56 protein-coding genes and 1 other RNA gene (2 of these 57 cut by a window edge) are annotated in these 57311 nt (G+C 43.5%); 31 read left to right on the plus strand and 26 right to left on the minus strand.

Translation table 11 applies throughout. From position 1 onward, the window contains the following. Positions 1-34: the final stretch of a phosphate signaling complex protein PhoU gene (gene phoU, locus ACZ5O6_RS00260; RefSeq protein ID WP_447092508.1), read on the plus strand. Its footprint begins 680 nt before the window's first position; only the last 34 of its 714 coding nucleotides appear in the window; its start codon lies beyond the left edge, outside the window; the stop codon is at positions 32-34. A gap of 138 nt (positions 35-172) precedes the next feature. Here the strand turns inward: phoU and ACZ5O6_RS00265 are convergent, their stop codons facing one another. After that, positions 173-1450 (minus strand): M48 family metalloprotease, encoded by a 1278-nt coding sequence (locus ACZ5O6_RS00265; RefSeq protein WP_447092509.1) that lies wholly within the window; start codon positions 1448-1450, stop codon positions 173-175. Positions 1451-1568: 118 nt separating this feature from the next. Between ACZ5O6_RS00265 and ACZ5O6_RS00270 the strand changes: the two genes are divergently transcribed. Together ACZ5O6_RS00270 and yaaA are read left to right on the plus strand one after the other, a co-directional pair. Beyond that, positions 1569-2054: a DUF4265 domain-containing protein gene (locus ACZ5O6_RS00270; protein WP_447092526.1), complete on the plus strand. Its 486-nt coding sequence runs from the start codon at positions 1569-1571 to the stop codon at positions 2052-2054. 55 nt (positions 2055-2109) lie between these two features. Then, a complete protein-coding gene (gene yaaA, locus ACZ5O6_RS00275) occupies positions 2110-2883 on the plus strand; it encodes a peroxide stress protein YaaA (RefSeq protein ID WP_447092510.1) in 774 nt (257 codons plus the stop codon). A gap of 41 nt (positions 2884-2924) precedes the next feature. Here yaaA and ACZ5O6_RS00280 read toward each other — a convergent pair whose 3' ends face one another. Beyond that, on the minus strand, positions 2925-3164 hold the full coding sequence (locus ACZ5O6_RS00280; RefSeq protein ID WP_447092511.1) for a hypothetical protein: 240 nt from the start codon (positions 3162-3164) through the stop codon (positions 2925-2927). Positions 3165-3487: 323 nt separating this feature from the next. Here ACZ5O6_RS00280 and ACZ5O6_RS00285 point away from each other — a divergent pair, with 323 nt between their 5' ends. Together ACZ5O6_RS00285 and ACZ5O6_RS00290 are read left to right on the plus strand one after the other, a co-directional pair. Then, positions 3488-4537, plus strand: coding sequence for a substrate-binding domain-containing protein (locus ACZ5O6_RS00285; RefSeq protein WP_447092527.1), 1050 nt, complete (start codon positions 3488-3490; stop codon positions 4535-4537). 189 nt (positions 4538-4726) lie between these two features. Continuing rightward, positions 4727-5341 carry a DUF938 domain-containing protein gene (locus ACZ5O6_RS00290; protein ID WP_447092512.1) on the plus strand — a complete coding sequence of 205 codons (615 nt, stop codon included), beginning with the start codon at positions 4727-4729 and terminating at the stop codon, positions 5339-5341. A 230-nt stretch (positions 5342-5571) separates the two neighbouring features. Here the strand turns inward: ACZ5O6_RS00290 and ACZ5O6_RS00295 are convergent, their stop codons facing one another. The 4 genes from ACZ5O6_RS00295 to ubiA all read right to left on the minus strand — a co-directional run bounded on the left by ACZ5O6_RS00295 (position 5572) and on the right by ubiA (position 10047). Continuing rightward, positions 5572-6792, minus strand: coding sequence for a GNAT family N-acetyltransferase (locus ACZ5O6_RS00295; protein WP_447092513.1), 1221 nt, complete (start codon positions 6790-6792; stop codon positions 5572-5574). 52 nt (positions 6793-6844) lie between these two features. Beyond that, positions 6845-8140 carry a phosphate regulon sensor histidine kinase PhoR gene (gene phoR, locus ACZ5O6_RS00300; RefSeq protein ID WP_447092514.1) on the minus strand — a complete coding sequence of 432 codons (1296 nt, stop codon included), beginning with the start codon at positions 8138-8140 and terminating at the stop codon, positions 6845-6847. A 232-nt stretch (positions 8141-8372) separates the two neighbouring features. Further along, positions 8373-9074: a phosphate regulon transcriptional regulator PhoB gene (phoB, locus tag ACZ5O6_RS00305; RefSeq protein WP_447092515.1), complete on the minus strand. Its 702-nt coding sequence runs from the start codon at positions 9072-9074 to the stop codon at positions 8373-8375. A 103-nt stretch (positions 9075-9177) separates the two neighbouring features. Beyond that, positions 9178-10047 (minus strand): 4-hydroxybenzoate octaprenyltransferase, encoded by an 870-nt coding sequence (gene ubiA / locus ACZ5O6_RS00310; protein ID WP_447092516.1) that lies wholly within the window; start codon positions 10045-10047, stop codon positions 9178-9180. 275 nt (positions 10048-10322) lie between these two features. Between ubiA and ACZ5O6_RS00315 the strand changes: the two genes are divergently transcribed. Both ACZ5O6_RS00315 and ACZ5O6_RS00320 read left to right on the plus strand, forming a co-directional pair. Then, a complete protein-coding gene (locus ACZ5O6_RS00315; RefSeq protein ID WP_447092517.1) occupies positions 10323-11090 on the plus strand; it encodes an FKBP-type peptidyl-prolyl cis-trans isomerase in 768 nt (255 codons plus the stop codon). A 144-nt stretch (positions 11091-11234) separates the two neighbouring features. Further along, the gene (locus ACZ5O6_RS00320) at positions 11235-12386 is read left to right on the plus strand and encodes an IS4 family transposase (RefSeq protein ID WP_447093036.1); all 1152 of its coding nucleotides are present in this window, start codon (positions 11235-11237) and stop codon (positions 12384-12386) included. A gap of 41 nt (positions 12387-12427) precedes the next feature. Here ACZ5O6_RS00320 and ACZ5O6_RS00325 read toward each other — a convergent pair whose 3' ends face one another. The 3 genes from ACZ5O6_RS00325 to ACZ5O6_RS00335 form a co-directional block, all read right to left on the minus strand. Then, the gene (locus tag ACZ5O6_RS00325) at positions 12428-13408 is read right to left on the minus strand and encodes a WD40 repeat domain-containing protein (RefSeq protein ID WP_447092698.1); all 981 of its coding nucleotides are present in this window, start codon (positions 13406-13408) and stop codon (positions 12428-12430) included. 188 nt (positions 13409-13596) lie between these two features. After that, positions 13597-14064, minus strand: a complete 468-nt coding sequence (rsd, locus tag ACZ5O6_RS00330; protein WP_447092697.1) for a sigma D regulator — start codon at positions 14062-14064, stop codon at positions 13597-13599. Between the two features lie 262 nt (positions 14065-14326). Next, positions 14327-14842: a disulfide bond formation protein B gene (locus ACZ5O6_RS00335; protein WP_447092696.1), complete on the minus strand. Its 516-nt coding sequence runs from the start codon at positions 14840-14842 to the stop codon at positions 14327-14329. 138 nt (positions 14843-14980) lie between these two features. On the opposite strand from ACZ5O6_RS00335, the gene ACZ5O6_RS00340 reads away from it, so the two are divergent. Next, positions 14981-15424 carry a flagellar basal body-associated FliL family protein gene (locus ACZ5O6_RS00340; protein ID WP_447092695.1) on the plus strand — a complete coding sequence of 148 codons (444 nt, stop codon included), beginning with the start codon at positions 14981-14983 and terminating at the stop codon, positions 15422-15424. A 162-nt stretch (positions 15425-15586) separates the two neighbouring features. Next, on the plus strand, positions 15587-15964 hold the full coding sequence (locus tag ACZ5O6_RS00345) for a response regulator (RefSeq protein ID WP_447092694.1): 378 nt from the start codon (positions 15587-15589) through the stop codon (positions 15962-15964). A gap of 3 nt (positions 15965-15967) precedes the next feature. Here the strand turns inward: ACZ5O6_RS00345 and gshA are convergent, their stop codons facing one another. Both gshA and ACZ5O6_RS00355 read right to left on the minus strand, forming a co-directional pair. Further along, positions 15968-17584, minus strand: a complete 1617-nt coding sequence (gene gshA, locus ACZ5O6_RS00350; RefSeq protein ID WP_447092693.1) for a glutamate--cysteine ligase — start codon at positions 17582-17584, stop codon at positions 15968-15970. A gap of 153 nt (positions 17585-17737) precedes the next feature. Continuing rightward, positions 17738-18097: a hypothetical protein gene (locus tag ACZ5O6_RS00355; protein ID WP_447092692.1), complete on the minus strand. Its 360-nt coding sequence runs from the start codon at positions 18095-18097 to the stop codon at positions 17738-17740. Between the two features lie 481 nt (positions 18098-18578). Here ACZ5O6_RS00355 and ACZ5O6_RS00360 point away from each other — a divergent pair, with 481 nt between their 5' ends. From ACZ5O6_RS00360 to gspM, 11 genes are all read left to right on the plus strand, one after another. Then, positions 18579-19499 (plus strand): type II secretion system protein N, encoded by a 921-nt coding sequence (locus ACZ5O6_RS00360; RefSeq protein ID WP_447092691.1) that lies wholly within the window; start codon positions 18579-18581, stop codon positions 19497-19499. Between the two features lie 49 nt (positions 19500-19548). Continuing rightward, positions 19549-21531 (plus strand): type II secretion system secretin GspD, encoded by a 1983-nt coding sequence (gene gspD, locus ACZ5O6_RS00365; RefSeq protein WP_464283520.1) that lies wholly within the window; start codon positions 19549-19551, stop codon positions 21529-21531. A 2-nt stretch (positions 21532-21533) separates the two neighbouring features. After that, on the plus strand, positions 21534-23024 hold the full coding sequence (gspE, locus tag ACZ5O6_RS00370) for a type II secretion system ATPase GspE (protein WP_447092689.1): 1491 nt from the start codon (positions 21534-21536) through the stop codon (positions 23022-23024). 18 nt (positions 23025-23042) lie between these two features. Continuing rightward, complete coding sequence (gspF, locus tag ACZ5O6_RS00375; RefSeq protein WP_447092688.1) at positions 23043-24284, plus strand: type II secretion system inner membrane protein GspF; 1242 nt, start codon at positions 23043-23045, stop codon at positions 24282-24284. 213 nt (positions 24285-24497) lie between these two features. Next, on the plus strand, positions 24498-24974 hold the full coding sequence (gene gspG / locus ACZ5O6_RS00380) for a type II secretion system major pseudopilin GspG (RefSeq protein ID WP_447092687.1): 477 nt from the start codon (positions 24498-24500) through the stop codon (positions 24972-24974). After that, a complete protein-coding gene (locus ACZ5O6_RS00385; RefSeq protein WP_464283521.1) occupies positions 24947-25579 on the plus strand; it encodes a pilus assembly FimT family protein in 633 nt (210 codons plus the stop codon). Before gspG ends, ACZ5O6_RS00385 begins: the two co-directional genes overlap by 28 nt. Next, entirely contained in the window at positions 25572-25958 is a 387-nt protein-coding gene (gspI, locus tag ACZ5O6_RS00390; RefSeq protein WP_447092685.1) for a type II secretion system minor pseudopilin GspI, read from the plus strand. Before ACZ5O6_RS00385 ends, gspI begins: the two co-directional genes overlap by 8 nt. 11 nt (positions 25959-25969) lie before the next feature. Further along, entirely contained in the window at positions 25970-26740 is a 771-nt protein-coding gene (gene gspJ / locus ACZ5O6_RS00395) for a type II secretion system minor pseudopilin GspJ (RefSeq protein ID WP_447092684.1), read from the plus strand. Then, positions 26737-27876 (plus strand): type II secretion system minor pseudopilin GspK, encoded by a 1140-nt coding sequence (gene gspK, locus ACZ5O6_RS00400; protein WP_447092683.1) that lies wholly within the window; start codon positions 26737-26739, stop codon positions 27874-27876. The genes gspJ and gspK overlap by 4 nt, the downstream gene beginning before the upstream one ends. 174 nt (positions 27877-28050) lie before the next feature. Beyond that, entirely contained in the window at positions 28051-29478 is a 1428-nt protein-coding gene (gene gspL, locus ACZ5O6_RS00405) for a type II secretion system protein GspL (RefSeq protein WP_447092682.1), read from the plus strand. Continuing rightward, positions 29478-29975 (plus strand): type II secretion system protein GspM, encoded by a 498-nt coding sequence (gspM, locus tag ACZ5O6_RS00410; RefSeq protein WP_447092681.1) that lies wholly within the window; start codon positions 29478-29480, stop codon positions 29973-29975. Before gspL ends, gspM begins: the two co-directional genes overlap by 1 nt. Positions 29976-30174: 199 nt before the next feature. Here gspM and ACZ5O6_RS00415 read toward each other — a convergent pair whose 3' ends face one another. After that, the gene (locus ACZ5O6_RS00415; protein ID WP_447092680.1) at positions 30175-32526 is read right to left on the minus strand and encodes a bifunctional diguanylate cyclase/phosphodiesterase; all 2352 of its coding nucleotides are present in this window, start codon (positions 32524-32526) and stop codon (positions 30175-30177) included. Continuing rightward, positions 32519-33163 carry a methylamine utilization protein gene (locus ACZ5O6_RS00420; protein WP_447092679.1) on the minus strand — a complete coding sequence of 215 codons (645 nt, stop codon included), beginning with the start codon at positions 33161-33163 and terminating at the stop codon, positions 32519-32521. The genes ACZ5O6_RS00415 and ACZ5O6_RS00420 overlap by 8 nt, the downstream gene beginning before the upstream one ends. Positions 33164-33415: 252 nt before the next feature. Here ACZ5O6_RS00420 and gspN point away from each other — a divergent pair, with 252 nt between their 5' ends. Beyond that, positions 33416-34216: a type II secretion system protein N gene (gene gspN, locus ACZ5O6_RS00425; RefSeq protein ID WP_447092678.1), complete on the plus strand. Its 801-nt coding sequence runs from the start codon at positions 33416-33418 to the stop codon at positions 34214-34216. 17 nt (positions 34217-34233) lie between these two features. Here gspN and ACZ5O6_RS00430 read toward each other — a convergent pair whose 3' ends face one another. From ACZ5O6_RS00430 to ACZ5O6_RS00445, 4 genes are all read right to left on the minus strand, one after another. After that, entirely contained in the window at positions 34234-34767 is a 534-nt protein-coding gene (locus ACZ5O6_RS00430; protein WP_447092677.1) for a hypothetical protein, read from the minus strand. A 59-nt stretch (positions 34768-34826) separates the two neighbouring features. Beyond that, entirely contained in the window at positions 34827-35792 is a 966-nt protein-coding gene (locus tag ACZ5O6_RS00435) for a sensor domain-containing diguanylate cyclase (protein WP_447092676.1), read from the minus strand. A 27-nt stretch (positions 35793-35819) separates the two neighbouring features. Then, positions 35820-36428 carry a histidine kinase gene (locus tag ACZ5O6_RS00440; RefSeq protein WP_447092675.1) on the minus strand — a complete coding sequence of 203 codons (609 nt, stop codon included), beginning with the start codon at positions 36426-36428 and terminating at the stop codon, positions 35820-35822. Positions 36429-36673: 245 nt separating this feature from the next. Continuing rightward, a complete protein-coding gene (locus tag ACZ5O6_RS00445; protein WP_447092674.1) occupies positions 36674-39007 on the minus strand; it encodes a Tex family protein in 2334 nt (777 codons plus the stop codon). Between the two features lie 254 nt (positions 39008-39261). On the opposite strand from ACZ5O6_RS00445, the gene ACZ5O6_RS00450 reads away from it, so the two are divergent. Both ACZ5O6_RS00450 and ACZ5O6_RS00455 read left to right on the plus strand, forming a co-directional pair. Then, positions 39262-40431 carry an efflux RND transporter periplasmic adaptor subunit gene (locus tag ACZ5O6_RS00450; protein WP_447092673.1) on the plus strand — a complete coding sequence of 390 codons (1170 nt, stop codon included), beginning with the start codon at positions 39262-39264 and terminating at the stop codon, positions 40429-40431. Positions 40432-40478: 47 nt separating this feature from the next. Beyond that, entirely contained in the window at positions 40479-43598 is a 3120-nt protein-coding gene (locus ACZ5O6_RS00455; RefSeq protein WP_447092672.1) for an efflux RND transporter permease subunit, read from the plus strand. On the opposite strand, the gene ACZ5O6_RS00460 is transcribed toward ACZ5O6_RS00455, so the two are convergent. From ACZ5O6_RS00460 to hslO, 4 genes are all read right to left on the minus strand, one after another. Next, positions 43576-43902 (minus strand): DUF4156 domain-containing protein, encoded by a 327-nt coding sequence (locus ACZ5O6_RS00460; protein ID WP_447092671.1) that lies wholly within the window; start codon positions 43900-43902, stop codon positions 43576-43578. The two genes, ACZ5O6_RS00455 and ACZ5O6_RS00460, sit on opposite strands and share 23 nt — an antisense overlap. Positions 43903-43977: 75 nt before the next feature. Beyond that, a complete protein-coding gene (locus ACZ5O6_RS00465; protein ID WP_447092670.1) occupies positions 43978-44442 on the minus strand; it encodes a GNAT family N-acetyltransferase in 465 nt (154 codons plus the stop codon). 141 nt (positions 44443-44583) lie between these two features. After that, the gene (locus ACZ5O6_RS00470; protein ID WP_447092669.1) at positions 44584-46140 is read right to left on the minus strand and encodes a phosphoenolpyruvate carboxykinase; all 1557 of its coding nucleotides are present in this window, start codon (positions 46138-46140) and stop codon (positions 44584-44586) included. Between the two features lie 189 nt (positions 46141-46329). After that, on the minus strand, positions 46330-47202 hold the full coding sequence (gene hslO / locus ACZ5O6_RS00475) for an Hsp33 family molecular chaperone HslO (protein WP_447092668.1): 873 nt from the start codon (positions 47200-47202) through the stop codon (positions 46330-46332). 238 nt (positions 47203-47440) lie between these two features. Here hslO and ACZ5O6_RS00480 point away from each other — a divergent pair, with 238 nt between their 5' ends. Next, positions 47441-48967, plus strand: coding sequence for a methyl-accepting chemotaxis protein (locus ACZ5O6_RS00480; RefSeq protein WP_447092667.1), 1527 nt, complete (start codon positions 47441-47443; stop codon positions 48965-48967). 18 nt (positions 48968-48985) lie between these two features. Here ACZ5O6_RS00480 and ACZ5O6_RS00485 read toward each other — a convergent pair whose 3' ends face one another. Together ACZ5O6_RS00485 and yrfG are read right to left on the minus strand one after the other, a co-directional pair. Next, positions 48986-49381, minus strand: a complete 396-nt coding sequence (locus tag ACZ5O6_RS00485; RefSeq protein ID WP_447092666.1) for an RNA-binding S4 domain-containing protein — start codon at positions 49379-49381, stop codon at positions 48986-48988. Then, complete coding sequence (yrfG, locus tag ACZ5O6_RS00490; RefSeq protein WP_447092665.1) at positions 49374-50060, minus strand: GMP/IMP nucleotidase; 687 nt, start codon at positions 50058-50060, stop codon at positions 49374-49376. The genes ACZ5O6_RS00485 and yrfG overlap by 8 nt, the downstream gene beginning before the upstream one ends. 218 nt (positions 50061-50278) lie before the next feature. Between yrfG and cysQ the strand changes: the two genes are divergently transcribed. From cysQ to ACZ5O6_RS00515, 5 genes are all read left to right on the plus strand, one after another. Next, positions 50279-51136, plus strand: a complete 858-nt coding sequence (gene cysQ, locus ACZ5O6_RS00495) for a 3'(2'),5'-bisphosphate nucleotidase CysQ (protein WP_447092664.1) — start codon at positions 50279-50281, stop codon at positions 51134-51136. Positions 51137-51240: 104 nt separating this feature from the next. Further along, positions 51241-51453, plus strand: coding sequence for a TIGR02449 family protein (locus ACZ5O6_RS00500; protein ID WP_447092663.1), 213 nt, complete (start codon positions 51241-51243; stop codon positions 51451-51453). Positions 51454-51455: 2 nt separating this feature from the next. Further along, entirely contained in the window at positions 51456-51734 is a 279-nt protein-coding gene (locus ACZ5O6_RS00505) for a cell division protein ZapA (RefSeq protein ID WP_447092662.1), read from the plus strand. Positions 51735-51749: 15 nt separating this feature from the next. Then, positions 51750-51926, plus strand: a non-coding RNA gene (gene ssrS / locus ACZ5O6_RS00510) — 6S RNA. Positions 51927-51982: 56 nt separating this feature from the next. Continuing rightward, positions 51983-52594, plus strand: coding sequence for a 5-formyltetrahydrofolate cyclo-ligase (locus ACZ5O6_RS00515; RefSeq protein WP_447092661.1), 612 nt, complete (start codon positions 51983-51985; stop codon positions 52592-52594). 18 nt (positions 52595-52612) lie between these two features. On the opposite strand, the gene ACZ5O6_RS00520 is transcribed toward ACZ5O6_RS00515, so the two are convergent. Beyond that, positions 52613-52756 (minus strand): hypothetical protein, encoded by a 144-nt coding sequence (locus ACZ5O6_RS00520; protein ID WP_447092660.1) that lies wholly within the window; start codon positions 52754-52756, stop codon positions 52613-52615. 407 nt (positions 52757-53163) lie between these two features. Between ACZ5O6_RS00520 and rpiA the strand changes: the two genes are divergently transcribed. Next, entirely contained in the window at positions 53164-53835 is a 672-nt protein-coding gene (rpiA, locus tag ACZ5O6_RS00525; RefSeq protein WP_447092659.1) for a ribose-5-phosphate isomerase RpiA, read from the plus strand. Positions 53836-53943: 108 nt separating this feature from the next. On the opposite strand, the gene ACZ5O6_RS00530 is transcribed toward rpiA, so the two are convergent. After that, positions 53944-54396, minus strand: a complete 453-nt coding sequence (locus ACZ5O6_RS00530) for a YHS domain-containing (seleno)protein (protein ID WP_447092658.1) — start codon at positions 54394-54396, stop codon at positions 53944-53946. Between the two features lie 109 nt (positions 54397-54505). Then, the gene (gene phrB / locus ACZ5O6_RS00535; protein ID WP_447092657.1) at positions 54506-55921 is read right to left on the minus strand and encodes a deoxyribodipyrimidine photo-lyase; all 1416 of its coding nucleotides are present in this window, start codon (positions 55919-55921) and stop codon (positions 54506-54508) included. 194 nt (positions 55922-56115) lie between these two features. Between phrB and serA the strand changes: the two genes are divergently transcribed. Beyond that, positions 56116-57311: the 5' portion of a phosphoglycerate dehydrogenase gene (serA, locus tag ACZ5O6_RS00540; protein WP_447092656.1), read on the plus strand. The gene runs 34 nt beyond the window's last position; 1196 of the gene's 1230 nt are visible here — the first part of the coding sequence; the start codon lies at positions 56116-56118; the stop codon falls past the right edge of the window.

Below are 57311 nucleotides of genomic sequence, written 5' to 3' on the forward strand. Positions count from 1 at the left end.
GGCAGATGAAATGGCAAAAGAAGTCAATAAATAAAGCGGAGAAGTCCTTTGTAAATACGTTAAAATGTCGGCTCTATGCCGACATTTTTTTTGCGATGATAATAATCATAAGTCTTGATTGATTTTATTCGCCATGTTGAATATTTTTTTAATCCTCTTTTCTAGACGCTATTTACTTATTTAAAGTTTCCAATTTCTCAGCGGCTTTTTGGCCGATATTTCCACCACTTTGTGCGGCGCGTTGATAATAGTTGATCGCACTTTTCTTTTGATTTTTCGATAATGCAATTTCACCTAGATAATAGTTAGCAATACCGGTTTCAAGTAATGAATTGCTCTTAATTAAATCTTTTTCGGCCGCAGAATTATTTTTTAGTTCTTTATTCACTAAGCCACGGTAAAAGTATCCTGCAAAATAATTGGGTTCTAATGAGGCGGCTTTATTCAACGATTTAATAGCCTCTTTTGATTTATCCATCTCGCTCAGTATGCGGCCTTTTGTAATGTGAAAGCGTGCTTCTTTAGGTTGTCTTTTTATCGCCTCTTGCGTAAGTGCTAGCGCCTCTTTCCATGATTTTTCTTTAGCTTTTGTTATCGCCTCTGCATGTTTCTCATAAGCTTTTTTATCTTTGCTAATTTGTTGAATGGCCTTTTTATAAGCCGACTTATTGCGCTTTCCTTTGGGCAAACGAGAAGCGAGAATTTGGTTTTTTTCTACACGTTCGGCAGAAGGAGGGTGGCTGGCAAAAAGTCCATCAACCCAATTACTTTTTGCTCCACTACCTTGTGATAACGTTAAGAAAGTTTGTTGTAGTTCAACCGCTGCTTGCGGGTCATAAGCGGCTTTGACCATATAATTAATACCATAATGATCGGCTTCTAACTCGTGATCCCGACCGTAACGTGCTTGCACAGCGGATGCGCCTAATCCTGCAATTTGGGTATAGGCACTGTTGCCAGAAGCTTGACCAACAATTTGAGTGCCGAGTTGGAGCAACATTCCTTGAGACATCTGACTCGCGCCATGTCGTGCTGCGGCATGAACCACTTCGTGACCTAATACGGCCGCTAGCTGCGCCTCGTCTTCTAGCAAGATTAATAAGCCGCGGTTAATTGCAATCTTTCCACCCGGAAGTGCCCAAGCGTTCGGTACATCATTATTAAGCACAACAAATTCATACGGGAGGTTGGGTTGCCCACTGAAAGACGCCAGTTTTTGGCCAATACCATTAACATAAGTATTGAGCTTGGGGTCTATAGTGTAAGTGCCCCCTTGAGACTGTTGACTGGGCTCGTATTGTTGTTCGCCAATAGCCAGTTCTTGGCTTGTACTCACTAACGACAATTGCCTTTTTCCCGTCACTGGGTTGGTTTCGCAGCCAGTCACCAACGTTAGAGTGATAGTGACGAAAACGGTTGCCTTTATGAGTCGGTGAAGTGAGTTATACATGGAGCACTCTCCTAGTTTTTCTTAGATTATCGTATAATGATGCCGCGTCGCTAGAGAGATCTCAAGCCTTATGACGTTCTCGCTATTTAAAATTACGTATAACGCTATAAAGGTTTTTATAATGACGTCAGCATTACAGGTTATTGAGTTATTCGCAGGCAATGATCCGCAAGGTCAGCCGGTGGTTGAGCGCTTATCGGTTAGGCAAAATGAAGATGATAGCTTTCAACTGGTTAAATCTCCTGCGTTTATTAAAGGTTTGGCGAGTGGAGATGTTGTTAAGCTATTGCCTGATTCTAAAGCCTTCGAGATTAAGCAACATAGCGGTAACTTGTGTATTCGCGTGTATGCCAAAAGCCATTTATCTGAGATGGGTGAGCAGTTAACTCCCGAGTTGGAAAAATTAGGGGGTGAATTAGATACCGAAACAGACCGTTTTCTGATTTACAGCATTCACGTTAGTTGCGGTTTCACCACTATTGAGGCGTTGCTTAACCGTTATGTGAGCGATAAAGGGGGATTGTGGCTGTATGGGAATGTCTACGATCCAGAAGACGGCGTAACACCGCTCAATTGGTGGCATGACATTCTGAAGCCAGAATAAGCACTGGCTCACATAAGCCCAACTAATTACCGCTATCTTTTAAAAGGTTATTATTATGTTATTGGTTATTTCTCCTGCAAAAAAGCTAGATACTGATAGCCCTGCGCACGTCACTAAAAGCACGCAGCCCGTATTATTGGACGATGCTGAGCAGTTAATTCGTGAGCTTAAGCCGTTAGCACCTCAAGATGTATCGGAGTTGATGCATATTAGTGATAAGTTGGGGCTGTTAAATTATGATCGCTATCAACAGTGGCAGCGTCCATTCACCAAGGATAATGCGAAACAAGCCGTATTGAGCTTTAAAGGCGATGTTTATGTAGGTTTGGATGCAGAATCCCTTAACCCTACAGAGTTAACCTTTGCTCAAAAGCATCTTGCTATATTGTCAGGCTTGTATGGTGTGTTGCGCCCTTTAGATTTAATGCAAGCTTACCGCTTAGAAATGGGCACTCGATTTGCTAATAGTCGCGGTAAAGACCTATACACGTTTTGGGGCGATAAAATTGCTGCGCGTTTGAACAAACAGTTGCAAGGGCATGAGAACCAAACGATTATAAATTTAGCCTCTAATGAGTACTTTAAAGCTGTCGATAAATCCACGCTTAAGGCCAATATTATTACGCCTATTTTTAAAGATGAGAAAAATGGTGTTTATAAAATTATTAGTTTTTATGCCAAAAAAGCGAGGGGAATGATGGCTGCTTACGCTATTAAGAATCAACTGGAAGACCCAGAAGCCTTAAAGGGTTTCGATACAGCGGGATATCAATATCAGCCGAGTCAGTCTAGTGATACAGAGTGGGTTTTTACACGCGAAGAGCAATAGTCGATCTTCGCGGTAATGTGAGAAGGTATTGAGCGCGCGTGTTACTGCTGTTGTTCTTGCTGTCTTTGCCACTTACGGTAGTTAATTAACCATTCACGGTAGTCGGCGTAGGCCTCGCTTGCAGGGTCGTTATTTTTTCTCCATTCACGGTATTCTGCAAATGAAGTGGGCTCTTCAGTGTTATAGACAGTGTCGTCTGTGTTTGTGTTCTCCACCTGCTTTGGCTGGCTGCTACAAGCGCTGATCCCTATTGCTAGGCAAACAAAAAAAATAATCTTCACATCTATGTACCTTCAATCTACCGGTGAATTGAATAAGATAAAGCACTGACTGGTAGGAGTTATAGCTCAAAGCTATCAAGTGTTTTCTTTTCATAGTTTTAAAAAAATCAATAGCAAAAGTATATCACCTTAAACCGTGACGGGCATCTGCTCGAAATGCCCACAATGGAATAAGTACAGTATTGTCATATAACTGTCATGTTTCGTGGATATTATTCTCACCGTTAAGCAATTTGAATCATTTAATTATTAATAACATCCTTTAGGGGGTCAATGTGAAAACATTAAAACTAGCAGCAGCGATTGCTGTATCTGCATTAACGATGACAACAATGAATGCATCTGCACGCGACAATATCAGTATTGTTGGTTCATCAACGGTTTACCCATTCGCAACGGTTGTTGCTGAGCGTTTCGGTAAAACTACCCAGTTTAAAACACCAACAATTGAGTCTACTGGTTCAGGCGGCGGCGCAAAACTATTTTGTTCTGGTAATGGTACCTCTCACCCAGATATTACAAATGCATCGCGTCGCATGAAAGTGTCAGAATTCAAAAAATGTCAGGCAAACGGGTCAGACGTTGTTGAAGTACTTATTGGTTTCGACGGTATTGTTGTCGCGAATGCCAAAGGTAAAGCGCCAATGTCATTGACACGTAAAGACCTATTCTTAGCATTAGCGAAAGACGTGCCTAATACCGATGGCTCTGAGACACTGATTCCTAACCCATATAAAACATGGAAAGATGTTAACCCTGCGTTACCGGCTAGCGCGATTGCGGTATTTGGACCTCCTCCTACATCAGGTACGCGCGATGCGTTTGCTGAGCTAGCAATGGAAGGTGGTTGTAAAAAAGTTGACTGGATCAAAGACATTAAGTCACAGTCTAAAAAAGCGAAAAAAGCCGGTGATAAAGCATTAGCTAAGTCACTAAAAAACAAATATAAAGGTATTTGCCACAATGTACGTGAAGACGGCGTTTACATTGAGTCAGGCGAAAATGACAACCTTATCGTACAAAAACTGACTAAAAATCCAGAAGCTTTAGGTATCTTTGGTTTCAGCTTTTTGGAAGAGAATGCATCAAAAGTACAGGCTTCTATCATCGAAGGTAATGCGCCAACGTTTGAAACTATTGCCGACAAAAGCTACCCAATCTCTCGCCCACTATACTTCTACGTTAAGAAAAACCACGTAGGTGTTGTTCCTGGCATCGAAGAGTATATTGCTGAGTTCACTAAAGAAAGCACTTGGGGTCCTGAAGGTTATCTTGCTGAGCGTGGAATGATTCCTCTATCTGATGATTTACGTGCTAAGTATGGTAACAATGCAAAGGGTTTAATTGCATTAACAGAAGCAGACTTCCAATAATTATAATGAGATAAACTTCGCTAGAAAAAAGTAAAGTTTAGCGAAGATACTGCATAGCAAACGGCTTAGTGATTATTCACTAAGCCGTTTTTTTATGGCTAATGGATACACGTTTTATGTTTCTATTTATTACTTTTCCATAAAATCACTTATACTTTTTACTCTTTCATTGAACGAGTAAAAAGTATCATGCTCAAACCTTTTTCCCAAGCGTGCATTAACAATCGTGATTTTATATTAGAGCACTTGCGAGTGCTGCTGAATGATAATGATCTAGTGTTAGAAATTGGTAGTGGTACAGGTCAACATGCCGTGTATTTTTCTCAGAAATTGCCTCATGTGATATGGCAAGCCAGCGACCTTGCAGAAAATCACGAAGGTATTTTGGCATGGATAAATGACGGGGCGACTGAAAATTGCATGCCGCCTTTAGTTGTTAATGTGATGGATGATGTATGGCTACCGAAAAAGTCACCCCAAAAAGTGAATGTTATCTTTACCGCTAATACATTACATATTATGTCGTGGGAATGTGTCACTCATTTTTTCAAAAAAGCCCACTCCGCTTTGCAGCCTAAAGGTTATGTTGTTACCTATGGGCCGTTCAATTATAACGGCGATTATACAAGCGAAAGTAATGAACGCTTCGATCAGTTTTTGAAAGCATCTAATATGGAAAAAGGGATTCGAGACATTGAAAAGCTTAATAAGCTAGCACTTGATCATTATTTACAACCTATAGCCGATCACCCTATGCCAGCCAATAATCGTTTATTAGTTTGGCAGTACCAACCTAATGAATAATATTACTATCCGTTGTGAGTTCTGAGCTAATATTGCCTTCATAGAACAAAAAAGCAGGTTGTTTCTTCAGCAACACGCTGTAAATATATCCTATAAGCTTCGTGGCAGCTTGACCTACATGGAAGTAGGGAATGCAGGTTTTGCAGGAGCAAAAACCTGTCCCTGCTGCCAAGAGTTGCTGAAGAAACAACCTGCTTTTTTGTTCGGAGTTTTAGAGTGCACCACGGATATTACTCTTTTTTAAAGGGTAGATGTTCGGCTGCCGCGAGTAAGTATTGCTGCACTTCTTTTTCTTCTTGCGTTAAAAAGCGTGCGATAGCTTGTGAAAACTCTGTGTGTTCTATCCAGTGAGAAGAGTGTGTTGTGATAGGGGTAAATCCTCGCTGTATTTTATGTTCACCCTGTGCGCCGGGGTCAAATCGAATGAGTTTATGTTTAATCGCGTATTCGATACCTTGATAATAACAGGCTTCAAAATGGAGTCCGTCGTAATCATCAGCGCAACCCCAGTAACGACCATACAATGTTTCGCTATCTTTAAAGCAGAGCGCTGCCGCTACCCAGTCGCTGTTATTTTTATTTTTTTCTTCTCCCATGTTGTCGGACTGGTCAAACGCTTGGATGACAATGATACTTTCACCCATTGCTTTTGCCAGAACAGGAAAAAAAGAAGGGGATAAATAGCCTTGATGTCCGCTACGCTTATAGTACGTAGATTGGTAAAAATGGTGGAATTGTTGCCATTCTTTGAGCGATAGTTGATCGCCGGTTTTTATTGTTAGACTAATACCTTGGTGTACAATTTTTTCACGTTCCTTACGAATATTTTTACGTTTACGTGAAGACATTGTGGACAAAAAATCATTAAAGTCAGAATAATATTTTTTGTCTGTATGATCGTTATTAAACCAATGATATTGATAGCCGACTCGTGCTAGCCATTTTTTATTATTCCATTGCTGACGATTTTTTTCAGTCAAAAATAATATGTGACAAGAAGAAAAGTCCTTCTCATGCGCTTCGTTATGAATGGCGAGCTGTAATTCTTCAATAATTTCAGGTATCGAGTATGCGTCATCAATTCCCCATCGCTTACCTGTAGCGGGGGTAAAAGGAATAGCATTGACTAGTTTAGGGTAATAGTCGAAGCCATGTCGACGATAAGCATCTGCCCATGCCCAATCAAACATATACTCGCCGTAAGAATGCGTTTTGATAAATAATGGCATTACAGCGATTATTTTCTGCGTTGTAGTATCAGATAGCGTGAGATGGTGTGGCTGCCAGCCTGTTTCTGTAGAAGTGCTGCCGCTATTTTCAAGTGCCGAAAAAAATTCGTGCCGCAGAAAAGGGTAGTCGGTACCGCATAAACGATTCCATTCTTCTTCAGCGATGTAATTAATGGATGGGTGAAATTGTGCGTTGTAATTTGAAATGTCAACAGATCTCAATGTTGTGCAAAAGTAATGTTGCGCACGTGTTTTGTGAAAAATAAATCATGCCTTATTCATCAATATGTACACGTTCCTTTGGGAAAATGGCACTGAAAGTACTTCCTTGGTTAATCCGGCTGGCAATATTTAAGCGTGCGTCGTGGCGCGCTAGAATATGCTTTACGATGGCTAAGCCTAAACCTGTGCCGCCGGTTTCTATCGAGCGGCTAGCGTCGACGCGATAAAAACGTTCGGTTAGTCTTTGCAGGTGCTGTCGCTCAATACCATAACCTTTATCGGTAACTTTTACGTCGATACCGCCGACAAAGTTTTTCGTAGCGGTAACAATAATAGGTTGGCCTGCAGGTGAATATTTTACGGCATTAATGACAAGGTTCGAGAAGGCACTGTGTAGCTCTTTTTCACAGCCATCAATTGACCACTCTGGAGGGCAGTCCAAGGTGATGCTCACGTCTTGTTGATGATGTATCGTTTTCGCTTCATCAACAATCATGTGTAATAGTGGTCGCAGTGCTACGGGTGCTTGCTGCTTACTAATTTCTTCGGTTTCTAGCTTAGATAGCATGGTTAAATCATTAATCAGCGTTTTCATGCGTGATGCTTGTTGCTGCATTTGCTGTACAGGCTTTTTCCAAGGATCACTGTCTTTTTGTGTATCACTTAGTGTTTCTAAATAACCTAATATTACGGTTAACGGTGTGCGTAGTTCATGAGAAACGTTAGCGACAAAATCTTTACGCATTTGCTCAAGTTTATACAGCCTAGAGGCGTCACGAACTATGAGTAACCCTTCGCCTTCGCCAAAATGATTAAGGCGAAATTCCAAACGTTGCTCTTCGTTATTAGATGCGGGGAGGACTAAGGGTTCGTCATGATCGCCATGGTAGAGATAGTTGACAAAAACAGGGTGGCGGATGAAATTGGTAATAGGGCTGCCTATATCGACACTGCGCAAGTTGAGTAAGCGACGAGACGATTTGTTAAGCCAGCCGATCGTATGATCAGGGTTCAGGAGCACTACAGCATCAGTGAGTGCACCGGTCATGGTTTCAACACGGTGAATAACCGCTTTTAAGCGCCTTTTTTCTTTGAGCTGTCGTTTTTTGTCTCTACGTAGGTGGTCAAAAATATCACCCCATATACTATCGGCGTCCGGTATTGTTGATAGTTTATTGTTTTGTAGCCAGTGATTTAACTTTTTAATTTGGCGTAAATGCCATATTAGGTAGAGCAGTGTCACCATAAATAATGATAATAGTAATTCGCCACTGACCAAGCCAATCACTAAGCCTGTTAGCCCTAAAAAGAACAAGCGTTGTATTTCAGCAGAGAAGTTATTGTGCAAAATGGCAGTCTCTTAAAATGGTGGGTCTTCGTGTGAGCGTCTATTATTATTTTTTGAGCGCACGGTAGACTACGCCCATCGAATGGGTGCCAAGGTGGGTGGCATTGAATCGAAGGCAATCTATCATGTTATGGTTCGCGCTATAACACATTATTTGACTTCGGCAGTATAACTGAGACGGTCTTTAAATGATAAGCGCGCCCCCCATTTTTTACTTGCGTTGGAGATAAAATTAGCCGTTGGCAGCCAGCTTTGCTGAAAACCGATAGCCTGCGCCGCGTACCGTTTGAATGAAGCGATCATGACTGGTTAGCGCTTTCCGTAAACGACGAATGTGTACATCAACGGTGCGCTCTTCCACATACACATTACCACCCCACACGTGGTCGAGCAGTTGGCCGCGTGTATAGACTCTATCTTGATGTGTTAAGAAAAACTCTAATAAGCGATACTCTGTTGGCCCCATTTGTAGTGGCTCATTATGAATAGTGACCACATGTCCTACAGGATCCATGCGTAAGCCCTCAATCTCTATCGGGTCTACAGCACTTGCGGCTTCTGTACGGCGCAATACGGCTTTAAGCCTAGCCACTAACTCTCTTGGGGAAAAAGGTTTGGTAATGTAGTCATCAGCGCCGACCTCTAAACCCTGAATCTTATTATCCTCTTCCCCTTTTGCGGTCAGCATGATGATGGGAATACTTGCCGTCAGCTCATCCTTTTTTAAGCGTCGAGCTAAATCAATGCCACTGGTGCCGGGTAACATCCAATCGAGTAAGATCAGACTAGGCTTTTTGTCGATAATCAGTGTATGCGCACTCTGCGTATCCGCTGCTTCTAGGCATTGGTAATCTGCCATTTCTAATGCGACGCGTAACATATCGCGAATGGCGGATTCGTCATCAACAATGAGTATGGTTTTGTTCTGGCTCATAATCTGTCTATGTGGGTCGTTATCAGAGGCTATCATTAAATATAGCGTATGTTACGTTTTTATGACAGTGAGGCTCTTAAGGGCACGGTAAGTGAATATGTAGTTAAATTGTCGCGAAATGTAGCAATATGCCGATAAAAATTGCAGCTCCGACCCATTGGCTGTGTAAAAATGCGCGAAGGCAGGCGTCCGGTTGACGGTGTCTAATTATCCACTGTTCGTAAGCTATTAGTCCGATGGCGCCGATAACTCCCGCATAATAGCCCAGATTTAAGTCAAATCGTTGCCCGACCATTAGCCAGCCGACGACGGCTAAGGCTTGGATGCTGGCAGTAATGAGTCGATCATTATCTTCAAATAATATAGCGGTTGATTTAACACCAATTTTTTTGTCATATTCTCTGTCGGCCATAGCGTAAAAAGTATCGTAAGCGACAGTCCATAATACATTGGCGGTGTATAACAGCCATAAGCCTGAGTGCAGAGTTTCCGTTTGTGCAGCGAACGCCATGGGAATACTCATGGAAAATGCCATCCCCAGTACGACTTGCGGTAAGTGGGTAAATCGCTTCATAAACGGATAAGCAAAAGCTAAAAAGACCGCCGCTATTGCAAGATAGATAGTAAGGCTATTTGTGAATAGCACCGCAATAAATGCGATAGCAGTAATGCTAGCCAGTAAATAGCAGGCAGATTTTATGCTTACGGCGCCACTGACAAGGGGGCGATCGGCTGTTCTTTTTACGTGACCATCGACACGGCGATCAGCAATATCATTAATGACGCAGCCCGCAGCGCGCATAGCAATAACGCCAATGGTGAAGATACATAAGATATCCCAATCGGGCATACCCTCTGCTGCTAGCCATAGCGCCCAATAAGTCGGCCAAAGTAACAATAGAATGCCAATGGGACGATGAAATCGCATCAATTCCCAGTAGGGTCTAATAGAAGAAAGAGAAAAAGGGTTCATAAGCGAAGATCACTGACAATGCATTAGGTGCTCAAAACGTATTAATAGCTAGTAGTGTATCAAGTATGGATAAACGTTTATCGTTTAATTTAACCAGATAGCGAACGGGCTGTACGAAACGGATAGGTTTTGGATATTCAAATGCAGTGGTTTCATATACTATTGCTGACATTCGTAAGCCTTAAGTGCGTAACGCGCTTGATTTTTGAGGTTTGGGCACTACGTTAACGAGTCAACCATTTCATTTACATTGATAAAATAAAAAAGGAATCACCATGAAATTATATCGTTTCGCTGCGGTTACTGCTGCTACTTTGGTTTTAGCCGCTTGCGGTGCCGATAAAGCACCTGAAGAAGCTCCGGCGACTGACACTGCAGCGACAGAAGAAGCGTCGCCATTAAGCACGCTAGATCAGCGTTTAAGTTATATTGTTGGCGAAAATATGGCTCGTCAGTTCTCTAGTGATGGCATTACGCTAGATACAGATACATTGGCTTTAGCGGTTGCAGATGTTGCTGCTGGCAGTGAGTCTCGTCTATCTGAAGAAGACAAGCGTAATACCATTCAAGAAATTCAAACTCGCGCTCAGGAAAAACAAAAAGCAGAGAATGATGCTTTGGCGGCAGCCAATAAAGAAGCGGGCGCTGCTTACCTTGCTGCAAACGCGACTAAAGAAGGTGTTGTGACCACAGCGAGTGGCTTGCAGTATAAAGAAGTCACTGCGGGTGATGGAGAGACACCGACAGAGAATGATACCGTGACCGTAAACTATAAAGGCACATTGGTTGATGGCACCGTATTTGACAGCTCTTATGATCGCGGTCAGCCTGCAACCTTCCCTGTCAGTGGTGTTATCCCGGGTTGGATTGAAGCACTACAGTTGATGAATGTCGGCGATAAGTTTGAATTAGCGATTCCTTCTGACCTAGCTTATGGCCCTGGTGGCACCGGTCCAGTTATTGGTCCAAATGCGACGTTAATCTTTGAAGTTGAATTGTTAGAAATTCAGCGTGCTGAAGTGCAGGAAGAAGCCGCTCAATAAATTGCACGTTTGAATGGTAAAAAAACAAAAAAGCCCTCTTATGGAGCACTACTGTCCCACAGTTTGATCTAGATAAGAAAGCCTGAACCTCACTTGTTATAATGATTCTGCGAAGAAAACATTACTAACAAAGGGGTTCAGGCTTTGTCACATCATAACACCGCATTTCATCAGTTACTAAAACCATTATCTAGACATGAATTTGAAGGGCTTGCTAAAAAGCATCATGTAGGGCAAAAATTAAGGTCGGCCACTCGCTGGGATCAGTTTATTGGTATGGCGATGTCGCAGCTATCTGGCCGCCAAAGCCTACGAGATATTCAATCTAATTTAGAATCTCAACAGGATAAGCTGTATCACTTGGGTGCAAAACCCGTTTCAAAATCAACGCTATCTCGATTAAATGCCAATCAACCTGCAGAACTCTACGAAGCACTTTTTTATAAACTACTGAATCGCTGTAAAAACCAATCCGGCCAGCACAAATTCCGTTTCAAAAATCCATTGTATTCACTGGATGCAAGTGCGATTGATCTCTCACTAAAACTGTTTCCTTGGGCAGCTCATCGAGATGATACCGCTAATGTAAAACTCAGCGTGGGCTTGAACCATGGAACACTGATGCCTGAGTTTGTCGCACTGAGTGATGGCAACGAAAATGATATGGTTAAAGGTAGAGAATTCACCTTTCCAAAAGGAAGCATTGTTGCTTTTGATAAGGGGTATGTGGACTACCAATGGTTTGGAAGTCTTACACAGCAAGGTGTATCGTTCGTAACGCGCCTACGATCTAAAGCCGTTTACCGCGTGTTAGAGCGCAGAGAAGTCAACAAAAAGAAAGGCGTTTCAAGTGATCAAGTTATTCAGCTGAGCAGTGCTCACGCCATCAAACGCGGTGCGCCTACGCTACGACGGATAGGCTACCGAGACAAAAATAGCGGTAAGTTCTATACGTTTTTAACCAACAATTTAATACTGGCGGCGAGTACGATTGCTGCCATTTACAAAGACCGCTGGCAAGTCGAATTATTCTTCAAAGCGATTAAGCAAAACTTACAAATCAAAGCGTTTTTAGGCTTATCAAAAAACGCCATATTGACACAAATTTGGATAGCAATGATTACCTATTTACTACTCGCTTTTGCTCGGCATTCAGCAAAGAAAGGGTGGACAGTGCAGCGCATTCTTCGGGTGATCCAACTCAATTTATTTGAACGAAAAGCCTTGAGAGAGATACTTGATCCAAGTCCTCCTCCTAAACAAAAAGACCAACCTCAAATGAGGTTGGTCTTATGATTTCAAACTGTGGGACAGTAGTGCTCTTATGGAGGGCTTTTTTAATGGGTGCTCCTTAATGTAAGCCTATGGAGAAATCCATCCGATGACGCCGCATAGAAAATCCCTGGTTGAACATCAAAGGCAACATCAAGTGCCGGTGCAGACGTTGGTTGCCACTGGTTTTTTCGGGGTAACACCCACTGATCAATCACCTGCAATGTTGTCGTCTCTCTTAATTCAACGGTACGGTTAGAGTATGCGATCAGCAATTGTTGGTTGTCAGAGCGAAAACTCGCTGCTGTAATCTGTAGACCTAAACTGAGTTGCTGCTTTTTCATCGGAATCTCGCCGATGGACTCTTGTATTCTTGTATCCCATAACTCGGCTGTATCGTATTGCGCTACGCTTAATACGTAGCGTGCGTCATCACTCAATGCGACAAACTGTACTTCTTCCTCATGGTTGATCGTTAATAGTTTTGTTCCGCTTGCTGCGTCCCACAGTACACTGGTTTTATCTTCTGATCCGGTAATGAGTTTTGTTTGATCAGTACTTGCGGCGACGCTATAAACTTTACCGCTGTGGTGGAAGGTGCGAATAATCCCACCATTAAAAGCATCAAAAATAACCGCTGTTTGATCAGCCAGTGCTAGTGCAACATATCGCCCATTTTCCATGAGCGCTAAGTCGGTAATTTTCGCCGGAGATGTCCAAAATCTCAGTGCCTCTCCAGTATTGGTGTCCCAAAGCACCAGCGTTGATTCATCAGCAGTAATCGCTCGTGGGCTATTACTGGCAATATCGGCAAATAAAATAATACTTTTTTCTTCGTCTGTTGTGTGATTCCAATTAAATAGGCGCTCTTCATCGCTTAAACGCCAGAAACTGCCCCCTTGAAATATAGATCCTGCAACTACCGACTGGGCGCGAGGATGAATGGCTGCGCTGTGCAGGCCTTTGCTGGCAAGCGTTATCGATGACTCTGGAAGGTGTTTTTCAGTACAGGCGCTGACGAGTACCAAAATACCAGCCGCAAACATGTACTTAAGGCGCTGATTAAATGACAGAGAGATAAACGAACGGTGAAGCCGATAGATAGTGTTGCCCTCACTGAGTTAATATGGGTTCACTATAAGCGTAGTCGATTTTTAGTAGAGTTCGAGGTGTGTAGATAGCTTTTGCTGGTACACACCTCGTTGGAAAAGATAATGTTGTGTTTAAATAACGATTAAGCAACAAGGTCTTTATGAGACGTGTGTAGTACTTCGATCATTTGATCTTCTGCACTAAATCGTGGCTCGAGCTTTTGGCCGATGCTGGATAGATCACTAGCGAGCTCACTTAAATCATCGGTTTCTTGGTACTTGTCGTTAAAGTCGATGAGTGACTCAGTGGTGCTGTCGATAACTTCGTATAAAGCAGCGGCTTGTTTAAGCGCATCTTTATCGCCAAAATCTTGCCCTTCTTTGATTAATTGATCGTACACTTCAAAGTGCCCAGCAGAGACATAATCAACCAAAATTTGGCAAAACCGTTTTACTTGTTCTTGATGAGAGACATTATCTTCATCAAATGTATTGATACCCGATAATTCACAATAGGAAACCAATAATTGCTGCCGCTCGTGTAGCCATTTATCAATAATATCGTTTACTCCGCCCCAGCGTTCTTTGGCGGATCGGCAATTCTCTAACATGGTCTAACTCCTAAACTGCTTATTATGAGAGGTTGAGCCCTTGGCATGAAAGCCATTTTGCCTCGCTTAAAGGCGCCTACTTTTGGTGTCTGAAGACAAAATCTTCTTTCGCGCAAAGGCCTCAGGTTATTCTATAGACTGCGATGCATGGTTTGCGGCAGTCGATATACTATCGGTACGTTTTTGTTATGCGTAACTGATAACATTAGTTTAAAAATAGAAGAGCTTTGCGGTATTTGCAAGTGCAGCGAGACTAAAAAATTTATGCTGCCTTCTTAACCGCTATCCATAAAATAAGTGCGTTGGTTATTAATAAACCAGCAAAGGCAACCAGTGTCCACCCAGGAATGGTTAATCCTAACAGCGACCATACGCTTTCTGCGCAGTTGCCATCCCCTTGAAGCAGTACAGTAAATGCTTCAATAAAGGGTACGTTCTCTAATAAATAGCCTAGCGTTGGGCCGCAAGCGGGTGCTAAATCTTCAGGCAGGTTTTGTAGCCAGATGTGCCGCATCGAAAACCCTGAGCCCACCGCCGCCAATAACATGCCGAGAATAGGGTAAACCTTATTGCTGATCGATGTTTTGCTCAGCCATGCGACTAAGGCAACTAGGCCGACGGCAATAATGAAGACGCGTTGGGTCATGCATAAGGCGCACGGTATTAGCTCCATTTGATATTGCATATAAAGCGCTATGGCAATGAGTAAACAGCAGCCAGTCCATAATAATAAATAGTAGAGGCGTTGGGTGGATGGAGCAAAAAGCGGATGTGACACGAATAAATCCTTAGAATAAATAATAATAAAACGAGAGATTACGCGCTTAATTAGATACTGGCAAATTTTTCAGGCCATCTATACTTAATAGGTGAATTGAAATAGGAATACACCTTGATGCTCCATAAAAATTGTTCAATGTTAAGCGTTTTATTACTCGTTTTGAGTTTGTTTTTTGTTATGCCTGCTTGGTCTGCAGATGATGACGCGGCAGAAGACGCGACGGATGAATCTACAGAAGGGACGCCGGGAGTGCTGGTTAGACCGATCTATGTTCCTGTGAAGCCGGCCTTTGTTGTTAATTATGGGGGAGAAGGTAAGTTACAGTATATGAAGGTAGAAATATCATTGCGGGTTGCAGATGTGAGTGCTGCTAATGCGGTGCGACATCATATGCCTTTAGTCAGAGATAGCTTGGTCACACTGTTTAGTCGTCAAACAAATGAAAATATTGACATGCCCGATGGTCGAGAGCGTTTGCGGCTTGATGCGTTAAAAATAGTGCAGCAGGTTGTTGAAGAGGAGGATGGCGAGCAGGGAGTTATCAATTTGTATTTCAGTCACTTTGTTGTGCAAAAGTAAAGTAATGCTGATCTTGGCGGTATTTTGAAAGTAAGCAATGGAAAGGTAAGACTGGTTAGAGGTAATATGCGTATAAAATAAATATCTAAATGGATGGGCGGTAAGCCTATTTGAGTGCTTAAGGTAAACATAAAGCACCGATAGTAGTACAGGCAGAGATGTATGAGTGAATTAGTTAATATTCTATTAGTCGAAGATAGCGAAGCAGATCGCTATCTATTTCAAGAAATGTTAGCCGAAAGTGGCAATAAGGTATCCATTACTAGTGCAAGTAATGGCGAAGAAGCTAGAGACTTATTGTTGTCAGCGAAGGTGGCGCCCGATGTCATTTTTCTTGATATTAATATGCCCCGAATGAATGGCCATGAGTTTTTAGCCTCTAGCGAATCACTTCTAAGAGAGTCCAATACTGCTGTTTATATGCTTTCTTCTTCCGGACAGAGTAGCGATAAAGAGCAAACAGCCGCCTACCCCTTTGTGAAGGGCTATCTACAAAAACCTTGTCCACCCGAGACCCTAAATTCTATCTTACGCCTATAATAACTATGGCGTATACGCTGGCTTGTTGCATTCATACTGTGAATAATAATCTTCTAAATATTGGTCAAAGCTGATGTTGTCACTGTTTTCTATGTCTCGTTGCTTAGTAAGCGATAACTGAGCAAGATCGCTGAGGTGAGCTTGCTTTTTAGGTGCTAGCGGATATGTCGTAAAATGGTGTTGATGTTGTGTTGCAAGATCGGCGGCGAAGCGATAAAAGGTCTTATTTTCTTGCGACATTGTATCCAACACCCTTGCTGAGGGTGTCAGGCGGTCATCCCGTAATTTTTCCCATTCGTCTTGCAGGCTGTCGTTGTGTTTCTGCTCTCCGGTTGCCTCGCTTAACACGTTGCTTACCAATTGTATGTCTTGCATGAGCGAATCGGCCCATTCTCGCATAGGGCGCTCTTTCATATTACCGGAAGCCTCTCGATCGAGTAACTTGAGTTCAGGATCTCGCCCGTTATAAACCATTCTTTTTTGGTTCTCTTGAATCGCATCATGTTCATGTTCATCTGACGGTGCGCTGTCAGATAGCAGGCAGTACAGCAAGAACGTATCCAAGAAACGCATGTTAGATTCGTTGATCCCTAGGGGTTCAAATGGGTTGAGGTCTAAGCAGCGAACCTCAATGTACTCAACACCACCATTTGCGAGAGCTGATAGCGCTGTTTCCCCGCGTTGGGCAGTACGTTTTGGGCGAATAACACTATAAAATTCGTTTTCAATTTGCAGTAAATTGGCATTGAGCTGTTGATAGCAGCCATTGCTGTCTTTGGTGCCGATAGACTCGTAACCAGCATGTGTATGGGTAATCGCACTACACAGTGTTTTGATATAGCTCTCTAAGCAGTTGTAAGTAATAACTAACGATTCTTGAGCGCTACTCTGGTAGCCTAAATCGCCCATGCGCAGTGATGTCGCATAGGGCATGTGCAGGCTATGTTGATCCTCACCAAAAGGGACGAGTTGATGCTCTCGGCCGCTGACGAAGCTTTTACAAACGCCCGGTGAAGCGCCAAATAGGTAGAGTAATAGCCAAAAATAGCGTCGAAAATTGCGAATCAGGTGGAAATACCCTTGGGTTTTAAAATCTTCGATAGAGAGCGCGCTTTTTTCCTTTTTATGTAAGAAGTCCCACAATTCTTCCGATACTGAAAAGTTGTAGTGTAAGCCTGCAATGGTTTGCATGGAACGTCCGTAACGATGACCGAGCCCCATTCGATAAGCCGATTTCATCTTTCCACTATTCGATGAACCATACTGAGCAATAGGGATGTCTTCATCTCGCCCTAGCATACAAGGCATGCTGGTAGGCCATAGTCGTTCGCCATTAAGATTTTGACAGGTATAGGCGTGTAGCTCGGTTAATTGTTGTAAAACGCCGGATGCGCTGGCAGAAGGATCGGTAATAAACTCAAGCAGGGCTTCACTGTAATCCGTTGTGATGTGGGGGTGTGTTAGCGCTGAGCCGAGAGCAGGTGGGTGTTGGCTAGAAGCTAATGTGCCGTTAGGTTTGATGCGCAAACTTTCTTTTTCTAATCCCCGAACAATATCCGCGATACCCGCTTGATTGGGTGCATTCGATAACGCACGTAAAATATTCGTTAAATGTGTCAAAAGTCACTCCTAAACACTCGCAAGGCGAAATGCTGTTAATTTGGTGGGGATTATATTATTGAGCTCTAAAAGCAATTTCCCGTGTAGATACCGATCATTACGTATCTTGGATGACATGCTGACTTGTTTTTAGCGAGTCAGCTGCTCGGATCTTTACGTTGCATCTGTGTGATGCGTACTTTCTGTTGCTGCTATTTCTACGTTACTGTCAGGGTTTTCATCGGTATTTGGCGCGATGAATACGGGTATCGGCGTAGGCATATCATCAGTGGGGATAATAGGTAAGCCTTTTGGGTTAGAGGGATAAGTAAGAATGCTAATACGGAGTTCAACATTTTGAGATCCGCTTTCAAACATCATGTTAATGGCTTCATCTTTATGTGTTGTCCGGAAGACTTTGTTAAGTTCTGTTCCATCGCCCCATGTATAAGCGGTCTTGTTGGTTTTATCAGTATTTGCCTTTTGTAAAAAATGGCCTTGTTGGTTTTGTAAAACATATAGCGTGGTACTCATATGAGTGCTTAACTCCCCAAAATATCTTAATGAGACCTTTGCACGAAAGCCATTTCACTCTCATGCGTCGTTTACCCCACAAGAGGGTACCGAGGGAAATCGGTCATTTATCATGCACAAACTACCTCTCTCCGTGCATTTTTGCCCAAAATCATCTTCCGTGCAAAAGTCCCTTGATGCTTTTCTTTAATGCCGTTGTTGCGACAGAAGTCGCCTTTTTCGTATCTCTTTAACTATTGAGTTTGGTGCAAAAGTAATGGCTCATTTTACCCCAATTACTTTATTGGTTAAGTAGTTTATCAACTTCTTGAAGAGAAACCGCCTGCCTAATGAGACTTAGTTCAGATATTTACCATTCATTATTGAGGCATGTGCACTTAAGCGCTGATATGAGCAGTCTACATCGTAGATAAGTGATAGAATCAAAAATCATATAGTGGTAAAAATGTATCACTAGAAGCTTAATTAGTAAAAGAATAATATGGTAATAAAGAAAGGATATAGCGCGGTTTCTATTCCCTCTGGGTGTTTAGGTGAAGTGTCATTGTCGTTACTTGCCCCTGTGTGTGTTTGCTTATTGTTGGTGATGTGGTCAGGGCACTCGGTGATGCAAGTTATCGACGTTACTAATACACACTTAGAGGCGGAATCTGTTGTGGATGTTCAGCCCCCTTCGTCATCGCCCCTTCGTCGCCAGCCCCTCGACATTAATACGCTGGCGGCTATTCCTTTATTTGGCGAAGTGGAAAAAAATATAGTGACCGAAACCGCTCCCATTGAAAAAGAAGAGCCCGTAGAGGAAACAAAGCTTAACCTTATTTTAAAGGGCTTATTTACTGCAGGTGAAGATAGTGGTGGGCAGGCTATAGTTGCTAACGGCCGCGATGAGCAGCTGTATCAAGTGGGTGATGCCATCGAAGGTTTGTCCAATGTGAGTTTGTCTGCGGTTTTGGTTGATAGTATTCGCTTAAAAAATCGCGGTAAGACCGAAGTACTTTATTTATATCCCGAAGGCGAGCGAACACAGCGCAGTTCAAGTGATAACGATGCGGCAGCTTATGTTCCTGATACGTTGGATGAACAAGCGGTTCAGAGCGAGCTTGTGAACGATAGTAATGCAACCAAGCTCAGCGAGATCATCCGTGTAGTACGGGAGCGCAATAAAGAAACCGGTGATATGATTGGCTTTCGAGTGCTTCCGGGCCGTAATAGAGGCGCTTTTGATAAGTCAGGGTTGTTAGCAAACGATGTGATCACCTCGATTGACGGTGAAAAGCTTAATGACTTGCGCTCGGCAATGAATGTGTACCGCAATAAACGAGATGTGTCGCAAGTATCATTGATGGTTAATCGTGATGGTAGTGAAATAAGTCTCGATATTGATCTTAGCTCATTGCCTTAACTCGGTCAGCTGTTCGCTGAACGATTTTGAATTTTTAATGGAAGTATCTGTGAATATTGTTACCTATTGTTTACCTCTTGTTAAATGTCAGCTTGCCGCAATTCATTCACGCCTGTCTTATGGTTTCGTGGTGATGTTATTGTCTGCTTTTATGATTGCCACGACGCCGCTATCGGTTAGTGCGCAAGCAGAAGAAGAAAAAAAGTGGCAAATCAACTTTAAAGACTCTGATATCCAAGAGGTGATTAAATTTGTCGCTGATATTACAGGTAAGACAGTCATTATTGATCCTCGCGTTAAAGGTAAGGTGAAAGTTATTTCGGCCAACCCTTTATCGGAAAAAGAACTATATGATTTATTTTTATCGGTACTTGAAACGCAGGGTTTTACTGCGATTGAGGTTGGGAATATTGTCCGTGTTATTCCGCGTAAAGATGCCCGCACATCGGCTGTTCCTGTAGTGAATCAACCAAACTTTGGTACCGATGCTTATATTACCCAGGTTATTCAACTCTATAATGTGTCAGCCTCAAAAGTGTTACCGGTATTACGGCCATTAGCGCCACAGCATGCTCACCTTGCGGCTTATGAGCCTAGTAATGCGATTATCGTGTCGGATACAGTCGCTAATATTGCGCGTTTAAAGGATATTATTGAACGTATTGACCGGGCAGGCGTAGCCGAAACGGATGTAATTCCTTTGGAGTATGCGCAAGCAGCCGAATTGGCAACCATTCTTCAGCAACTTAGTAAAAGCGAGCAGGATTCCCCCAAAAATACACAGGCAGTGATTGTTGCGGATCAGCGCAGTAACAGTATTCTCGTTACGGGCGATCAGGTGCGTCGTAATAAGGTTCGAGAACTAGTGGCGCGCCTTGATGTTTCACAACCGCAGTCGGGTAATGTTCGCGTGATTTATTTGGAATATGCAGATGCTGAAGAAGTGGCTACTGTTTTGGCAAAAGTAGTGTCAAGTATTTCGAAGTTGGAGCCGGACGGTTCTAAGGGCGTAAGACCATCCGCAGAAAATGCTTCTGTTGAAGCGGATCCAGCGACCAACTCATTGCTGATTACAGCGGATGCCGACACCATGGAGTCACTTATTACTGTCATTGAGCGTCTAGATATTCGACGAGCGCAAGTGCTTGTAGAAGCTATCATTGTCGAAGTTAATGACGAGCTAACACGCAACTTAGGTGTTGAGTGGGCAGCTTATCGTCAGGGCAAAGGTTTCATTGCTTCCCAAAATGCTAATTTGAGCACGGTGATTACTGGAATTGAGTCAACTACTGTAGCTGATATTCCTAGTGTTACGGGGCAAGCCATTGGCTTTCTGGGTAACAATGGAGGTGTCGATTTTTCGACCTTAATAAACTTTTTTCAAAGTAATACCGATGCGAACGTACTATCCACACCGAGTTTGTTAACGACAGATAACAATGAAGCAGAAATCTCTATTGGCCAAAATGTTCCTTTTGTTACTGGCTCATTTACTACTACAACGGGTGATGCTACCAATCCATTTCAAACTATTCAGCGTGAAGATGTTGGTATCTCTCTCAAAGTGACGCCACAAATAAACGAAGGTGATACGGTTATATTAGAAATTGAGCAAGAGGTTTCCAGTATTTCTGGCTCATCACAAGCGTCGGATGTTATTACTAATGAACGTAAAATATCTACCAAAGTTATCGCACAAGATGGTGAAACTATTATCTTGGGTGGGCTTATAAGTGATGATATTCAACAAACGGAAAATAAGGTGCCTTTATTAGGAGATATTCCTTTATTAGGTGGTCTGTTTAGAAATGATGCGACGACCATGACTAAGAGAAATTTAATGGTTTTTTTGCGAGCCGCTATATTGCGCGATAACGAAGCAATGGCGGGGGCAACGGGCGAAAAATATCGCTATATTCGAGATCAACAGATACAGGCTAAAGGAGAGGCCAGTTATTTGCTAGACAAAAATATTTTGCCACTTCTCCCCGTATGGGATGATGTGAAGCCTAGCGGTTTATCGGAGCAATAATCGTGGATGTGGTGGTGGACAGAGCGGTAAACGAGAGCGAGTGCCAACCGCAAAGCCTGCCTTATCGGTTTGCTGAAGAGCATGGGGTGATGTTGGAAGATAACATACTCTATTGCTATCGAGAGTTAGCACTATCGGTACTTGTCGAGCTGCAGCGTGTGCTAGGTGCGTCGCTAACTATTGAAATGATTGATGAGGCAGTCTTTAAAAAACGCCTTACACAACACTATCAAACAACCGATGGCGCAGCGCAACGTGCAGCGGATGACTTAGATGCAGAAATGGATTTGGGGCAACTGGCTAACGACCTGCAGCAACAAACAGACTTATTGGCCGGTAATGATGACGCGCCAGTTATTCGTTTAATTAATGCGATTTTGTCGGAAGCTGTTAAAGAAAAAGTATCTGATATTCATATTGAACCCTACGAAGATCGCGTAGCGATTCGTTTCCGTGTCGATGGTGTTCTCAATGAAATGCTCTCGCCTAAGCCCGAATTAGCGTCGGTGCTAGTGTCGCGCTTAAAAGTTATGGCAAAGCTCGATATTGCGGAAAAACGCCTACCGCAAGATGGCCGTATTTCGGTTCGTTTAGCGGGACATGTCATCGATATTCGTATGTCGACAATCCCTTCTGCTTATGGTGAGCGTGTTGTGTTGCGTTTGTTGGATCAAGCCTCGGGGCAGCTACAATTGACGCAGCTAGCCATGCCGCAGAAAGTGCATAATACGTTTGATGAAAGTCTAGGTCGTCCACACGGCATTATTCTTGTTACTGGCCCTACAGGGTCGGGTAAAACCACGACGCTATATGCCGGTTTGACCCATATCAACGACCGCAGTCGTAATATTCTGACGATTGAAGACCCGGTTGAGTATTTACTTCCTGGTATTGGCCAAACACAAGTGAATACCAAAGTTGATATGACGTTTGCGCGAGGTTTGCGTGCCATTCTTCGTCAAGATCCTGATGTGGTTATGATCGGTGAAATTCGAGATCAAGAAACCGCGTCTATTGCGGTTCAGGCCAGTTTAACAGGGCATTTAGTCTTATCGACACTGCATACCAATACGGCGATTGGTGCGATTACACGTTTGAAAGATATGGGGGTTGAACCCTTTTTATTAGCGTCTAGTTTAGAAATGGTGATGGCGCAGCGCTTGGTTCGTAAGCTCTGTCAGCATTGCCGAGTCGAGCATGTGCCCACAACAGCCGAGTGTGAACGCTTGTTGATACAGCCTGATGACGTGATTTATCAAGCCCGCGGTTGTAGTGAGTGCAAACAAACAGGTTACCGTGGTCGAACCGCTATTTATGAGATTATTCCTGTCGATAGCCAATTGCGTCAGCTTATCCATGAAGGCGCTGGCGAACAGACTATGTTGGCGCATGTGCGGCAAACGTCTCCATCATTAATTGATGATGGGCGTCGCCGTATTTTAGCCGGTGAAACCAGCTTAGAAGAAGTATTGAGGGTGACGGCCGTTAGTTAGCGCTAACGAATCTATATTATGGGTGCATTTCGTTATCAAGCCATTAATCGCAGCGGTAAGCTCGTTAAGGGAACGCAAGAAGGCGATACCGAACGCCAAGTGCGTTCACAATTACGCCAGCAGCAGCTTAAGCCCGTTAGTGTTGAAAAGATAGCCGCAGACAAGCTGTCATTTGAGCAACAGGCGGGCAATGGCTCACGGGTTGCAAAAGGTAAAACTTTTTCGGCGCGCTTAAATGTAAAAGATCTTTCCTTGTTTACTCGTCAGTTGGCTTCCTTAGTGCAATCGGGTATGCCATTGGCTGAATCATTGCAAGCGGTGGCGAAACAAAGCAGAAAAGATGCGATTAAAAACGTTGTGTTACAAGTGCGCTCGCGAGTATTAGAGGGTTTAAGTCTTGCTCAAGCACTGGGTGATTATCCTCGCATCTTCGATAATATGTATCGCGCGATGGTGAATGCGGGTGAGCAGGCGGGTTTTTTAGGGCCGGTGTTAGAGCGTTTATCTGAATATGCCGAAACCAGTCACGCCGCGCGACAGCAGTTAAAATCGGCGATGGTATACCCGATTATTTTGGTGATGGTGTGCATCGCTATCGTGATCGCATTAATGGTATTTGTTGTGCCTAAAATTACTAGTGTTTTTACGCGTGCAAAACAAGAGCTGCCTTGGCCAACAGAGGTACTTATCGCCACCAGCAACTTCTTACACAGCTATGGCCTTTATTGCTTGGTCGCACTTGTGTTACTTGGGGTCGCAACTCGCTTGTGGCTACAGCGGCCAGCTAATATGCGACAGTGGCACCGTTTGTTATTGCGCTTGCCGATTGTCGGGCATATCAGCGTGCAAGCCGATACCGCTCGTTTTGCGAGTACGCTCAGTATGCTGATAAACAGTGGTGTGCCACTGCTGAATAGTTTACGCATCAGTAGCCAAACCATGGGCAATGACATATTGCGCGAGAAAGCCGAGCAAGCAGCGGTTATTGTCGAAGGTGGTACTAGCTTGCATCGCGCACTCGATAAAACCGAAATTTTCCCACCGCTCATGGTACAAATGGCTTCTAGTGGTGAAGCTAACGGCACGCTAGCGGAACAGTTAGATTATTCGGCGAAAAGCCAGCAGCGAGATCTGGATCTGCAGCTATCGACTGCGCTCAGTGTGATTGAGCCAGTGACCATTGTCATTATGGGAAGTGTAATCGGGTTTATTATGGTGGCGGTTATTATTCCGATTATTAATATGAGCGACTTAGCTTAAGTTTAGCGGTGGCGTATTTTAAAGCTTCGAACAGAAAAGCAGGTGATTTCTTCAGCAACACGCTGTCAATATATCCTATAAGCTTCGTGGCAGCGTCCTTGCTGCCGAGAGTTGCTGAAGAAATCACCTGCTTTTCTGTTCTATGAGCGTAATTTAGCTCAGAATGCGCCACAGATTTGAATGATATATTTAAGATTAAGGGTAATGTGATTTATGAAAAGTATACAATTTTCTAACCAAGTTAATACTGGCTACCGCGTTCAACGAGGTTTTAGCTTTATCGAGATAATGGTAGTGCTTATTATTATTGGTATTATGGCGGCAGCGGTAGGGGGTAAATTTTTGGGTAAGGCAGACGAGGCGAGGGTAAAACAAGCGCACGCGGATTTCGCTACTATTGCAGGCCAGCTCAAACTCTATCGTTTAGATAACTATCGTTTTCCGAGCACAGAGCAAGGCCTACAAGCCTTGGTTGAGAAGCCATCGATTGATCCGATTCCACGTCAATGGCAAAAAGGTGGATACCTTGAAGCGCTACCACTAGATCCGTGGGGTAATCCTTACCTCTATGCTACACCGGGTGAAAACGGTGAGTATGATATTTATACCTATGGTGCCGATGGTGTTGCCGGTGGCGTTGAGCAAGATAAGGATATTTATAGTTGGGAACGCTTCGAGGCCAACAAGTAGTCGCTGACTCTTATATGTCTACCTCGCAAAAAGGCTTTACTTTATTTGAGCTGATGATTGTATTGCTGATATTAGCAGCGATTAGTGCAGCAGTAGCCATTACCGCCAATACGACATCATCACCGGAAAAGCGTTTAGATAGTGAAGGTAGAGCGCTATATGCACAAATTCAATTTGCGCTTGATGAGTCCTTGATTCGTCAGCAGTTAATAGGTCTTCGTATTGATAGTGACGGTGATATTGCTAATCAGTACAGTTGGCACAGCTATAGTAGTGCAAATACGAGTGATAGTAACTCGATACCACAATGGGTATCCCTCGACAGCGACGTGTTGACAGAAACCCTGCTATCGGATGGTATGGTGATTAATGCAAAAATCGATGATGCTTTACTAGAAGAGTTATTGGCAGAATCCCTTAATGACGATCGAGAAAGTGTCTCTGCGCCGCCCAGTATTGTGCTTTATCCGAGTGGTGAACTATCGGCATTTACGTTGATATTGTCGTATCTTGATCAAAATATTAGTGAATATACATTTGTTATCGGTACCGATAAACGCGGCCAGTTAACAAACTCAATAGTGGGTGAGGTGGTTGATGATTAAGCGTGTTGTTCATGTGTCTCACCGACAGCAAGGTTTTACCTTAATAGAGGTGCTAGTGGCGACGGCTATTGTGGGCTTAACGATTCCGGCACTCATGTTACTGATGATGAAGCAGGCCGATAATGCCGGCTCTTTGCGAGATCGAGCGATAGCAACGTGGATTGCGGACAACCAAATGACACGTTTGCGCTTAGAGCGCCAACTGAGTAAAGCAACGCTACGCAGTGCGGTAGAAGAGCAGGTGGAAATGGCCGGCACGGAATGGCAGGTGGTTACAGAACCCGAAAAAACGTCTGTGGGTGCATTGCTTCGCTACCGTACAACCGTCAGCCTGACAGACGATGCGCCTATTGTTGTTCTCGATAGTTATATTCATTAACGATACGGTTCATGCGCTCAACCATGCCAGCACTCACGCCACCTCTTATACCACCCCAAGCATCATCATCCCTCGTCTTAGCGCGTGGTTTTACCTTGATAGAAATGTTGGTTGCCTTAGGTATTGGTGCGGTGATCGCGCTGTTATCTTATCAAGCGCTATCGGGCGCTATTAATATAGAATCGCGGGTAAGCCAGCTCACACAGCAAATGAATGCCACGCAACGCGTGTGGCACTTTTTTGCGGACGACTTTCAACATACGGTCGCGCGCCCTTGGCAGGATAGCTTTGGCAATCAACAACCGGTAATGGTTGGTTTATTGGGTGATCGCCTCTCTCAAGGCGCAGGTGCGGCTGTGGGTGATGATAGTTATTTATTGCGGTTTGTACGCAGTGGTGACCACAATTTTTTACGTCGCCCCCGGAGTAATATGCAACTTGTGGGCTACCGTATTACGGCCAATGATACATCCAATGACAGCGGAGAGAGCCTATCCTCTGAACCCACGGTAAGTTTGTGGCGAGATTATTGGCGGCCCATCGATGGTGCGGATGAATCAGACGTAAAAAGTCTTTTGTTGATCGATAATATTCATGCCGTACGATTTCGTTATTTATCCAGCGAGAGCCAAACCGCAGCAGATGAAGCATGGATTACCGGTTGGCCCGAGTCGGATCAAAAAAATAATACCTTGCCCATAGCGATAGAAATCAGCCTAGATATTGTTGGCATTGGTAGTGTCACGCGCTTGTTTCCTTTAGTGCAGGCAACAGCGCTATGAGACATATATCGTTTGCTAAACAGCGAGGTTCAGTTTTATTAATCGCAGTGTTTATTACCAGCGTGATTGTGGCAATTGCAGCGCGTTTTACCGGTGATTTTCAGTTGTCGGTTGCTCGAGCAGAACATACGATTATTGGCGCGCAATTACAGCAATACGCCTACAGCACAGAAGAGTTTGCGGCTTGGGTATTAGAGCAGGATGCGGATAATGATAATAGTAACGGTCGTTATATTAAAAACGGTCGTCAAGGAAGTTATGATCACTGGCAAGAAGACTGGGCAATCGCTTTAAATGTACCTGTAGATGATGCCGTGATTAAAGCGACATTAACGGATGCACTAAGCCGGTTTAATCTCAATCAATTGCAAGGGCGGCCTACGCCTTATAATCCACAGGGGACATTGAACGAACGGTTTACGACGGGCCAGCAACGTTTTATGCGTTTATTACAAACACAGCCTGACGATTTAGTTGACCCTAGTCTAGCGCAATCCATTACCGAAGCGGCGATTGATTGGATGGATGGTGATAATAATGTTACCGGGCAAGGTGGTGCAGAAAATAATTACTATAGCTCTCTCGATACACCGTATAGAGCGGCTAACCAACCGTTTATTAGTGTGACAGAGCTTCGTCAAATTAAAGGAATCACCGATGAGATCTATCGTTATTTAGCGCCATTGGTTGTGGTCTTACCCAATGATGTAGGGTTTAATGTCAACACTGCATTGCCAGCGGTAATGCGAAGTTTGAATCAGCAAAATATAGATACACCATTAGTTGAATCGGACGCGGCCTTATTAACAGAAGGCCGGCCTTTAGCGGAGGATACCGCTGCAATTGATAATAATGAAAATGCTACTGCTGAAAACAACAGTGAGATTCAAGATAGTCAGGCATTTGAATCGGTCGAAGATTTTTTAGCTAGCGATGGGTTTAGTCGGGCATTTGATAATGACCCGGATTTTTGGCCTGATGCACAGGGCTTACATACGGGCAGTGAGTTTTTTATCTTAGACATTGAAATCACAATTAATACGTCTAGTCACCGCCAAATGAGTTTACTTAAACGAGAGTTGACCCAAGAAGGCGTCAAAACAAAAGTGTTACGCCGAACGCGTCAGCAGTTATAAGAAAGTATCTGTAGTGCATTCTTATAACAAAAAACCTGCTTTTTTGTTCGAAGTTTTAGAATGCACTACAGGTAAAAAGTATAGGTGGATACAAATAGGTATCGGCTTCTTTAAAGGAATGCCTTGTTGGCATATTCCATAGATAACATAGGTTTTATATAACATAGGTTTTTGATGTTGAAACAGTATGCCTACATAGAGTGGCTATCTTTTGAGTTACCTCAAGTTGATCCCGCGGTGAATGATGAGCTAGCAAATGATAGTGATATGGAAGACATTAATCCGTTTTCTGCATCGCAGTATCGTTGGCTGCTTAGTAATGGCGATGTCGATTTGCAGCAAGCAATAACGGGTTCTAGTAATGAATTATTAGCGTGGTTACCTTCCACTGTTGCTGCAAACAATACCGATATTGTGTTTGTTATTCCGGGTGCGAAGGTTGCTGTTCAGCAGGTTCCTTATCATGAACGAGAAAAGCGTCATTTTATAAAAATGCTGCCCTACGCTGTAGAGGATTCAGTCATCGATGATGTCGATGATCTTCATTTTGCTGTCGGCCAAAAAACAGAAAGCCAAGCAACGATTGCCTATGTCAATCAACAATGGTTCGAGCAAGCGCTCGCATTTTTTGAAGCAAATGGCCAGAGTGTTGCGCGCAGTGTCATTGATTTTCAATGCCTGCAGAGGGCAGATAACACTTCGACGTTATGGTTTAACGGTGACCAAGTCATTGCTAATAGCCATACAGGTTCAGGCTTTTCTACAAATACATCTCTAGCAAATAACTTTTTGCGGGGGCTGTTGAATAGTTCTTTGCCTAATAAAATGACTGAAGAAAGTAAAGAAGACAGTGTTGATAAGATAGCATTGTCTGGCAACCCGTCCGATAATGATATTGCCTATAACGTCTATGTTGCTGATGTAGAGCCAGCACCGTCTATAGAACAAGCAGAGAGTACACCACTAAAAACCCCATATAGTGTGGAACAAGTGACTCGTACTTTCCATACATTGGCTCCCGAAATTCATAGTGAGTTTCATACGCAGTTACCGCCACTTTCGTTGAATAACCCACATATGATTAACTTTTGTAGTGGCGATTATGCGCCTAAGAAAAAATCGTCTGGTCGTGGTATTTCTTGGTCGTTAGTTGGTGGCGTGGGGCTAATAACTATATTGCTATTTTTTGTAAGTAACGGACTCGATATTTATTTAACACAACAAAAGATTGCTGCACAAGAACAAAAAATAGAATCGCTGGTGCGGCAAGTTATTCCTGAGGGTGTGATACGTGATCCTATACGATCACTAACTAATAAACTAGACGACGTCGCCGGAAGTGGTGAGCAAGCGAGTCAGGTCGTGAGAATGTTGTCGAATGTCGCGCCTGTTGTGCAATCTTTGGATATAGAACTATTGACGATCAACTACAAACATAAAGAAAAAACATTACGCTTAAGTGTGCAGGCTAATACATTTAATATTGTCGAGCAATTAAGAGAAAGTATTGAGGCAAAAGGTTTGCGTGCCGAGTTGCTCAGCTCTAATGCGATTGATAATAAGTTCCAAGCAAGGTTGCGTATTTTTCAGGAGAATCAGTGATGCATTTTTTTGATAATACTAGCGAAAATCTAAAAAGTAATTGGCAAGAAAGATCGACTTCAGAACAGCGTATTATCGTCATTGTTGGAATGCTAGCTGTGATTTGCTTAGGCTATTTTTTTATTATAGAACCCGTGATGGACTATCGTGATAAACAGCATAGACTGTTATCGCAAAAAACAAAAGTGTATACCCAAGCTGTACCGTTAGTCAGCCGTATAAAATCAAGAACATCGGTTGTTGCGGGTGAAGAAGATGCTGGGGGTTTGGCAAAAATAATGGATGATTCTTTGCAGCAGTATAATTTGTCTATGCGCGGATTTCAGCCAGGGCGTAATGGTGATGCGAGGTTACGTTTGCGCGATGTTGATTACAAATCAACGATCCAATGGCTTTATGATATTGAATATAATAGGAATATTGTTATTGACGAACTTTCTATTTCGTCGTCACAAGATACGAATTTACTATTAGTGAATGTGCGTGTAAAAAAATAGTGAGTCTAGGTTTTTATATGATTTTTACTTTGGAGTCATACTGGACTTGATCTGTTATATGTCTAATTACTGCTGTCCCGTTAATTTTTCGATAGTGGAATTCTAACCATTAGGCAAAGCCATTACCCGCATGGATGCGGATGTTGAGCCTACATGGACGAATTATCCATCGTTTTCTTATATAAAGTACCCTTAGGTATTACGATTCCTTTACCGAGTATATCTTAGACGTATAAAATTTTGCTATCCATTCTATGATTTTTTCTCCGGCCATTGGCCGGGCAATAAAATATCCTTGAGCCCATTTGCAACCAAGATCAGAAAGAAGAGTGAGAGTTTCAAAATCTTCGACACCTTCTGCAATAACGGCAAGATCAAAACTGTTGGCAAGATCAATCGTTGATCTAACAATGATTTGGTCGTCAGGATTTTTTGCCAAATGCATGACAAACTCTCTGTCAATTTTTAGCTCAGTAACGGGCATATTTTTAAGTTGTGCAAGCGAAGAATAGCCGGTGCCAAAGTCATCGATAGCGAGTTTAAATGATTGCTGTCTAAATAGCCCGAGTAAATGAATGGCTTCTTCAGGTTTGCTCATAATTTCGCTTTCAGTAATTTCAAATGAAAGGTAATGTGAAGGGATGTTGTAATCAACAAGCATTTTGTTAATAATCGATAACATTTCTTTTCTGGCGATATCTTGAGCAGATAAATTAATAGCCACCTCAAAATGATAGTTTTGTTTTTTCCATTGAAATATTTGTTTTACTACCGTTTCTATAATCCATTCTGTTAATGCATTAATAAGACCCGACTGCTCGGCTAAAGGAATGAAAACATCCGGTGGTATAAAACCTCTTTCTTTGTGATTCCAACGAATAAGTGCCTCCATTTTATTGACTTTTCCGGTTTCTAAGTCCAGTTTAGGTTGATAAAACATAGAAAGCCCTAAGCCATTGCCTTGAATCGATAAACGCAAATCTTCAACAATTTTTAGTCTTTCTAAATACTCTGACTCCTGACCTGATTCATAAGAGCAAATCTCATTATTAGCCATGCAGCTGGAGTCCATGGTGATATCGAGTTTGCGCATTAAGCTCTCAATATTGCTATTACTTTTTCCAAATGGGATGGTGCCAATAAATATTTCAGCGTTTACGTGAACATGATCTTGAGATAGCGATTCGGTAATAGTTGATTTAAGTAGTGTGTGTATATTTTGAATGTCTTCCATAACTAGTTCGTAATCAATCATTGCCATAAATCGTTCGTCGCTAGATCGGGCAACACATATAAATCGCTTAGATAAATACTGGCTTATTTTTTTCAAGCATAACTGGCCAATACCGGGTCCAAACATATTTGTGATTTGTCGAATATTATTAATGCCAAAGCCAACTAACTGAAAACGTTTGTTTTTGTCGATGTGCTGCTGCACACGCTCAATAAAAGAGGTTCTGTTAAGTAACCCTGTGGTGATGTCATGTGTTGCACGGTATTTTATTTCTTTTTCGCGATGCTGAATGTCAGTCTGCATTTTATCAATCGCTAAAGTAAGTTCATTGACTTCTTGTGTGCCACTATTTGATTCTACCATTGAGGAATAATTTCCAGATGAAATGGCTTTTGTCGTTACGACCAGTCTGTTTAACGGCGAGGTTAATTTTTTAGAAAATATAAGGGCTGTAAAGATAGCAAATGGTAATGAGAAAACAGAAACTAGAGAAATTTTTAATTGTAAATTATCAAATTCAGTAAATATTTCATGAAGGTCAATGCTTAAATAAACCGAAACACTATCATCGCCTGTGAGAGGGTAAATGGTGGATTGTATATGCTGTGGATATGTGAAAGGTAATCTCCATTGCAATGCCGATGTTGATGCTTTTAGTGATTTTCTATCAACAATATGTGCTTCATGTAATGTGGATATGCTAAATTCTTTAGTGCTTTCAATGTCTGGAAAAACACTTTTTTTCCAGACAAAACTAATCGCTAAACCAGTAATTTTTTGTAGTTCTTTTGCTAATTCTTGATCAAGTTCAAAGCCAATAACGGCAATAGCAATAGGGGTTGGTGCGTCTACGGAGACAAAAATAAGTTGATATAGCCGATTATTGATAGGCGCAACCGTAATGATTCCCCCTTCAGCTAACACCTGAGATGTGATGTTTTTTAAAAATGGTGTTTGTAGCTCATCTCCGGTTGAAATGACATTTTTCCCATTGATGTCAAAAATAGCCATTAGATCCGAATCAATACGTTTCCCATGGTTGGATAAAGCACTTTTTATAGTAGCCACGTCCTCACTCGCGACGGTTTTTCTAAATCCAAAGTCAGCAGTTAAGATTTCGGCAGCGTTAATTAATAGGTCTTCCCTATTTGATAAAACACGCTCAAGTACATTAATCCCGACGGAGAGTTCTTTTTTAACCTGATTTTTGGCAAATTGATCAGTAGAAAACCAAACCACAACAAGTACTGCTACCGTTGCAATAAACAGCAAGCCTGCGAATAGAGCGCTAATACGAAACTGTAAGGTTTTAGCCACGATTGTATCGGCGCTTAAAATTATCGAATGTTTTAGGCGCTGCTGGTGAGACGTCGAGTGTTATTGTGATCTGTTTTTCAGCAGATAATTTTTTTGGATTCAACGTTACGCTATGTACATCGGATCCTCTGTCAGACATTTGAGGGTGCCAAAGTGTTGCGCTTGTGTTGTCTGTGAACTCAGGTAAATGGATTATGCCATCATTATTGCTCACGGCAGACCACTGCCCATCACTAACTAGGATATAGCCGATCATATTGTCATGTATATTACATCCCAAAACGATAATGCCCGGGCTATCAAACATAATCGGTGATGTTTCAGTTCCACTGTATAGCTTAATTTCAAATGGTTTAGCTCTCGAAAAAGAATAGACATGGTGTCTAACATTATCGCTATTAGGGAAAGCAACGAGTTGCCCTGCGGAGGCGGTTAATACGCTGGGGCTGAACTGCCGGTTACGCTGATCCATGACTAAAGGCTGCGTAGTTGGTGTCGCTGCAATGCTGGGTAATACAACCACGGCATTTTCTAAAGGTAGCCCTTGGTGATCTAGCACCTGTAAAGTAATCGCATCAGCAGCATTCATTGCCAAAAAAATGATAGTGCTTAATACGCTATATATAAGTTGTTTCATAAGTTGGCTATCTGCATACCGTAATATGATAAATAAAAGGGGCTATTGAACGCATAAAGTTTCTCTATAGAAACGTTGTCGGCCCTTATTTGTAGGTTCCATATAAAGTGTAGAAGTGAATCGTCGTCTTTACCAAAAAATACTCTTGCTAGCTCTTCCAGAGAGCTTGTTTTATATTTAGGTATCAGCAGGCATTTAAGGGGTATCGTATAATGTCAGGCTTTATAAAAATAACCGATGAGAAATATTGATATGAAGGCTTGGGTAGTATGGCCAGTGAGTGTTTTGGCTATCTGTTTGATTGCCGTTGGTTTTTTTCCGATTCAGTGGCTGCTTGGTCAATCTGCATTTTCTTTTGGCAAGGTAAATATAGGAGCGGTATCAGGTAATGGATGGCAAGGGTATAAGGTCAGAGATGTGTCAGTTGATCACCGAGGTTATCGCATAGAGGCTGGTAATATCCGTGTGCGTTACGCTGATGTGCACCTGCTATCAAGATCGATATGCGTGCACGTACGCTCATTAACGACGGAAAAAATGATGACTGGAAACGGAAGAATTTGTTATCACTGGGGTGATCAATCATGGTCAATCAGTGATGTATCCATCCAGTCATCGGGGCAGCTGGTAGCCGAATTAACCGGTATAGAATTACAAGGGCAGTTATTTGCTCATATTAATTATGCCCATATTAGCGCCGCACACCAATTATATAATATAGATGGTGAAGTGACGTGGAATGAAGCGCAGTGGTTTAATGGTGAGCAATGGATAGCGTTGGGCCAACTATTAGCAACGGTCGATAGCCTGTCAGAAAGTCAGTATGTCGAGCCGTTACTTGCTGCAGAATCACCACAGATTGAAATTAATATCATGGATATTGATAGCCCATTACAAGTATCGATAAAAACAATAATAGCCGCACAAGGTATAACAAGCATTGAGGGTTACATACAACCTTATGCCGACATAGGGCAATCACTGCGAGATAGTTTGCAGTTGGTTGCTTCTAGCCAGCAGGGGCAACGTTACTATTATTATTATCAATGGTAGTTAGTCTGCGTATATATTTATTTGATGAGAATAAATTCGCTCAATTTATCATTGCTAAGACGCATGAGGTGAGACGCTCCATTCAATGAAAAGCGTAATGTTGCATCATTATTAGAGCGAATAAATATTGTATCTTTTTCTTTAAGACGAACAGTCAATCCTTTCTGAGGATGAATAAATAAAGGGGTTGTTATTAGGCTAATACGTTGACCACCAGCGATGATGGAAGCGCGATCAATGACATTGTTGCCTTTAAGGATAGTGCGAAACTGTAATTGGTAACCCCCATTAAGTTGTTGGCTTGGGATGTCACTATTAGATGATGAATCTGAACGTTGAATAAAACTCGCTCGCAAGCTCGCTGATGACTTTTTGTTCTCAAAATAGACGGTTGAGTCTACATTAAAAGTATCGACTATATCGTTATCATTATTAGTCTCACTGTTGGACGTTGTTGCGTTTGGCGTTTGTGCACAGCTCACAAGTAGCGGTAGTAAACAGGCAACCAGAAGGAATGGCCGACGGTGTGAGTAGCGATTAAAAAAGAACATAATTTTGCCTGCTTTTGTGAGGCTCGCAATGAGCTTGTTAGGCAAAATTGTATCAGAAATTATTCACTCTCGTCGGACGCTTTAGGGTATTCATAAATGTGAGTATTGTTTCTTCCCGCCTGTTTTGAATCGTAAAGCGCCTTATCGGCAAAGTCGATCCAGTTTGTTGCGTTTTTAAGTGACGGGTCAAACGACGCTAGTCCAAGGCTGACGGTATAGCTAATCACCTCGCCTTCATAAACCGCAGGCTTTGCCGCAATTTTTTTACGAATACGTTCCGCTAAGACATAAGCAGAATCGATAGGGGTGTGGGGTAATAAAATGACATACTCTTCACCGCCATAGCGTCCGGCAATATCGGTTTTACGGATTGATTGCCTAACAATATCGGCAGTTTGACGAATCACTTCGTCGCCAGCGGGATGCCCATAGTTATCGTTTACTTTTTTGAAGTGATCAATGTCAAATATAATTAGCGAACAGTTTTCATGGTAGCGCGACTCACGTTCAAATTCTTTTTCTAACAAGTCTTCCCATGTTTTTCTGTTGAGCAAACCGGTTAAGCCATCGGTTCGACTAATATGTTCTAGTGTCGAGTTGGCTTTTTCCAATTCGATATTGTTAACCGCCTGTTCGGTCACATCGTAAATGATCACACAAATACTTTCAGTACTACCATCTAAGCCCTGAATGGGAATAAATGTACTGTTTTGGTACATAAACTCAGCTTTGCCGGTGATGGGGCGATAATTTTCAAATCGAAATAAGTAAGGGCGCTGTTCCCATGTGGTGAATGCCGAATTTTTTAACACATAAACAGATTGAACCTTGCGCTTAAACCAGGTCTCATCAATTTCCGGAAACAAATCAAATAGAGAGTGGCCAATGACTTCTTCTGCTCCGGTTGCGCTGTGGTTCTGCATAAAGCTATTCCACAGGCGCACTTTATAATTTTCGTCGAGTAATACGAGGCCGACATCGACATTCTGGACCACATCCATGATCCAGCGAAAATCATTCATCATTGAGTTAGGCTCAGTCATCACCGGTCATTAATCCAATAAGTAGCTTAGTTTGTTGAGTAAATAGTGAAGTGAGCGCTCAGTAATAACAATTAATAAGTCGCATTGCACATCATAATTTTCTATTTGATAGCCCACTTCGATAACGAGTGCCTGATTCCAGCGCACATTATCTGAGTTAAGCAGTTTGTCGAGTTCTTGGTGCTGCCCGAGTATTGCGGGGGGGCCAAAACTAAATTCAATATCTAACTGTTCAGCGATGCCACGTAGCAGTGCGCCGACTAAAATATTAGTGGCATCAATCAATACTTCTCGCTCTGCGCTACCCGACACATCGTCTTCGTAGCCCATGAGTTTGGCAAGATCATTAAAGCTGGTGTCGTTAAATAGCAACATCGACTCACCAGAGATACCGCCACCAATAAAACCTTGGCAAACACCCGACACACTTTGGTCATCTACGGTTTGTACCGCCATGGCAATTTCGGTGGGTGATAAAATGGCGACATGGGGAATCGACAAAATAACAAAAGCATCCAAAAGCCGAGCCAGATGATCTCCCGCTTGGCCCATGGCGACATTGCTGATTTCTTGTAAGCAGTCGCGATGATCTTCGCTTAATACTATTTGTTGGTTCATGCGTTTATGGCTACGTTTTGACTATGGTGTTATTGAATATTTACTGGTCTCTTTCAATAGTAGTATAGGATGTTCACTCTTGCAGAAGAAAATGTACTTAAGATGCAAAGGTTTTGTGACGCTGGTTATAAATTCAGCATTTTTGGTGTTAAGAGGAAGGGGTTTTGGCGGTTACATGACATAACCGCCGTCAATGGTGATCAAGATTTCTATAAAAGTATGAATGATCAGTGTTTGTTGAGGCCTTATTTTTTGGGCTTATTCATTGCCGCTTTTAACAGATCGCCCATAGAGCCTACCGCGGCTTTTTGTGTTTGTGCCTTATTGTGCGAGCTTTGCGTGCGGGTGGGTTGACGACGCCGTGCCATTGATGGCCCTGATTTGTCTGATTTTTCGTCAGTGTGAGTGTTTACTTCGTCATCAAGTCTCATGCTTAAAGCGATGCGCTTCCTGGGAATATCCACTTCCATCACTTTTACTTTAACGATATCTCCCGCTTTCACGACTGTACGAGGGTCTTTGACAAAGGTATCAGATAGCGCGGATATATGGACTAAGCCGTCTTGATGTACGCCAATATCGACAAAAGCGCCAAAGTTAGTCACATTGGTAATCACGCCTTCCAGTATCATGGCGGGTTGTAAGTCTTTGAGAGTATCCACTCCTTCTTTAAAGCTGGCCGTTTTAAATTCAGGTCTGGGGTCTCGACCCGGCTTTTCAATTTCCTTAAAAATATCTTCAACGGTCGGCAAGCCAAAGCGTTCATTGGTAAAGTCTCTTGGCTGAAGTGTGCGAATGCGCGAAGTATCTTTGAGTAAGCCTTCAATGGGTGTATCGAGTTGCTGGCTCATCGCCTCTACGACGACATAAGATTCCGGGTGGACGGCTGAAGCATCAAGAGGGTTGTCCCCATTCGCAATACGTAAAAAACCAATGGCTTGTTCGTAAGTCTTTTCGCCTAGGCGGGGAATATCTTTCAGTTGCTCTCGGCGAGAAAAACGTCCGTTGCTGTCACGAAAAGCCACGATATTATTGGCGATACTTTGATTTAAACCGGACACGCGAGCCAGTAACGGTGCAGAGGCGGTATTTACCTCAACACCCACGGCGTTTACACAGTCTTCCACTGTGGCATCAAGCGCCTTTGCCAGTTTTGCTTGCGATACATCATGTTGATACTGACCAACACCAATAGACTTGGGTTCGATTTTAACTAGCTCGGCCAGCGGGTCTTGCAGGCGGCGAGCAATCGAGATCGCGCCACGAATGGTGACATCGAGGTCAGGAAACTCTTTCGCCGCGAATTCGCTCGCCGAATAAATAGAAGCGCCGGCTTCATTAACCATGACGGTTTTGGCCGATAGCTCTGGGTGGCGTTTTAGCACATCGTTGGCAAAACTCTCGGTTTCTCGTGATGCAGTGCCATTACCAATGGCAATCAATGCCACGTTGTATTTTTGGCAAAAATTCACCAACACCGCTTCGGCCTCTTGTAAGCGTCGTTGTGGTGCATTAGGAAAAATAGCGCCGTGGTCTAAGACTTTACCTGTTTCATCAATGACGGCAACTTTAACACCGGTACGTAGCCCGGGATCTAAGCCAATGGTGTTTTTTTGTCCTGCTGGAGCGGCGAGTAATAAATCGTTTAAGTTGTTCGCAAATACACTGATCGCATCCGCTTCGGCACGCTCGCGCGCTTCAGAAAAGAGGTCGGTTTCTAGGTGAGTCAGGAGTTTAATACGCCATGTCCAGCGCACTACTTCATGCAGCCATTTATCGGCAGGGCGCTGTTCATCGTTAATATCCCAGTGGCGGGCAATCATGACTTCACAGGGATGCCTGTCGGCAAGATCCGCTTCTTCGACGGTGAGGTTGAGTGACAAAATCCCTTCATTGCGCGCCCTAAATAGCGCCAAAGCGCGGTGAGAAGGGAGTTGTTTCAAGGGCTCTTGATGATCAAAATAGTCGCTGAATTTTTGTCCTTCGCTTTCTTTGCCTTTTAGCACTGCCGCGGTGATGTGCCCTTTATCGGTTAAATACTCACGCAGTTTACCGAGCAACTTAGCGTCTTCACTAAAGCGTTCCATCAGAATATATTTGGCGCCATCGAGTGCATCTTTTACCGTTTCAATTTTATGTTCGGTATTGAGGTAGTCATTGGCTACTTCATCGGGATTAAGGCTTGGGTTCTCGTAAAGCGCGGTCGCAAGCGGCTCTAAACCGGCTTCGATAGCGATTTGTCCTTTGGTTCGACGCTTAGGTTTATAGGGGAGATAAATATCTTCTAACTGGTTTTTGGTAGTGGCTGCGGCTATATCGGCTTGTAATTCGGGAGTTAACTTACCTTGCTCGTCAATGCTTTTCACGATAGCGGTACGTCGGTCTTCTAGTTCACGTAAATAGCCGAGTCGTTCTTCTAATTGGCGCATTTGGCTATCGTCTAAACTGCCGGTCACCTCTTTTCGGTAGCGAGATATAAAAGGCACGGTAGCACCTTCATCGAGTAGCCCGACGGCAGCGGTGACTTGCTGGAGTTGAACCGATAGTTCGTCGGCAATGCGTTGGTAAATACTGGTCATATAGAATCACTTATGAATAATTAGCGGTAGCGGCGGTTAGTGTAACGGTCTCTAAACATGATTTACGGAGTAAACGGTACACTCAGTAAGAAGCATCATTACTGGTACAAAAGTATGGCATTATGCGTAAAACTGATCGTATTGTTATTGTCAGGGTGTACATAATGTCCGTATCTAAAGCGACATTTTATAGTGATTACGGGCTATAAACAGTCTTGAAATCTAGATTTTTTTGTGAGCGAGGAAACTCTTCAATGCAGCGTCAACAAGGGTCAGCAAAGACCATCATTATTTTACTGCTCGGCCTGCTTATCGCCGCTGCGCTGTACTGGTTTCGTCCACAGCCTGCGCTGCGCCCGCCTGTCGCGGAAACTCTGCCTGTGGTATCGGTATTGTCTGTCAAACCCCAATCGCGCACTCTTTATGTGGGCACTCAAGGTACCGTCACGCCACGTCGCGCCATTGCTTTGGTTGCTGAAGTGTCAGGCCGGGTTATTGAGATGGATACACGTTTTGCCGATGGCGGCCGTTTTGTAGATGGCGAGACATTAATGACCTTGGATGACAGAGACTATCAATATCAGTTGATCGAAGCGGAATCACAGTTGGCAATAGCCACCCGAGAACTGGCACTTGAAAAAGGCCAAGCGAGGCAGGCCAAACGCGAATGGCGAGATTTGGGCAATAAAGAAGCCAATGCACTATCGTTGCGCCAGCCCCAGGTCAATGCTGCACAGGCGCAATTAGCCGCCGCTAAAGCACAACAAAATATCGTCCGTCTTAATATTCAACGTACAAGAATTCAAGCGCCGTTTTCCGGGCGCGTGCAACAGCGCTATGTGGATATAGGGCAATACGTCACAGCAGGAACAACCGTTGCTGATATTTATGACAGCAGCAGTGCCGACGTGCGTTTACCACTGAGTGACCGACAAATGGCTTTTTTAGGGCAGCCTGTCGGTGAGTTGTTTACGATTGACCAGTCGCCGCCAGTCGTATTATCGGCTGAAGTCGGTGGACAACGGCGGCAGTGGCAAGGGCGCTTAGTGAGTATTGATGCAACCGTTGATGAAACCACGCGTTTTTATTCTGCTGTTGCACGTATTGAGCAGCCCTTTGATCGTCAGCGACATGACTACCCCCTACCCATGGGGTTATTTGTTGAAGCCATGATTGAAGGCCGCGTGGTGGATGATGTGGCTGTTCTTCCTGAAAAAGCACTGATTGATCAGCAGTGGGTGTATGTTGTTAATGATGATTCACGTATCGAAAAACGGTCGGTGCAACGCATACGTGCGGACGGCGCCGATATATGGGTGCGCGGTAATATCTCCACCGGTGATCAAGTCGTTGTTAGCGACCCTCGCGTGTTATCAGAGAGTATGCAAGTGACCGTATCCATTCCAGCATCGTCTGCAAAATAGTCGATTGATGTCGCCAATAAATTTTTTCAATTAATGAACGCGTAATTATGAAACGTATCGTCGAATGGTTTATTCACAATCCTATTGCTGCCAATTTATTGATGGTGGTGATTTTATTTGTGGGTTTGAAAAATATCCCCACCATTGGCAAAACTGTTTTTCCGCAAACCGATCAAAGTACGATAAATATTAGTACCTCTTATACCGGCGCTAGCCCTAGCGAAGTTGAGCAACAAGTGGTGATTCGTTTAGAAGAAGCGGTTGCAGATCTAGAGGGTATTGATGAGATCACATCAGCCGCTCGTGAAGGCTTGGCGCAAGTCACCTTAACAATAATAGACGGCTACGACGGACAACGTTTACTTAACGACGTAAAAACACGTATTGATGCAATAACAACACTGCCGGATGAGGTGGATACGGTCAATGTGAGAGAAGCGATTCCTAAATTTCCTTTGATGAGTATTGCTGTACATGGTTACGCCGATGAACAGCGATTAAAAGAAACGGCTCAGTGGCTCCGCGATGAAATGACGCTGTTGCCGTCGGTGTCGAGTGTCACTATTGATGGTGTGCGCGACAATGAAATGTCGATAGAAATATCGGAACACAGTTTGCGCCAATACCAGTTGACACTCGATGATGTGGCCAATCGTATTCGTCGTTCGTCACTCAATGTTCCGGGTGGAACAGTAAAAACAGATGCCGGTAATGTACAAGTACAAACGCGAGGTCAGGCGTATAGCGAAAAAGATTTTGCCAATATTGTGATCGCGACTAGCGAGAATGGCGCCCAATTATTATTGGGTGATATTGCGATTATTCATGATGGTTTTGCCGATGAAGATAGCGAAGATAATTTTAACGGTGAGCCGGCAGCATATTTAGAAGTGTTTACGACGACGCCTCCGGATGTATTAGATGCAGCAGCAGAAGCCAAATCAGCGATTGAAACACTGCGTCCGCGATTGCCCAGTAGTATTCAATTAACGGTTTGGCGTGACCGCTCGTTGCTTTTTGAAAGCCGCATGAATTTATTGCTCAAAAATGCCATTAGTGGATTACTTTTGGTTTTTGTCGTGCTGATGTTATTCCTGACACCTGCATTAGCGGGTTGGGTGAGTGTCGGTATTGCTACCGCATTTATAGGCGTATTTGTGTTACTACCTTATACCGGCGTTACGATTAACATGTTGTCGATGTATGGCTTTTTGCTGGCGCTAGGTATTGTGGTTGACGATGCCATCATTGTTGGTGAGAGTGTTTATGCCAGCCAACGGCGGGGTGAACGAGGTGTGGCGGCGGCGATGTCTGGCACGTTGTTTGTTTATAAGCCGGTATTATTTGCCGTGATCAGTACGGTGATTTTTTTCTCAGGTATTTTTGGGTTGCCGGGTTGGATGGGCTCTTTGGCTTATCCTATTGGTGTGGTAGTGATTGTTTGCCTTTTATTTTCTCTTATCGAATCGTTGCTCATTTTGCCTTCTCATTTGTCTCACGCAAGTCATCATGTTGATGAAAAAAAGCCAAGCCATTTTTTATCACAAAAGTTTTTAGCGTTGCGCGAAACAATGGCAAAAGGTTTGGAAACATTAGCGGCGCAATATTATCGTCCCTTTTTAGAAAAAACATTACACGCTAATGGAAGAACACTGATTGTTTTTTTATTATTTTTTATCATTGTGATGGTGATGTATTTGTCTGGTGGTTATGTGAAGTCATCATTCAAAGTGCAGGCAACGTCAAACAGTATTCGTATCTCGGCAACATTGCCAGAGGGCGCCGCATTTAGCGAAGTAAAACGCATCCAACAAAAAATAGAACAAGCGGCTTATGCACTTAAAGCAGATCCAGCGCTGCAAAAAATTAATGGTGATGCCCCTTTTATTCGTGCGATACGATCAGTGGCTTCTGGTAATAGTGTGCGTGTTCGAGTGGCTTTATTGCCTGCGGAAGATCGTACTATCAATATTTTACAGGTGAAAGATCGTTGGCGGGAAACCATTGGCGAACTGACGGGGGTTAAAGAATTAAGTTTACGCTATACCATCAATGCCAATAGCAAGGCATTACGTTTTCGTGTCAATGTAACGGGTAATAATCAAGAGGTGTTAACCGCGTCGGTTGATGTGCTCAAACAAACGCTGGCAAATTATGCAAGCGTATTTGATATCGAAGATACGTTAGAAGGCGCACGTACTGAAGTTGAATTACGCATTAAACCACATGCAGAAGTATTAGGTTTACGCTTGGCAGATATTGCAGCGCAAATACGGCAAGGTTTCTATGGTGAAGAAGTGCAGCGCATTCCCCGTGGTACCGACGATATTAAAGTGATGTTACGTTACCCAGAAAATGAACGTCGAACATTAGATGATATCGAAAATATTTACATTCGTACTCAAGATGGGCGTTCGGTGCCGCTAGCCAGCGTGGCTGAAGTCATTACGATTGATGGCTATAGTGTGATTCATCGAGAAAATAGGCGTCGCACTATTGTCGTATCTGCCGATGTGAATGAAGGCGTCGATGCCTTGCAGTTGGCGAATCAAGTATTAGATGAAAACTTAGCGCGTTGGCAGCAGCAGTACACGGGGCTAACGGTAGAGGTCGCGGGTTCGCTGACCGACCAAAAAGCATTTAATTCGACACTGTACTTGAATATGATTATTGCAATTTTTGTTAGCTATGGGCTTATGGCGATTGCTTTTCGATCTTACTGGCAGCCATTGTTAATACTAACGGCAATCCCTTTTGGCTTTGTCGGCGTGATCTTAGGCCATATGATTATGGATAAGTCGATGAGTATTATGTCTATGCTCGGTCTGTTGGCATGCGCGGGTGTTGTGGTGAATGATAATTTGGTATTACTTGATCGTATTCAACAGCTATACAAAAAAGGGCAGGATACAATGAGTGTGCTTGCGCAAGCGGGGCAGGATCGTTTTCGCGCGATTATTCTCACTTCATTAACCACGTTTATTGGCTTGTTACCCATTATGTTTGAAACGAGTGTGCAGGCACAATTTCTCATTCCTATGGTGATATCCTTATCCTTTGGTGTGTTATTTTCGACGTTTGTAACACTATTATTAGTGCCCAATTTATTTTTACTCGGCGTTAAATGGTCGGGTCGTTTTTCTTCTACGGGCAGCGATACGCAATAAAGGACTGTTTGCCCTCGATGGCTGGTGTCTTTGCAACAATAGCATTAGCATTTAAGGTTCCCGCTTCGTTACGTGCAAGAATAGTGAGCTCTTGTTGAATCTTTTTTTCGTTTCGGCTTGTACCTGCAACAATACTGGCCTTTGTGCTGGCATTGACTACGCCTACACGTTCGCAAGTTGGGGTGAGCTGCTCGTTTGTGAGCTGTTTGACGAGTTGGCCTGCTGTATTTAGCTCGACCCAAGTGCAGCCGCCAAGTAAAACAAAGGCTATTGTTGAGAGGGATTTTATCCTGAGTGCTTTCATATTTTTTTCCTAAAAGTGAGGGCGCTGCCCCTCAATCATGCATCGTTAAGATTTATCATTGCAGCGTATCATGACCTATTCAATCACTTTACTTGCAATGACTTCGTAAGGAGCATACCCACGCTTTTGCCACCATGTTTCTGCTGTGGTGTTGCTGGTATCCCACCCGACTTGAAAAGCCTTTGCGCCTTTATTTTCTAGTGCGCGTTCGATATGTTCAAGTAACTGTTGACCAATGCCCTGCCGGCGGCGGTCGGCATCTACCCATGCGCTGTAAATCACCCCCACCGAGGAAATAATAACACCGGGTTTATCGAATACATGCCCGGCAATAGTGCCGATAATTTCACCGCTGTCATCGGTGGCGACTAACACTATGGCATGTACAGATTCAATGGCATGCCGTAATACTTTTTCTGCATGCGCAGGTTTGTCTGCACTATCGCCGCCAAATGGCCGTATTGTTGCCGCGCGGTCGATGCCTTGCCAGCAACCAACCAGTAGAGGAATATCTAATGCGTGAGCGGGGCGAATGGTCATAGGGTTCACTTGTAAAGTTATCACCTTATCAATATAGCCTATCTCTTATGCTGAGATAAGCGACATTATTATTAATCCACCGTAGACAATAAAAAAAGGCCGCAAATGCGGCCTTTTTAGTTTTTGTATAACGCGTAGTGCTTAACCTTTAGGCCCTGCACCTGCTACGTCATCGCTGACATTAAACTTCTTAATGTTTTCAGCAAATAAACCCGCTAATTTAGACGCTTGAGCATCATATTCTGCACGATCTTCCCATGCATTTAATGGGTTAACGTATTTCGCTTCAACACCAGGAATCTCTGTTGGAATATCGAGATTAAGGATGTCTAAGTGCTCAGTATTCGCATTATCTAAAGCGCCACTTTGGATGGCTGCAACAACTGCACGTGTTACAGGGATCGGGAAGCGTGAACCTTTACCGTTTGCGCCACCAGAACCACCTGTCCAGCCGGTGTTAACAAGAAATACTTTTGCGCCGAATTCTTCAACACGTTTCATGAGCAGATCGCCGTACTCGCGTGCAGGACGTGGCATAAAGGGTGCGCCAAAGCAGGTTGAAAATGCGGGGTGAATACCTGCTTCTGCACCTAACTCGGTAGAACCAACACGTGCGGTATAGCCAGATAAGAAGTGATAAGCGGCGGCTTCTTTGCTCAGAATAGAAACTGGAGGAATCACGCCGGTGACATCACAAGTTAAGAAGATAACGTTTTTAGGCTCACCTGCACGATTTTCTAGCTGGCGCATTTCTACATGCTCTAGTGGATATGAGCAACGGCCGTTTTCGGTCAAGCTGGTGTCGTGGTAATCCGGTACGCCAGCAGCGTCGTGAACAACATTTTCAACAATGGCACCTTTACGAATGGCATCCCAGATAACGGGTTCATTCTTTTGGCTCAGATCGATAGTCTTAGCGTAACAACCACCTTCGATATTAAAGACCGCGCCTTTCGCCCAGCCATGTTCGTCATCACCAATTAGGTAACGCTCAGGGTCAGCAGATAAGGTCGTTTTACCCGTGCCAGATAGGCCAAAGAACAAGCAAGTGTCGCCGTCTTTACCGACATTGGCAGAACAATGCATTGGCATGACGTCTTTTTCAGGCAGTAAGAAGTTTTGTACGGAGAACATCGACTTCTTCATTTCGCCAGCATAGCGCATGCCGGCAATTAAGATCTTGCGTTGTGCGAAATTAATGCAAACAATACCTTCAGAATTCGTGCCATCGCGCTCGGGTTCGCAAACAAAATTAGCGGCATGAAGAATATTCCACTCTTCTTTTGAGCGTGGGTTATAGCTATTTGTACGGATAAACATGTTGTAAGCGAACAAACTGTGCCACGCAGTTTCTGTTGTTACGCGTACAGGCAGATAGTGGTCGGGATCTTCGCCCACATGAAAATTAGAAACAAATTGATCAACATCAGCGATATGGTTTTCAACACGTGACCATAAGGCATCAAATTTATCGGCAGGGAATGGGCGGTTGACAGTTTCCCAGTCAATAGCGCCAGACGTTGAGGGCTCTTCAACAATAAAGCGGTCGGCAGGCGAGCGGCCGGTGCGCGCCCCAGTTTCTGTCGCAAGTGCGCCAGTATGAGTCAGCTTACCTTCGCCGCGTTCTAGCGCTTCAGTAATGAGTTCGTCGGCAGTTAAATTCGTAAAAACTTGAACGGGGGTATCAACCTCAGTCATTCTTTTGATCCTGTGTGGATGGCTCTATGCAGATGCTAGGAAGCCATTTTCAGTTATTGTCGGCGATGCCGACAGCTCAATAATTAAAGGGTCGCGCATTATCTCAGAATCGGCAAAAGAAGCGAAGCCCTAATGTGCTTATTTTTTGATCAAAGCAAAATTTTTATGGTCTCTCCCTTAAGGATAAGGTCAATGTTGAGTGTCTGGGGCAAATAGAAGGCGTACATCCTCCTTTAAGTAAACGTATTGATGACCGCAAAAGTGGCAGTCAACGGTAATTTTACCCTCTTCTTCAATTACTTGATTGAGAGACGCTTGGCCTAACCGGCTGAGAGTTTGATTAGCGCGTGCTTGAGAACAGCTGCAGCCAAACTGCACCGGTTCGGCATCAAACATGCGTACGCCACGTTCGTGAAATAGGCGCGTAAGCAAGGTTGAATGATCAACCGTTAATAATTCCTCATCGGATACTGTACTGGCTAAATGGACTTGCGTCTCCCAAGTATCGTCATTGTCTTCTTTGCTGGCGACTTGTTGTGGTAAGCGCTGCAGTAATAAGCCAGCAGCGATATTCTCGTTTTGACTTAGCCAGATACGCGTCGGTAATTGTTCAGACTGTAAAAAGTAGTTTTCTAAGCTCTCGCTCAATGTTTCGCCTTCTAAATCGACAATGCCTTGATAACGCTCTCCTTTATCGGGGTCGATAATGATTGATAGGACACCTTCACCTAGTAGAGAGCGTAGCGATCGGTTGTCTAAACCTTGGTGCTGCTTAAGTTGGGCAACGCAGCGGATTTTTTTCTGGTGATCTACTTCGGCCATAATAAGTGGTAAGTCGCCTTCTCCTCTGGCTTGTAGGGTCAGTGTTCCATCAAACTTTAATGTTCTAGACAGTAACGAAGCGGCGGTTAAAAACTCGCCTAACAATGTCTTAATGGCTGCGGGGTAACGTTGATGTGCAAAAGCATCGCGTAGTGCTTGATGTAATGTGACGATTTCCCCGCGGATATCGCTACTATCAAAGATAAATCGGTGGAGCTGATCATTAGAGGCGTTGGTCATAATGCATTACTTGTGTTGTGAGCGTTATCCGCTGGTGAAATGGCGTTGAAAGAGTGCTTGTTAGATTATATTGATGAAAAAAAATCATCTTCTCGGTAATTGATATAGCGCTTAGTCATAAGGCGATATAAAACTGGTGGGATCAATAAATAAACCCGCTATTTTTTCGACAATAGAAAATTATCTTCTACCATTAGAAGACATAGAGTCGATTTTAACTCGTTGAGGAAAAGAAATCATGTTTCACGGTCTAGCGGCAAAATTTAGTATTGGGGTGTTCATTATCGTTGCCCTATTATTTTCTGTATACAGTACATACGATTATCAGAGCATGTCGTCGCGCTTATATAATGATCAAGAGGCTCGCGTTAACTTAGTCGTGAATAGTTTATCAGGGACTATACCTACGGCACTTTGGAATTTCGAATCCGAGACAATTACCAGTGCTTTGCAAAGTAATCTGGGCGTGCCGGGAGTGAGCGTGGTGGGCGTGATCAACGCTGAAGGTCAGCTATTTGATGCTTATACCTTGGGACAAGATGGTAAGCCGGAGCAAATCAGTGATATCGATATCGAAGACCCAACCTTAAAAAAATACGCACTACGTTATACCGATGGTTCAAAGATTCGTGAAGTAGGGCATCTGTTTTTTGTGACTAACACCGACCATATTGAAGCAGAATTATCGCAGCTCATCCTTATTTCTTTAGGTAAGACTCTTTTATCAATCACTTTATTAGTGAGTATCATTGTATTGCTGATGAATGTACTTGTGTCACGGCCGATTAATATAGTGGTTGAAGCGTTGCGTGATATTTCGATGGGTGAAGGTGATTTAACGAAACGTTTACCAGAAAAGGCCGCGGGAGAAATTGGTACCTTATCACGTTACTTTAATAAGTTTGTTGAGCGCATACAAAATATGGTGATTGACTCTGCAGCAACTAATGATGATCTAGCCGAAGCGGTTGACGAGCTTAAGTACATCGTGGATAAGAGCTCTGAGCTGGTGAATACTCAGCAAGACGAGACTAATATGGTCGCTACCGCCGTGAATGAAATGAGCGTGACGGCTACAGAGGTGGCGTCTAATGCTAATGAAGCGGCAGAGTTTACGGAAACCGCCAATAAAGAAGTGGGTGATGCAACGGAGATGATTTCAAGAACGGTTGATGTTGTTGAAAGTTTGGCGAACGACTTTACCAACGGCACAGCCAGCATTGCTTCAGTACAAGACCGCGTCAATGATATCGGCTCTGTGTTGGATGTTATTCGCGGTATCGCAGAGCAAACCAATTTGTTGGCGCTGAATGCAGCCATTGAGGCCGCGCGTGCGGGAGAGCAAGGTCGCGGCTTTGCCGTTGTTGCAGACGAAGTACGTGCACTCGCTGGCCGCACTCAGCAGAGCACAGGTGAAATTCAAACCATGATTGAGCGTTTGCAAGAAAGCGCCGGTGAAGCCGTTAAAGTGATGGATGGCGGTACGGCAACCAGTAAGAATGCTGTATCAATGGCCAATGACGCAGTGAATAACCTTTCGGTGATATCTGAGCATATCAATTCACTCAATGGTATGAATTCACAGACAGCATTGGCAGTGGGTGAGCAGTCTCAAGTTTCGGAATCAGTGAGCGAGAATATTACGCGCATTGCGAGTCTGGCGCATGATACTAATAAGGTAACCTCTAAAGCACTGAAAACTAGCTCATCGGTAGAGTCAGCGACGAATCGCCTAAAAGCCATGATTGGCAGTTTTAAAGTGTAGCTCAGCCATCGCTGTGTTCTATTCAATATTATCCATCATTTCTTTGAACTGATGGATTTGGCGTCGCTGCTTTTTAGTGGGTCGCTTATCAGTTTGTAGGCCAGAAGCACTTTTAAGCAGCTTGCGTTGCACATCGTTTTGCAGGCGCTTTTCGATACTTTCTGTTGTTTCTTCGTACATTAAGACTGCCTCTGGTGCGCCCCTACGCTTATCAGACAGCCCGATGATCTTGACGGTTTTTTCATCCCAGCCTTGTCGAATAGTTAATAGCATTCCCAGCGTGATATCTTTACTGGCTTTGACACGTTGATGATCACAGTGCACCTTCCCCCCTTCTATTGCTTGTTTGGCAAGATTCCGGGTTTTGAAAAAGCGAGCGGCCCATAGCCATTTATCAATGCGTAGCTTATCCATGGTGTGATGTGGGTATCGTCATAATTTCTGAGAAGTGATGAATGGCATCCCATGCATCGAGCGTTCTTTCAATGCAACTGTCGGGCTGATGAATGCCTAGAGTATAAGCAATGCCATAGTCTTTGGCGGTTTTAAGAACTTGTAAATTGTCATCAATAAAGAGTGTTTTTGCTGGGTTGTAGTCAATGAGCATCTCCAAATGCTCGGCGAGACGCTCCCAAAACAGTCGCTCTTCTTTGGGTACCTGAAATTGGTGTGATGTAATAATATGATGCAGGTAAGGCGTTATGGCTGTAGACGCTAGCTTCATGTTTAAACCAATAGGGTGTGCATTGGTGGCGAGTATGACGTGCTTGCCCTGTTCGTGTAAAAACTGTAAAAAAGCCAGAGTATCTGGGCGCACCCTAATCTTATGAGATATTTCTGGCTCGGCTTTCAGCGCTCCAATATCAATGTCGAGCGCGTCACTCCAATAGTCAAGGCAATACCAGTTCAGGGTTCCTTCCAGTGAGCGTATATGTGTTTGTAGTGTTGCTTGCGCTTCTGCAAGAGGGAGTTGTTTAATTTCAGCATAACGAGCAGGTAAGTGGGTTGACCAAAAGTAATTGTCGTAGTGCAAATCGAGTAATGTACCGTCCATGTCGAGCAAAACAGTATCAATCGAATTCCAATTTATCATTGTAGTAACATGGCGGTGAAGGTGGGTTATAGTCATGATCAGTATAAGGCCGATCATATCATTTTATAGGGGTGCATTTCCCACCTCCTTGTATAATTAACGCTATTACCTATAGCGCATTTTAAAACGTCGAACAAAAAACTGTTTTTCTGCTCTATGAGTACAATGTAGCTTCGAATGCATCACAGGTGTTCTTGAATGAAAGTATTGGATAAAAAATGGCTTTAGCACAAAGGTCTTACAGTGAATTAGTGCCCCCTTTGCTCGCATTGATCGCACGTGCGAATAATGCGGTGATGGAAGTTTATCAGGGACGGGTGCTGCTTAACCCGTCGCTTAAGTCGGACGCTTCACCGGTAACGGCAGCTGATTTGGCGGCGCATAAGTTGTTGGTTGATGAATTACCGAGTTTACTGGCCAACACGCCGATTCTCTCCGAAGAGGGGGAGCTGCCGTCTTATGCGATACGCCAGCATTGGGAGCGATATTGGTTAATTGATCCCTTAGATGGCACCAAAGAATTTCTCGCCAAAAACGGTGAGTTTACGGTTAATATTGCATTGATAGAGCACGGCTATCCCGTTTTGGGGGTGGTTTCGTTGCCAGTATCTGGCGAAGTTTTTTATGGCTCAGTTGGGCAGGGCGCTTATAAACTAACTCCAGATGCATCTCAGCAGCAAATATTTGCGCAAACACTTCCGTGTGGTCAAGATACTTTATCCTGCGTGCGGGTGCTGATGGGGCGCCGTAACACCAATGATGACACTCAGTCACTCAAGTGTACATTGAATCAGCGTTTTCCATTTGTTGATTATGCGCAATCGGGAAGTTCGCTTAAGTTTTGTCGAGTAGCGGAAGGCAAAGCCGATTTATACCCACGTTTAGCGCCTACTCGCGAGTGGGATACTGCAGCCGCGCAAGCGATTGTCGAGGCCGCCGGTGGGTATGTGGTTGATGCCGCGTTTGATCGATTGCGCTACAACACGAAAGATTCGGTGATTAATCCGCATTTTTATGTGGTGGGCAAAGACAAGCAGAGGTGGCAAGCAATATTGCAGAGGTGGCCTGAGGATTAGCGGGTAAACAATCGTGCAGGTTGTCACTTGATTCCGTGGTGCTGGGTATTCGGCCTCTTTATATGACTTGCAGTTTTTCTCATATCAGCGTTTAATTGTTTTCTATGTCAGAACTTACTTTACAAGCACTTGCCGGCAAGTTGGATCAGCTTATTCAGCAGCATGAACAACTGCAGCAAGAAAATAACTCCTTACGCCAAGCAAAGCACGATTGGCAAGAAGAGCGTGCGCGTCTTATTCAAAAAAATGATGTAGCTCGCGCACGTGTAGAAGCAATGATTGATGACCTCAAAAGTCTAAAAGAAGGGGTGCGTTAACAGTGCCTACAGAAACCCTATCGGTACATATTCTCGGTAAAGATTATCAGGTGGCGTGCCCAAGCGATGAGCGGGATGCGCTATTAAATGCAGCGATAGAGCTAGATCGTAGAATGAAGGCAATCCGTCAAACAGGAGCAGTTATCGGCGTTGAACGGATTGCTGTTATGGCTGCGCTCAATCTTGCCCATGAAGTCATATCTATGCCTGAAAGTGACGGCAGTCAAGATGAATTATTGGGAAAAATGCATCAGCAATTAGACGCACTTTTACCCCGTTAGTGCTATACTTTTTACTACGTCCTAGGGTGTTTGCGAGTCTCGAGTCCTTGAGCCGATAATGTAAACCCCGGAGGTTTAGCGTGTAAGTTGGTGTGCATGTCCGCGCTGCGGAAAGCCTAATATTTACCATAAACCACCACCTTGAACCTTACGGTTCAAGGCCCAGCTGACCGCGGCATCCCCGGGACACTTATTCTTATTTCCTATTCCTCTCAAGCCACAGCCGCCGCACAAACAGTATCTCATCTATGGCTCAGCAGAACCCTTTATCAAATAGTCAAATTCGCGAGCAAATTAAATCACGGCGCGATGCGTTATCGAGTGTTCGTCAGCAAGCGGCTGCCCAATCATTAGCTCTGCATATTAAGGCAACTCCCGCTTATCGGCGTAGTCAACATGTTGCGGTTTACTGGGCAGTGGGTGGAGAGATCGGTGTTCAACCATTAATTGATGACTTATGGCGTCAAGGCAAGCAGTGCTATTTGCCGGTCGTTATCGGGCAAGAAATGATTTTTGTAGAGTATGCGCCGACTACCAAAATGATGGCGAACGGTTTTAATATTCCAGAACCGCTTGATCACACGAAAACGATTGATCTTAGAGCGCTTGATTTGGTGATTACCCCATTGGTTGCGTTTGATAAAAAAGGTAACCGTTTGGGAATGGGCGGCGGTTATTATGATCGTACGTTTGCTTTCCTCGGCTCTCAAACAGTTAGCAGCCGGCAAGAATGTGTGGTCGAAAATAAGCCTGAACTAATGGGGGTGGCACATGAGTGTCAAGAGGTTGAGCGGCTTATGGCAGAGCCGTGGGATATTGCTTTACATTCAGTGGTTACTGACAAAGGCGTCGTATTGTAGCTGCTTGTGAGTTTCGTCTTAATTAATCACAACGCCTTGCTGTAAGGCCGATGGTGGTTGGCTAGGCTGTTTGCTATCTAAATCTTCCGTGATACCTAGACTGCTGATGAGTACCCCAGCAACAAAAACAATGGCTGTAATGGTCAGAACGTCAGGCTTCATGGATACCTCTATGAATCTTATCTATTGGCTAATGGCATAATTATTCTTATTATTGTTGCGAAACGAGAGTTGTGTCACGCTTTAGCACTTCCGTTAAAAATAATAGAATCGCATTTATACTTAAAAATCAGGCTTTTGCCAAGCTTTTTATGCTATTTACTTTAACAGTGCCTGCTAATTACACAGATTTTTGATTTTAATTGTGATAAGGGTGTGTGTTGGTTGCCATATATAGATGATAATTGTGTGTGGTCAACAACATGTAGTGTTTTGTGCCATTTGCGTCAACAGTCGTTAAAAAATCTATATTATTCCATTTTTCCACATCCTATAATGCAGCACTTTTAAATATCAGGGGTGTACGCTACGTCTGCGAATGCGCCATCAAATAATGGGTGTGAGTACTTATGACACAAGATGAACTTAAACAGGCAGTCGGGCAAGCGGCAGTTGATTACATTAAGCCCAAACTTGATATGTCGAGTATTATCGGTGTAGGCACGGGATCAACAGCAAATTGCTTTATTGATGCTTTAGCTGAAATTAAGCATTTGTTTGATGGTGCTGTAGCAAGCTCTGAAGCAACGGCTGATCGTCTGAAGGCTCATGGTATTCCCGTGTATGACCTAAATAGTGTCGATAGCTTGGTGGTCTATGTCGACGGCGCTGACGAAGCGGATAATAATTTGTGTCTTATCAAAGGCGGTGGTGCAGCGCTAACGCGTGAAAAAATAGTAGCCGCTTGTGCGGATGAGTTTGTCTGTATTGCGGATGAGAGCAAGAGAGTGAACGTGTTGGGTGAATTCCCCTTGCCTGTCGAAGTTATTCCTATGGCGCGCTCTTATGTCGCAAGAGAGTTAGTGAAGTTAGGCGGTAGTCCTGAATACCGCCATGGTGTTGTCACTGATAACGGCAATATTATTTTAGATGTTCACCGCTTCTCTATTCCTCAGCCTATTGAAATGGAAAAGGCAATTAATCAAATCGTCGGTGTTGTGACTAATGGTTTATTTGCTGATCGTGCAGCCGATGTGTTGTTGTTAGGAACAGAGAGTGGTGTAAAGACGATTGCTCGATAAGTAGTTTCTAAATCGTATAATTTTTTCAGAAGTTCCATAAAAAAGCCTCCGACCATTGGGGAACAATCGGAGGCGAAAAATACTCAGTGGTTCTGAGTATAGGGAATATTAAGCGGCTGGTTTCTTTTCGAGTTCTTCCCAGTTTTTATCGCCATCTTCAATATAGCTTTCAGGGTTTTCTAACCAGCGATTGTTTGCAGACTTACTAAAATTTAAAAACAAGCGGTCGTCAATAATTTTCCAAAGTGTTGGTTTTGCGCTTACTTTTTTACCAATACCTGCCGCAAATGCACAGTGGCCATCGTAAGCAGGAGCATATTTTTCTGGGTTCGCTAAAAATAATTCACGGTGCGCTTCTGTCGCAAATAGCCACGTAGCATCGTTCCATTCGGTACTGATTTTCTTATCGCCTTTGGTCGGTTGTCCTACGGTAAAATAAGCAACAGGATCATAACCGCTAACAGCATAGCCTCGTTTAGTATATTGTTCTCCAGCCATGCTGAGTGAAGAGAATGCGAGTAAAAAAATACTTACCAATAATGTACTGATTGATGATTTCATAAGTGGCCTCTAATTAGGTGTCGTAGTGCGTTGTGAATAAATAATGTACGCATATAGAGGCAGCAATTAGGAAAAGGTTCCTTAAAGCTTATGTAAAATAAATATAAGCTTAGTCTTTTTCGATTTTTTTCTCTTTTCCCATGGCGGTGGCATACTCTTCTAGTGCTCGTTGCCGAGCCATTTTGTAATCAACAATAGGTGCAGGATACTGACAAGAAAGCCGATCACTTTCGCTAGGGGTATGAATATTTTTTGCGTGTAGCGTTGATAGTTCAGGCAATAATTTTTTGATGAATTTTCCTTCTTTGTCAAAACGCTCTGATTGTCGTTCAGGGCTAAAAATTCGAAAATAGGGCGCGGCATCAGCGCCTGTTGATGCCGCCCATTGCCAGCCGCCGTTATTTGAGGCGTAGTCACCATCAAGTAAATGCAGCATAAAAAAAGCTTCACCTTTACGCCAGTCAACAAGCAATAGCTTTGTTAAAAAGGCGGCGGTAATCATGCGTAAACGATTGTGCATCCATCCTGTTTGCACTAACTGTTTCATGGCTGCGTCGACAATCGGATAACCGGTTCGCCCTTCGCACCACGCATTAAATTGCGCCTCATCATTATTCCAAGGGATAGGATGTTTGGTTGCAATAAAGTTTTCTGATCGAGAAAGGTGAGGGTATGCGCATAAGAGATGCCGATAAAATTCGCGCCAAATAATTTCGGTTACCCACTGGTTACTGCGCCAGTCTTCGTTATGTTGGCGCATAACGGCAATACATTGGCGGGCACTAATGGCACCGCAGGTTAAGTAGGGGGATAAGGTACTAGTGCCGTGTATGCTAGGAAAATCTCTATACTCTTTGTAACGCGATGACTTGTTCACGCAAAATGTTGTCATGCGTTGATGTATTGCATCGCTATCTACTGGCCATAAGTCATGCCTATGGTTTTGAAGTGATGGTGTCCAGCATTGTTCAATGTCATCTTGTAGTGATAAATAACTTGCTGCTTGTTGTTTGGGGGCGGCGACAGTGTTGAGTGCCTGATCACCTGCGCACTTGTGCCACTGCCGAGAAAAGGGGGTAAATACTTTATAGGTGGCATCTTGTTGGGTTTTCACGGTTCCTGGGGGCATGATAACGTCGCCGTGATAGCGGCAGACCTTGTAGCTATGTTGCTGCAGGATATTGGTGACATCATCATCACGCATTTTTTCGTTTAACGGATATTCTTCGTTAAAAAAGAGGCTGTTAATCGATAAGTGCTCGGCTAGTGCCAGCATTTTTTGTGGTATATCAGAGTAATCGCTAGCACTTATTATCTTTAAAGGGATGTTGAGAGCGTTTAAATCACTTTGTAGTGCAATCAGGCGTTGACGCCAAAAGGCGATTTTACTGGGCGCGTCTTGATGTTGTTGCCATTGTTTGGGTGTTACCACATACACGCAGCACACATCGTTTTGTTGTGCGGCGTGATGCAGTGCCGGGTTATCCTCTATGCGCAAGTCATTGCGAAGCCATACCAAATTCATGGGTTGTTACTCATTTAAATAGTCCAACTAACTTATACTGATAAAATCTAGTTATAGATGACTGAAATTCAGTCATATTCACTGCCATTAATGGGTGATTCTGGTACAATGCGCGCCTTATCGCTAGCAGCGTCTGTTGCTGGTTACACTACACTATTTCTGTTGTTTTCCCCATTACCGAGGTCTCGTTACTCATGGTTACTATTTCCCTTGAAAAAAGCAAAATTAAGTTTCTGTTACTGGAGGGGGTGCATCAATCGGCCGTTGATACATTAACGGCATCGGGTTACAGCAATGTTGAATATCACAAAACGGCGCTTAACGAAGACGAGCTGGTCGAGAAAATTAAGGATGCGCATTTTGTGGGCATTCGCTCGCGCACACAGCTAACGCGACGTGTATTTGAGGCTGCTAACAAATTGGTAGCGGTAGGCTGCTTTTGTATTGGTACTAATCAAGTTGATCTTACTGCGGCTCAAGAGCATGGTGTTGTTGTATTTAACGCGCCTTATTCAAATACGCGTAGCGTTGCTGAATTGGTCTTAGCTGAAGCTATTTTACTCCTGCGCGGTATACCAGAAAAAAATGCGGTGGCTCATCGAGGCGGTTGGCTAAAAAATGCAGTAGGCTCATTTGAAGCACGAGGCAAAGTGTTAGGTGTGATTGGTTATGGTTCTATCGGTAGCCAAGTCAGTGTATTAGCAGAATCTCTGGGCATGAAAGTACGTTTCTATGATGTTGTCACCAAGTTGCCATTGGGTAACGCGGCACAAGTGCGCGACTTGCATGAGTTGTTAGGTATGTCTGATGTGGTTACCTTGCACGTCCCAGAAAGCGCTTCAACTAAAGATATGTTTGGTGCGCAAGAGATTGCAGCCATGAAGCAAGGGTCTATTCTGATTAACGCAGCGCGCGGCACAGTCGTCGATATTGATGCTTTGGCGAAGGCGTTACACGATAAACATTTATTAGGTGCGGCAATTGATGTTTTTCCGGTTGAGCCTAAGAATAACAACGAAGAATTTATGAGCCCTCTGCGTGGAATTGATAATGCAATACTCACGCCTCATATTGGTGGTTCTACTCAAGAAGCACAAGAAAATATTGGCGTAGAAGTCGCAGAAAAACTCGTTAAATATTCAGATAATGGAACGACAACAAGCTCGGTGAATTTCCCCGAAGTTGCCTTGCCAGCTCACCCTGATGCGCATCGCTTGTTGCACGTGCATAAAAATATTCCCGGAGTATTGACCGAAATTAATAAAATATTTTCTGAAAATAAAATTAATATATGTGGTCAATATCTGCAGACGAACGACAAAGTAGGTTATGTGGTTACTGAAGTTGGTGCAGATTATAGTGATGCTGCGCTGCAGCAATTAAAAAATAT

The sequence above is a fragment of the Eionea flava genome (genome assembly GCF_055393785.1).

Excerpts from the sequence above, each read along its gene's own strand:
- ACZ5O6_RS00265 (WP_447092509.1), bottom strand. The coding sequence starts at position 1,450 with ATGTATAACTCACTTCACCGACTCATAAAGGCAACCGTTTTCGTCACT.
- yaaA (WP_447092510.1), top strand. The coding sequence starts at position 2,110 with ATGTTATTGGTTATTTCTCCTGCAAAAAAGCTAGATACTGATAGCCCT.
- ACZ5O6_RS00285 (WP_447092527.1), top strand. The coding sequence starts at position 3,488 with ATGACAACAATGAATGCATCTGCACGCGACAATATCAGTATTGTTGGT.
- ACZ5O6_RS00290 (WP_447092512.1), top strand. The coding sequence starts at position 4,727 with ATGCTCAAACCTTTTTCCCAAGCGTGCATTAACAATCGTGATTTTATA.
- phoB (WP_447092515.1), bottom strand. The coding sequence starts at position 9,074 with ATGAGCCAGAACAAAACCATACTCATTGTTGATGACGAATCCGCCATT.
- ubiA (WP_447092516.1), bottom strand. The coding sequence starts at position 10,047 with ATGAACCCTTTTTCTCTTTCTTCTATTAGACCCTACTGGGAATTGATG.
- ACZ5O6_RS00315 (WP_447092517.1), top strand. The coding sequence starts at position 10,323 with ATGAAATTATATCGTTTCGCTGCGGTTACTGCTGCTACTTTGGTTTTA.
- ACZ5O6_RS00325 (WP_447092698.1), bottom strand. The coding sequence starts at position 13,408 with ATGTTTGCGGCTGGTATTTTGGTACTCGTCAGCGCCTGTACTGAAAAA.
- rsd (WP_447092697.1), bottom strand. The coding sequence starts at position 14,064 with ATGTTAGAGAATTGCCGATCCGCCAAAGAACGCTGGGGCGGAGTAAAC.
- ACZ5O6_RS00340 (WP_447092695.1), top strand. The coding sequence starts at position 14,981 with ATGTTAAGCGTTTTATTACTCGTTTTGAGTTTGTTTTTTGTTATGCCT.
- ACZ5O6_RS00345 (WP_447092694.1), top strand. The coding sequence starts at position 15,587 with ATGAGTGAATTAGTTAATATTCTATTAGTCGAAGATAGCGAAGCAGAT.
- ACZ5O6_RS00355 (WP_447092692.1), bottom strand. The coding sequence starts at position 18,097 with ATGAGTACCACGCTATATGTTTTACAAAACCAACAAGGCCATTTTTTA.
- ACZ5O6_RS00360 (WP_447092691.1), top strand. The coding sequence starts at position 18,579 with ATGGTAATAAAGAAAGGATATAGCGCGGTTTCTATTCCCTCTGGGTGT.
- gspF (WP_447092688.1), top strand. The coding sequence starts at position 23,043 with ATGGGTGCATTTCGTTATCAAGCCATTAATCGCAGCGGTAAGCTCGTT.
- gspG (WP_447092687.1), top strand. The coding sequence starts at position 24,498 with ATGAAAAGTATACAATTTTCTAACCAAGTTAATACTGGCTACCGCGTT.
- gspI (WP_447092685.1), top strand. The coding sequence starts at position 25,572 with ATGATTAAGCGTGTTGTTCATGTGTCTCACCGACAGCAAGGTTTTACC.
- gspJ (WP_447092684.1), top strand. The coding sequence starts at position 25,970 with ATGCGCTCAACCATGCCAGCACTCACGCCACCTCTTATACCACCCCAA.
- gspK (WP_447092683.1), top strand. The coding sequence starts at position 26,737 with ATGAGACATATATCGTTTGCTAAACAGCGAGGTTCAGTTTTATTAATC.
- gspL (WP_447092682.1), top strand. The coding sequence starts at position 28,051 with ATGTTGAAACAGTATGCCTACATAGAGTGGCTATCTTTTGAGTTACCT.
- gspM (WP_447092681.1), top strand. The coding sequence starts at position 29,478 with ATGCATTTTTTTGATAATACTAGCGAAAATCTAAAAAGTAATTGGCAA.
- ACZ5O6_RS00420 (WP_447092679.1), bottom strand. The coding sequence starts at position 33,163 with ATGAAACAACTTATATATAGCGTATTAAGCACTATCATTTTTTTGGCA.
- gspN (WP_447092678.1), top strand. The coding sequence starts at position 33,416 with ATGAAGGCTTGGGTAGTATGGCCAGTGAGTGTTTTGGCTATCTGTTTG.
- ACZ5O6_RS00430 (WP_447092677.1), bottom strand. The coding sequence starts at position 34,767 with ATGTTCTTTTTTAATCGCTACTCACACCGTCGGCCATTCCTTCTGGTT.
- ACZ5O6_RS00435 (WP_447092676.1), bottom strand. The coding sequence starts at position 35,792 with ATGATGAATGATTTTCGCTGGATCATGGATGTGGTCCAGAATGTCGAT.
- ACZ5O6_RS00440 (WP_447092675.1), bottom strand. The coding sequence starts at position 36,428 with ATGAACCAACAAATAGTATTAAGCGAAGATCATCGCGACTGCTTACAA.
- ACZ5O6_RS00445 (WP_447092674.1), bottom strand. The coding sequence starts at position 39,007 with ATGACCAGTATTTACCAACGCATTGCCGACGAACTATCGGTTCAACTC.
- ACZ5O6_RS00450 (WP_447092673.1), top strand. The coding sequence starts at position 39,262 with ATGCAGCGTCAACAAGGGTCAGCAAAGACCATCATTATTTTACTGCTC.
- ACZ5O6_RS00455 (WP_447092672.1), top strand. The coding sequence starts at position 40,479 with ATGAAACGTATCGTCGAATGGTTTATTCACAATCCTATTGCTGCCAAT.
- ACZ5O6_RS00460 (WP_447092671.1), bottom strand. The coding sequence starts at position 43,902 with ATGAAAGCACTCAGGATAAAATCCCTCTCAACAATAGCCTTTGTTTTA.
- ACZ5O6_RS00465 (WP_447092670.1), bottom strand. The coding sequence starts at position 44,442 with ATGACCATTCGCCCCGCTCACGCATTAGATATTCCTCTACTGGTTGGT.
- ACZ5O6_RS00470 (WP_447092669.1), bottom strand. The coding sequence starts at position 46,140 with ATGACTGAGGTTGATACCCCCGTTCAAGTTTTTACGAATTTAACTGCC.
- hslO (WP_447092668.1), bottom strand. The coding sequence starts at position 47,202 with ATGACCAACGCCTCTAATGATCAGCTCCACCGATTTATCTTTGATAGT.
- ACZ5O6_RS00480 (WP_447092667.1), top strand. The coding sequence starts at position 47,441 with ATGTTTCACGGTCTAGCGGCAAAATTTAGTATTGGGGTGTTCATTATC.
- ACZ5O6_RS00485 (WP_447092666.1), bottom strand. The coding sequence starts at position 49,381 with ATGGATAAGCTACGCATTGATAAATGGCTATGGGCCGCTCGCTTTTTC.
- yrfG (WP_447092665.1), bottom strand. The coding sequence starts at position 50,060 with ATGATAAATTGGAATTCGATTGATACTGTTTTGCTCGACATGGACGGT.
- cysQ (WP_447092664.1), top strand. The coding sequence starts at position 50,279 with ATGGCTTTAGCACAAAGGTCTTACAGTGAATTAGTGCCCCCTTTGCTC.
- ACZ5O6_RS00500 (WP_447092663.1), top strand. The coding sequence starts at position 51,241 with ATGTCAGAACTTACTTTACAAGCACTTGCCGGCAAGTTGGATCAGCTT.
- ACZ5O6_RS00515 (WP_447092661.1), top strand. The coding sequence starts at position 51,983 with ATGGCTCAGCAGAACCCTTTATCAAATAGTCAAATTCGCGAGCAAATT.
- ACZ5O6_RS00520 (WP_447092660.1), bottom strand. The coding sequence starts at position 52,756 with ATGAAGCCTGACGTTCTGACCATTACAGCCATTGTTTTTGTTGCTGGG.
- rpiA (WP_447092659.1), top strand. The coding sequence starts at position 53,164 with ATGACACAAGATGAACTTAAACAGGCAGTCGGGCAAGCGGCAGTTGAT.
- ACZ5O6_RS00530 (WP_447092658.1), bottom strand. The coding sequence starts at position 54,396 with ATGAAATCATCAATCAGTACATTATTGGTAAGTATTTTTTTACTCGCA.
- phrB (WP_447092657.1), bottom strand. The coding sequence starts at position 55,921 with ATGAATTTGGTATGGCTTCGCAATGACTTGCGCATAGAGGATAACCCG.